This window comes from Flavobacterium glycogeni (assembly GCF_048286775.1).
Taxonomy (GTDB): Bacteria; Bacteroidota; Bacteroidia; order Flavobacteriales; family Flavobacteriaceae; genus Flavobacterium.
The window spans coordinates 1-57,671 of sequence record NZ_JBLVPV010000022.1 but is presented as its reverse complement, the minus strand read 5'-3'; the positions used below and the strand labels follow the sequence as shown (position 1 = coordinate 57,671).

Genomic DNA, 57,671 nt, shown 5'->3' with positions numbered 1-57,671 from the left:
AGTAGCAGCAAATTGAACCAATTGGTTTTCATTATAAGCAGGATCTATTATTTCGACGGTATTCACAATAGGGCTTCCAACGGTTAATGTGCCTGTTTTGTCAAAAACAATGGTAGTTACTTTCGCAAGCTCTTCTAAAAACAAACCTCCTTTTATCAAAATACCTTCTCTCGCAGCGCGTGCAATTGCCGCAATGGTCACAAGCGGTGTTGCCAAACCTAATTCGGCAGGGGAAGTAAAAATCAGCAATGCAATCACCAGTTTGACATCACGGGTAAAAAAGTAAACGGTACCAACAAAAATAAATACCACCGGAATAAGCCACGAAGCCACTTTGTCTGTGAATTTTTCAATGGGAGCTTGTTGACTTTCGGCATCTTCGACCAATGAAATAATACGTGAAAAAACAGTATCTTCTCCTGCTTTTGTCATTTCTATATCTAGTGCACCTAATTCCAGTATTGTTCCGGCAAATGCTTCACTTCCAACTTTTTTTTCTTGCGGAACACTTTCTCCCGTTATTGGTGCCTGGTTAACAGAACCGGATCCGCCAATTACTTTACCATCAACAGGGATTTTTTCTCCAGCTTTTACCAGAACAATATCACCTATTTTTAAATCCGTTATTTGTACTGTGGATTCCTGATTATCTTTTTTTACTATTGCCGTTTTTGGAACTGAACCAATCAACTCTTTAATGGACGATCTTGCTTTTTCAGTACTTGCACTTGCAATATACTCTGCAATAAGAATAATCATCAGTACGACAGCACCAGCCAAATATTCCTTACCAACAACTGAAATAATTACTGCTATGGTTATAAACAATTCGGTGCCTATTTTTCTTTCTTTTATGATATCCAGTACCGCAGTTTTTACTAATGAATAAAGACCGAAAGCCATTGCGACAATCAAAATAGGCAATGGAATAACATCAAAATAAAATAATAAACAGGCTATTCCCACTGTTATTATCCGTACAATTTCCCAAAGGAACTGTCGCGAAAAAAAGGTTTGCGTATAATTCATATGTTGATATTTATTGATATTTATTGTTTTTTATCGGTCATATGTAATTCGCATATCATCATTGGCGCTTGCGACCCCAATTACGGTCATGCTCATTTCATAATTAAACTATTTTAATTATTTAATGCATTGATTTCAATAACACTTATATTCAATTTTCTAACGGCCTCAATATAATAACTTTGGATTTCGGTACTTTGATTAATGAGCATTACCCATTCCAGATAATTAATGTCACCATTGATAAATTTATCATTAGCAGCTTTGGTTACCAAATCAACATTTTTCAAGGCTTGACTTTCAAAATAGGCAATAGTTTCTTTGTGTTTTTTATATTCTTGGACTAATTCCTGATTCTTGCTTTGCAGTTTTAGTTTTTCATTATTTAAATTATTTTCGGCAATTTGAGTGTTTATTTCCAATGCCTTTTTCTTGTTGTTAAATGCTGAATTGAATAAAGGAAATGCAACTCCAAATTGTCCGTAAATACCATTATAGCCATCTTGAAGCAAAGTATTAGCTTTAAACGTCTGGTAATAAACACCCCCAATTAATTCGGGCAATTTTTTAGATTTTTCAAGTGAAAGCTCTGCTTTATTACTATTTACTTCCTGTTCGAATAATTTTATACTGGGTTGATTACCTGTAGCATTTTTACCTAAATTTTCGTCAAAATCCATTTTGAATTTATCTGAAACCGGGATAAAGTCTTTGTCCACATTAAGTAAATACTTGAATTGCGATTGTATTATTTTATAATCACTTTGTAATTCCAGAAGTTGAATTTTTATTTGTCCAGATTGGTTTTCAGCGGTTGCTTTTTCCAATATATTACTTTCGCCTTTGTCAAAGCGAAGGGTTGATTTTCTTAAGAATTCAGAATAAATACTATCACTTTTTAGCAACAATTTTTCCTTTTCTTTTAGATAAATCATTTCGTAAAACACGATTGTTACCTGTCTGCTCAATTCCTTTCTTTGCAAAGCTTCGTTCCATTGCCCTTTTTTGGCTTCTTCTATTAAAAGTTGCTTTTGCCTTTTGTAAACCGTTGGGAATTTAATACTTTGTGAAATACCAATTTTTATATCATTAGCATTGCTATTAAACTGGCCGAACTCGCTAATAATTCCTGTGTTGGGAATATCATAACCTGTCTTGGTCATTTTTTGTAAATACTCGGAATTTAATTTTTCGTTTTTAATTTTGATATTGTTTTGCAAAGCAATTTCAATGGCTTTATCAATTGAAATTTTTTCTTGAGCATTTGCATTTTGAAAAGAAAAAAACACTCCCAAAACAACGATAGTTGTAATTGATTTTATCTTTTTTGGTTTTAATTTAATTCCCTTTTCGAACATTATATATAAAATTGGTAAAACAAATAAGGTTAAGAATGTTGCAATTAATAAACCACCAATTACCACAGTTGCCAATGGTTTTTGAACTTCTGCACCTGAACCGTTGCTTAACGCCATTGGTAAAAAACCTAATGATGCCACGAATGCAGTCATTAAAACGGGTCGCAAACGTATCCTAGTTCCTTGTAAAACAATAGCTTTTAAATCGGTTTCACCTGATTTTCGAATGCTATTAAATTCTGCAATTAATACCAATCCATTTAGAACTGCTACACCAAATAAGGCTATAAAACCAACTCCGGCACTGATGCTAAAAGGCATTCCCCGCAACGCTAAAAAGAAAATACCTCCAATTGCAGAAAGTGGAATTGCGGAATAAATCAATAGCCCTTGTTTTACGGAATTGAATGCAAAATAAAGTAAAATGAATATTAATAGTAATGAAACCGGAACAGCAATCATCAAACGATTTTTGGCTTCGTTTAAGTTTTCAAAAGCACCGCCATACGTAGGATAGTAACCTGCAGGAAATTTTATTTGAGCTTCGACTTTACCTTGCAATTCTTTTACGATACTTTGCACATCACGTCCTCGAACATTAAAACCAACTACAATTCTACGTTTGGCATCTTCTCTTTGTATTTGATTTGGGCCTTCGGTAATTTCAACTTTTGCCAATTGAGATAAAGGAATTTGCGAACCCGTGGACGTTGGTATTAATAAATTTTGAACATCCGCCAAATCCTGACGTTTTTCGCCTGTTAAACGAACAACTAAATCAAATCGTTTTTCACCTTCGTAAACAACACCAGTGCTTTGTCCTGCAAATGCGGTGTTTACAATTCGATTGATATCCTGAATGTTCAATCCGTATTGTGCAATGGAAGCTCTGTTGTAGTCAATTACTACTTGAGGCATTCCAGTAACGGTTTCTACATAAAGGTCGGAAGTTCCTTCTACGGTATTTACAATTTTGCCCAATTTATTGGCGTATAAAGCCAGTGTATCTAAATTTTCTCCAAATATTTTGCACACTACATCTTGCCTTGCGCCTGTCATTAACTCATTAAAACGCATTTGTACCGGATATTGAAAACCGTAAGAAACACCTGGAACGGCTTCCAATTCCTTTGCCATTTTTTCTGATAATTCATCAAAAGTTTTGGCAGAAGTCCATTCGCTTTTGTCCTTTAAAATGATCATCATATCGCTGGCGTCAATGGGCATCGGATCGGTAGGCACTTCGCTACTTCCTGTTTTGCCTACAATTTTCTCCACTTCGGGAAATTTTTCTATTAATATTTTTGCACCCTGTGAAATGGCAGTCATTGAAGTTTGTAAATTACTTCCCGGCAAAACCCTTGTTTCTACTGCAAAATCTCCTTCTTCTAACGAGGGCATAAATTCGCCACCCATAAACGAAAGTGTAATCAGTGCCAAAACAAATAATCCCAAAGTTGCACTGATAATTGTTCTTGGAATTCCTAATGCTTTGTTCAGAAGGGGTTGATAGAAATTTTCTAATTTTTCCATCATTCTATCTGAAAAAGTCTTTTTGTGGGATATACTTTTATTCAAAAATAAAGCGGTCATCATTGGAACATAAGTCAGCGACAATATAAAAGCACCAAATAATGCAAATGCAATTGTTTGTGCCATTGGTAAAAACATTTTCCCTTCAATACCGCGCAAAGTAAAAATGGGAATGTACACTATCAGTATAATCAACTCTCCAAATACGGATACATTACGCATTTTTATAGACGTTTTTAATACGGTATTGTCCATTTCTTGCTGTGATATTTTTGACGCTTTCCTGCTGTGTAAACTAAACAAACAAGCTTCGACAATAATAACAGCGCCATCTACAATCAATCCAAAATCTAATGCCCCTAAACTCATTAAATTACCGCTAACACCAAACATATTCATCAATATGACTGCTATTAACATTGCTAAAGGAATAACTGAGGCAACAATTAATCCTGCTCTTAGATTTCCTAAAAAGAAAATAAGAACAAAAAGTACAATTAATGCTCCTTCTAATAAGTTTGTTCCTACCGTTGAAATGGAATTATTTACCATTTTTGTTCGGTCTAAAAATGGTTCTACTATAACGCCTTCGGGTAATGTTTTTTCGATTTGTGCAATACGATCCTTAATGTTTTTAATAACCACATTACTATTGGCTCCTTTTAACATCATTACCACCGCACCCGAAACTTCACCAGATTGAACTCCTTTTTTATTAAAAGTCATTGCACCATATCGAATAGCACTACCAATACGAACGTCAGCTACATCACGAATAAATAAAGGGCTTCCGCTATTCGTGTTTTTAATAGAAATATCTTTTATATTTTCGATAGTACTAATTAATCCTTCACTTCGGATGTATAAAACTTTAGGCCCTTTTTCGATATAAGCACCACCCGTATTTTGATTGTTTTTTTCTAAAGCAGAAAAAACATCGGTAATTGTAATATTATACGATTGCAATTTATTGGGGTCTATGGCAATTTCAAATTGTTTCAATTTACCACCAAAACTACTTACTTCTGCTACACCTTCAACGCTTAATAATTGACGGCGAACAATCCAATCCTGAATGGTTCTCAACTCGGTTACATCATATTTTTTTTCGTAACCGGGTTTGGTTCGAACAGCATATTGATAAATTTCGCCTAGTCCTGTTGTTACTGGTGCCAGAAATGGATCGCCAATACCTTTGGGAATTTGGTCTTTAACAGCACTTAATCGTTCTGTAACTTGCTGTCTAGCCCAGTACACATCAGTTGCATCATCAAAAACAATGGTTACAACTGATAAACCGAAACGAGAAAAACTTCGAATTTCTTTCAGTCCAGGAATATTACTGTTGGCTTGTTCAATTGGAAAAGTAATCAGTCGTTCAATATCGGTTGCACCCAATGAAGGTGCCGATGTAATCACCTGAACTTGATTATCGGTAATATCAGGAACCGCATCGATTGGCAATTTGGTAAATTGGTAACTCCCATATCCGATGAGCGCAAAAATAAATAGTCCAATAATGAGTTTGTTTTTGATTGAAAACTCAATGATTTTATTTAACATAATTAGTAAGATTAATGGTTAGTCAATAGTTACATTGAATATTGACCTTTTAATTTTAGAGTAACTGTAATATCTTTATTTTCATTATTCCTAAAAAACCATCCATGCTTTCCTTCAAAAGGAGCATAAAAAGTTCCTACCATATTATTGGAATAAGCAAGGGTGTAACTTTCAAAATAGACATCATTAACTGCCTTTGCCTGTTTTACTTCACCGTGAAAATCTAAATAAACGGTTCCATCATTAGTTTTCCATTCGTATTTCATTTTCCCGCCTTTTAGCATATAGGTTTTATATTCAATCCCTTTTCCTGCGGGAACAATTACTTCAATAGTATCTTCTCTTTCTGCATATTGTTTTTCAGGAGCCGGATTATCTGCCTCGATTGGTCTTTTCACTTCAGGTCCAGAACCTGCTTTTTCCATTTTAATTAATGGAAATATTTTTTGTGCTGTTGTTTCCTGTTGATTTCCCTCCTGATTATCTGGAACATGAAGTTTGCTGAACCCAAACAATTTGCCTGTTCCTATTGGATCCATTCCATATTCTGCGGGTAAAACTGCGCTAACTAAAATGACCATCCCTAATACCAATGCAAATAAGACCGCTTTGATAATTTCTTTTTTTTCTACTATTTGATGATTTATTTCTGACATTGTTTAATTTTTTTAAGATGTAAAATAACCTGTTAATTGATACCCTAATAAGACAAATCCAGCAGCAATAAGCATGGTATTTGTGAATGTTGAAAATTTCATAAAACTTGGGTGCCTGCGCCATATTGTAATAAGAATTAACACAAAAGTTAATGCTATAAACTGACCAATTTCAACCCCAATGTTGAATCCAAGCAGATTGGTAAACAATCCTTCTTTTTCAAATTTGAAATCTTGTAATTTGCTGGCTAACCCAAAACCGTGAAACAATCCGAAAATTAAAACGGCTGCTTTTGTATTGGGCTGTTTCCCGAAAAATCTTTTGAAACCACCTAAATTATCAAAACCTTTATACACTATTGATAGTGCAATGATGGCATCAATTAAATACGAATTAATTGATATATTACTCATAACGCCAAACAACAATGTTGCGCTATGACCAATTGTAAAGAAACTTACATAAAGTAGCACTTCTTTTGGGCGATAAAGGAAAAAGATAACGCCAACTAAAAAAAGCAAATGATCGTAACCCGTAAGCATGTGTTTTGCACCAATATAGAGAAATGGGCCAAAAGCAACGCCATCATTTCCTGACAAAAAAGTTTGCGTATTTTCATCTACACCATGAGCAAAAACACCTGTGATGCCGACAAAAAAAAGTAAAACAAGAAATATTATTTTTTTTGAATTCATAATTTTATTTTTCTTTTAAAAACTACTTCTCTCCTGAAATTTTCGGGAGAGAAGCAGCCTGTTAAATTATATTAATGAGTGTGTCCATGAGCAGCATCAACTTTGTCTTGCTCCACTTGATTAATACTATCCGTACTTACTTGATTAGTACTATCTGTGATCACTTGAACTTGTTCCGTTGTTTCAGCAGGTTGAACTTCAGTATTTTCAGTTTCATTGTTTGCTTTTTTGTTGCAAGAAGCTAACATTCCGATTGCGATAATAGCTACGATTAAAAATTTTTTCATAATTGTAATTTAAATTGGGTTTATAAAGAATAATAAAATTGAATTAATGTTGGTGTCCATGATTAATATCTTGTTGAGAAACTTGGCTGTTTCTAAATTTAGAAGAGATTGTTTTTCCATTGACAAGTAATGTGATGGTACAATAAGCATATATGCTTGCTTTAGGAACTTCTACAAATAAAGCATTGTTGGTGTCCAAAGAAACTGGATTTGTTGCTTTTGTTTTATTGAAAAATTCAAAAACAACCGATCCAGTAACTTTTTTATTTGACACCGTTTTTCCTTTCGCATCCAGTACGTAAAAACTAATATTGTTTTCTCTTTCGACCATTTCTATTTTGTAGTCGCCTGAATTTTGTATTATTCCACCGTGTGGCGTTTTGACAGTATTAGTACTTACTTGTGCATATGAAATTGTTGTGCCTGCAATGGTTAACAGTATCGCAACTGCAATGGATTTGATTGTTTTCATTTTTGATGTTGTAGTGTTAAAAGTAATTGAGTATGTCTTAGACATTACTAAAAAGTCAATTAATAGCTTATGAGGCTAAAAAATGATCCTAGTTATTTATACATAAACTCACTAAAAAACTTGTTTTTTAATACAGAATATTAGTGAAATTGATGCAAAGAAACATTCGCTATAAGTATATAGCAAAGTGCTTTTTAATACTTAATTAGAAATATTCAGAATATCATTAATAAGCATTGAAAAATTAATTTAACTCAATTTGGGTGGAAGCCAGATGCATGCAAAAACATCGGAATTGTAAAATTCTGGAGGAAACGGAACATTACTATTTACAGAAATAGTATTTGGTTTGTGAAATGAAAACTCGGTTATGTTTTCAAAAGCAAGGACAGTATTAACAGATTGGTTAATGGTCTTAAAAGGTAAACTTTGATGATTGTCTTTTTCCTGATTAGAATGATGTTGACTATCATTATAATGAATTGTTATAAAATCTAAAAAAGAAATACCGTGCTTATCCTCATCTTGATCGTGATGTTCTGTAAAGTGTTCTGCTAAGTTGGGTAGTTTCAATAATTGCCCTATTTCTGTGTTGGCACACAAAAAGACGAATAGGAATAATATGGCAATTGTTTTTTTCAAGATTGTAAAAGTAGTTTTTTTATTTATATAATTAAATAAAAGATGGTTCTATATTAACCTCATTCATAATCTTTTAGAACTTTTTTTTTGTCAGTTTAAATTAAAATGATTCGTAAAATATTGATTTACAATATGTTTTGATTTAAAGAGAAAAATTCAGAGAATGGAATGATTCGTATTTATTTCATTAACTGTTTTAATCGGATTCCTAAAACTTCATTCTCTGAATTCTAACTGCATTTAATATTGCCAATAAAGCCACACCTACATCGGCGAAAACTGCTTCCCACATTGTGGTTACTCCTCCTGCTCCAAGAACCAAAACAATTGCTTTTACTGAGAATGCTAAACCAATGTTCTGATAAACAATTTGTTTTGTCTTTTTTTCAATATTTATTGCTGTAAAAATCTTAGTCGGTTAGTCATTTTGAATTACGACATCTGCAGTTTCAATAGTTGCATCAATTGCTATCCTATCATCGGCCAAAGCGATTACTGGTGCATCATATAGAATTGATAGTCGCGTTTTTCATATTAAAATTTAACTAGCACAACAGCTCAATTTGGCAACATCTTTTCCGAAGGTGATGGCTGCTAGTTTTATGCCTTCGCCTAATGTTAAATAAGGATAAAAACTTTCTGCCAATTCTTTTACGGTAATATTGTACTTGATAGCCATACTCAATTGCTGAATGAGTTCGCCACCTTCGGGAGCAACAATTCTAGCACCAATCAATTTATCGGTTTCGGTATTTCGTATTAATTTGATAAATCCTCTTGTGTCATTGGCTGCGATAGCTCTTGGAACGTTATTTAATTCTAATTTGCTTACTTCAAAAGGAATGTTTTGGGCTTCTGCCTGTGCTTCGTCCAATCCTGCTCCTGCTACTTGTGGATCGGTAAAAACTACCCAAGGCAAGGAAGAATAATCGGCTTCATTATTGGCTCCTGTAAACGCATTTTCTACGGCAATTTTACCTTCAAAGGCTGCTGTGTAAACAAATGCAGGAGTGCTAGTAACATCTCCCACCGCATAGATGTTTGGTAGATTGGTTTCCATTTTTTCGTTTACCAAAATGTGTCCTGTTTTATCAAGTTTCATATCAATATTTTGCAATCCTATTTTTTGCGTATTGGGTTTTGTGCCAGATGCCACTACAACTTTTCCTTTTTCGATAATTTGTGTAAAAGAACCATCAGGGCATTTGCAATGGATAATGGTTTCATTTCCTTTTTTATCAAATTTTACTGCTCTAAAATTTGGCAGGATTTCTATACCTTCGTTACGCATTTGTGTTTCCAAGGCTTCACTGATGTCGGGCGTTTGTGTTCTCAACACACGGTCAGTAAACTCGATGATACGCACTTTTACGCCCAAACGATTGTAAGCCATAGCAATTTCTAAACCAATATAACCAGCCCCCATAATGGTGATGCTTTCGGGTTTTTCTTCTAAATCAAAAAGCGAAACGTTGGTAAGAAAACCTACTTCGTTTAGCCCTTCAATAATTGGAATATTGGTAGTTGCTCCTGTGGCAATGATAAATTTTAGAGCCGTATATTTTACTTTACCATCGACCACAATGGTTTTAGTATCTAAAAATTCTGCCCAACCCGTTAGCATTTTCAGGTTATGAAAATCACTTACCACGTCCATATATTTTTTCTTCTGGAGCGTGGCTACCAATTGTTTTTTGTCTTTAATTACTTGAGCAAAATCTATAGCAACACCTTTGGGTTTGATGCCCGAAAAATTGGAATGTGTTGCGTGATAAGCTGTTTCCGCTGCACGAATAAGGGTTTTAGAAGGGACACAACCTACGTTTACACAAGTTCCGCCAAAGTCTAAACCACCGTTTACCATTAAGGTCGATAATCCTAAACTTTCGGCCTTTATAGCTGCCGAAAATGCCGCCGAACCACCACCGATGATAATTAAATCGAAGTGGTTTGCGCTTGTATTACAACATTTAGTTTCAGCAGTATGAGCTACTTTATAATTTTTTGTGCTGTTAATAGTATTGATAATTTCCTCTTTACTGGTTTTAGAAGGGTCGAAAGAACATTCGCAACTGCCGTTTTGATAACTCACTTTTACTTCTGTTACTCCTTCATTTTTGGTAAGCATTTTTTCAATGCCTGTGGCACAATGGTCGCAGGTCATTCCTGCGATATCGAGTTTTATATTTTCTGTTTTCATTTTCTTATTTAATTAAATGCTTAATAATAGAGTCAAAAAAATTATTTTCAATCGTTTAGACCACAAACGTGTCCAGTTTGTCAGTGTGGAGGATTTACGGATGTTGATACTTCTCCTGATACTTTGTAACCTGTGGTATTAATAGCTTTTATGATAGCCTCTTTGTTCGTTTTACTGTTGTCAAATTTTACAAATGCGATTCCTTCGTTGCTATTAGCGGAAACGGTTACAATTCCCAGTAATTTGTTTACTTCATTTTTAACGTGATCTTCGCAACTGGCACAAGTCATTCCACTCACATTAAATTTTACTTCTTGCATATTATCAGAAGAAACAACAATTAGCTGTTTGTCCGCTTTTGGATAAAAAACTTGTCCATAGTATGGGAAAGCCATCATTAAAAAAGTAAACACCGTTACAATGCCTAAAAACTTTTTAGTTTGCATAAAAGGTGTTTTATCCTCTTCTTCACAAACACATTGTATTTCTTCCGTAGTTCGTGGTTTTAGTTTTTGATACCAAGCAAAGCCCAATACCAAAACAGTTATTCCAATTAAGTAAGGGCGAAAAGGTTCTAACCACGAGAACGTTGATGCTACGCCAGAAGCTCCAGAAATAAGAGCTAAAACGGGCGTTATGCAACAAAGTGATGCTGTCACTGCTGATAAAATACTTGCTACAGCCAATTTTCCTGATTTTGAATTTGTGTTCATATGAGTTCTAAATTTGAATTTTGACTAATAATGTATTTAAAAAAAGGACGAAGTATTTGTAATTGTTCTGATTTTAGAGAATAAAAAATAGTCTGACCAGATCGTCTAGCTTCAATAACATTTCCGTCCTTCATTTTGCGTAGGTGTTGTGAAACTGCAGGAATACTCATTCCTAAAATATCGGCAAGGTCGCAAGGGCAAAGTTCGTTTTCTTCTTCAAGAAGAAACATTATTTTCAGTCGTACTTCATTACCGGCCAATGCTAATAAACCACTCAATTGCCCAAAAGCATTACTGTTATTGTTCAATTTGTTTTTGCAGGCGTTGATTTGTTTTATATCTGCAAAAACTCTTATACACGTTTGATTATTATCCATTGCTGTCTTTGTTAAATTAAATACTAAACAAATGTAGTTAATGGTTTTATTATTTAAGCAAATGCTTAAATAATAAAAATAAGTTTAACATTTTACTTTGAAATGAATACTTCAATTTTTAAAGTAAATGATTTAGTATTGCTTTTCATTCAAACTGTACTCAAATTACCATCGGTAAATACTTCGACTTGAGTTATTATAAGCATTGACAAAGTGTTATTAGGGAGAGTGGTGACGGTAATGGCAGGATGCAAAAATCCTAAAACTCGTAATGGTTTTATGAAGTTAATCATTCCTACAGCATGATATATATTATTTATTTGTGGAAATAAAAAAATAAAAAATTCCAAGTTACATCCTTAAATAAACCGTAAATTTATATTAAATTACTAAAGAATAGTACTTTACATCTAATTCAAGCGTTTTTTAGTAAAAAGTATCGAGAATTTGTATTTGGTTGATGGTTTAATTTAAAAACTAGAACGACAACTATGAAAAAATCAAAACAATATGGTGAGTTCTTCAGTCATACTCTGCGTAAACTCTTCCGAGCTACCAAAATCGAGTTTGCAATCATTACCGCATTGATGTATGCAGTGCTGATGCTTACTTCCTGCCGGAATTCAGAAAAAAACCAAGAACAAATTGAACAGAACCACCCTCAACAAAAGGGAGAAGAAAATGACAACTATGAACATAGTGGGCATTCACAACAAATGAATGAAACGCGCGAATGGTTAAAACAGGAATTGGGCGAAAAATATAATCAGCCCGTATCTCCCGGTACTGAGGAACAACTTGCACAAGGTAAAAACATATTCACAAAATATTGTGTTACTTGTCATGGTAGTGGTGGTAAAGGTGATGGTCCAGGAGCAACAACATTACAACCAAAGCCAGCCGATTTTACTGACCCTGAACATTCATCATTTTATTCAAATCAAGGACGAATATACCTCATAAAAAAAGGAATGAAGGGAACTGCAATGGCAGCATGGGAAAATATTTTGAGCGAAGAAGAAATCCTTTCGGTTTATGTTTATGTAAATTCTCTGAAAAATTCAGACGGAATGCTGGAACACCAAGGGCAAAATCATTAGGAAAATGAATGAAAAAAACATAAATAATTCAAATGATAATAACCGAAGTGCTTTTAAAAGGAATGGAAAATATATCAAATACAGAAAAGCAATTGCAAACATATATTTATATCGTAATTATGTATAAAGTAATGGTGAAAATTCTAACAAAAGTATGGGTATGGACCATTATAGCATTACTCCTATGGAGCTTTTCAGCTAAGGCCCAACAAAGATACCAAACCAAGGAAGGAAGTATTGAGGTTATTGCCTCATATAGAGATTCCATAATAATAGCCAATAGCAATCATTTGTTTGTTTTGATCAATTATGAAACTGCTGAAATCGGATTAACACTTAATCAGACTACTTTACGTACTACAACAGACTCATTGAATATAAAACTTATTAACTCATCCATAAAGCCGATAATCCTGAAAGGAAAACTGAACATTCCCTACGTGAAGACATTAGAACATCCAGATCACAAACTAAATTTTGAAGCAGAGCTGCATTTGAATGGAATAGTGAAAACAATATATGTAAACGGTTACTTAAACACATTGCAAGCAACGAAACCTTTTCCTGTTTGCTTACACTCAATTTTAAATTGCGGTTAAGTGATTTTGGGATTGATTTTCCAGAAGGATGGAACAACGAGATAACGATACAAATTTTTCAGGCATTGCTTAAGAAATCAAATCAGTGAAATCCATTCAAATTAAATAACAATAGTTTCACTGAAAGAGTGTTGCAGAAAAAATGAAAACACATAAAAAAATTTTATGAAACAAAACATAACACTCTAAAAACAAATGACTTACATTTTTTATTGTTGAATTTTTTTCGTAATTTTATTCTTCTAAAGAAATAAACACAACGGAAACGGGAATAAGCAGAAATGTAAACTCAAACAGAAATTTGCATTCTTAACAGGCAATGACCTGACATTTGAAGAAGACAAAAAAGAGAAGATGCTTGAAAAACCCCAAATCAAGCTTGGTAAAATAAAAAAAGAATAATACAAGATTATCGTAGTGCTTTAATTTTCTGCATTTAGATAGAAATATTTGTATAGGCAGACATTCGTTAAATAGTATTTTTTAAACCATTTTAAAAAAATTTAAATCAATAAATACTTTACAAAATGAAAAAACATCCACTACTTCTGGTTTTATTGGGTATCACTTTTATTATCGTATCCATGGTTCTTTTCCAATGCACAAATTCTTCAACAGCTCAGACATATGCCACTATTAAAGAAAGTGACGACCCCGTTTTAGCTAACGCCAAAAAAATGCTCGAAGAAGGCAAGCAAACATTTCGTTTTGAAACCTTCGGAGATGAAGCCTATTGGACAGATGCACTACAACTAAACAAAGCAATTGCCGGAGAAAAAAATGGTGGTGTTGGTCCAGGTCTCTCCCCCAAAGCCGCATTGGCAGCCGGATTAAAAGTTGACATGGATGCCATACCTGCCGAAGTAGCGGCTGCTATTAAAGCCGGAAAAGTAAATTTAGATGACCCCGCCGTTACACTCACACTTTTGCAGCTGAATGCAGTGGTAGGCGTTAAAGGAACCTTCGATAAAAACAAAAAAATGGTATCTATCGGCATTACTTGTGCCTCATGCCATTCAACAGTTGATGATGCATTTGCTCCCGGTATTGGTCGTCGCCTTGACGGATGGGCAAATCGCGATTTAAACGTTGGTGCAATTATATCCATGGCTCCCAATTTAAAACCGCTTACAGATGCACTAGGTACTGATGTAGCTACAGTTAAAAAAGTGTTGGCAAGCTGGGGTCCCGGTAAATTTGATGCACTGTTAAATTTAGATGGCAAAGCATTCCGTCCTGATGGAAAATCTGGTGCTACTTTAATACCCGAGGCATTTGGCCATGCAGGGCACACTCTTCACACATGGACGGGCGGATGGGGTGATGTTACTTATTGGAATGCTTACGTTGCAAATCTTCAATTAGTCGGGCAAGGAAATTTTTATGATGAACGGCTTAATAATGCAAAAAAATATCCAGTTGCGGCTAAAACAGGTGCAGGAAAAAAACGCAATAATCCCGATATGATAACAGGAAAATTAGCAGCACTGCAATTTTATCAATTGGCAATACCGATACCTAAGGCACCTGATAGTATATATAACAAAAATTCAGCAAAGCGTGGCATGCTTGTATTTAACGACAAAGCAAAATGTGCAAGTTGTCACATACCTCCTCTCTTTACCGAACCGGGATGGAATACACATAAAGCCTCAGACATCGGTATTGATGATTTTCAGTCAAACCGCTCGCCAGATAACACCTATGTTACACAAGGGTTAAAAGGTTTATGGACACACACGAAAGGTGGCTTTTATCACGATGGAAGATTTGCAACATTGATGGACGTAGTAAATCATTACAACAATTTCAAAAAACTTAATTTGACTCAAGAAGAGAAAAAAGATTTGGTTGAATATCTTAAGTCTTTGTAAAAAAATTAAATATACTTTCGGAAAAAATAATTTCCTTATAGTTTATAAAAAGGAAACAATGCGAATCAATGGTAAAAAAATTGTTTTTTTTGTGCTGTTAGGAACTAAATATTGGGTAGTAATTAGGTTTAAAGTTCGTTTCGGTTCATGTTTTCTACCTAAACATTCCAACCCTTAATTCGCATATATAACAAAGAAAAAATCATTCAAAAACAAAACAGATATGAAACCACATACTGTAAAGATAAAATAAATTAACAAAGTCACCCAGGAGTTGTCACCAACTCAAGTGAAAGTTCCTGATAGAACATCCACTTCCAAACCCGAAAATGGTACTATTTATTACCTCTGGCGATAATCTTTCATTTTGGTTTTCATCGGCTATACAGCCAATAGCTTTTGAAAAATTAAACCAGAATATTGATACTGATATTTTAGTTATAGGTGGTGGTATAGCTGGGCTTACCAATGTTTATTGTCTTGCAAAGGAAGGATGTAAGGTAATTTTAGTTTGAAGCCGAATTATCGCTCGACATTAAATGCGTGAAAAATGTAACTTGTTTTAACTTTTTCACAATAATATTTACAGTACCGAACTTGCATTAGGTTTTTAAATTTACCAGCGAGTTTCAGCGATACCTATTTATTACAAAAAGGATATGTATGTATGTATGTATGTATGTATGTATGTCCATTGTTTAGTGTTTTATTTACGTACAATCTCCACAGAACATTTTGCATGTAATGCCACCGCTTGGGAAACCGAGCCAAGCAGAAAGCCTTCTATAACCCCATGACCATGGGAACCAACGATAATCAAATCAGCACCGAATGTTTCAGCTTCTTTGAGTATTGCACTTTTTGGAGAACCACCAATAACCATTGTAGTTACAATTAAAGTCGGATTTTTATCACGCAAAATTTTCGCTGCATTTTCCGTAATTTTCTCTGCGCCTTTAAAAGCGTTGTGATCAACTTCAGCATAATATTCATGTGAAACTCCCATTGGCTCAAGAGTATTTATTAGCGACATTCTTTCATAAACAGAAACAATACACACTTCGGTTTTTGGCGGAAATGGTCTGTTGGCAATTTCATTAATTGCTGTTTTACTATATTTTGAACCATCGGTTGCTAGTAGAATTTTCATTCTTTTTCCTCCACTAAATTCATTCCGCATTTAGGACATTTTCCGGGTTTATCCGAAGTAACTTCTGGATGCATTGGGCAGGTGTACGTTTTTTGAGTTTCCATTTTTTTTATATTTTAATATTGTTTGTATTTGTATTATTTGGACATATCCATATTTTTATCCATTCCAGTCATTTTGTGTGATTGCATTTTTTTATCTTTCATCATATCCATCATTTTAGGATTATCCATCATTGATTTACACATTTCAGACATCATCGTAGTATCTGTTTTAGATGCTTCCATCATTTCTGTCATCATTCCTTTCATCATATCTGGATTATCCTTCATCATTTTCATCATATTTTCGTGATTTGTCATCATCATTTTTCCTTTACTACTGTTCATCATCGCTTGCATCATATCTTTAGACATATCGCTATTGTTTGCAATAGTATCCATAATTGCCTTTTTTGTATCTGAATTTGAAAGAATTTGATTGACATCAGTTTTAGATTGACACGATTCAAATAATGTTACAAAAGCAATACTTAAAATAATTTTTTGAATGGTTTTCATTTATTTAATATTTAGCTGTGAAGTAATTTTCACAATATAAAGATAACATAACTAATTTATTAAAACGTTACGTTAGTCTAAATAATAGTTACATAATTAACATATTTTCAGGTATTTAAACAAAAAAAGATGCTTGTTTTTACAACAAGCATCCTCAGCATTAACCTTAAATAAAAAATTTTAGTAATTCAAAGCAGCTCCAAATCCAAATCCCATATCGCTATCATAATGGGTGGTTACACCAAAATTTCTTTTGATAATGTATTTTAAACCTGCCATATATTCTTTGTCAGTATTCCACATTAAATTCATTCTTAATCGTTTTGAAACAGGAATGTCTTTTCGCTCGAACTGTAATCGGAAATTACCATCGGTAAATACTTCGGCTTGTGCCACTATAAGCATTGGTAAAGTATAATTAACCCCTGCACTAAAAACAGCTCTTTTGTCTTTGGAATTGGATTGCCCAAATAGATTTCTTTCTTGCACGTCTATTCCCCCTTTTCTAGATCTCCAATCAAAACCTATAAAAGGCATTATCCATTGCATTTTGTCGATGTATCGGCCTATATGGGTTTCGGTTTCATAACCGTGGTGTTCTTTATAACCCAAACGCCATTCTGTGCCGATACTCCAACGTGTACTTTGATACATCGCTTCTCCATCGTTTCCGTTTGTGGCAAAATCATTTTCTGCCATAAAGTGAAATGCTCTATCGTCAGCAAACAATTTGCGTTGCGCCAATTTAGGGTTTGGGATTAATGGATTTGCAGGAGAGTTTTCATAACTAAAAACCCTGCCCATTCCGCTCATCATGTGATATAAAATATGACAATGAAAAAACCAATCGCCACTTTCGGTGGCTGCAAATTCGAGCGTATCAGTTTCCATTGGCATGATATCAATGATGTTTTTCATTGGAGCGTAATCTTCTTGTCCGTTGATTACCCTAAAATCATGTCCGTGCAAGTGCATTGGATGGCGCATCATAGAATTGTTGTGAAGTATCATGCGTACGATTTCTCCTTTTTTGATTAAGATTTTATCACTTTCTGAAACTACTTTGTTATCCAGACTCCAAACATAACGATTCATATTTCCGGTAAGTTCAAACTTTAATTCTTTTACTGGTGCATCTTTAGGAAGGGTTGTCTTGATTGGAGATTTCAACATGGCATAGTTCAAGGTCACGATATCAGAAAGTGCATTGGAATCATATTGATTGTCCATGCCGTGCATTTTATGGTCTCCCATATTCATACCCTCTTTTTTATCCTTGTCTATATCCTTATCTTTCATTTCCTCTTTTTTCATCTCCATTCCATTCATTTTATCTCCCTCCATATTCATGCCTGGCATTTTGTCGGCGCCTTTTTTCTTTAGCTCACCTGTAATTTCTGGATACATTACCACATTCATATCCATTTGGTTAAGCGACATTTGCATTCCCATATCGTCTAAATCTCCGTTCATTTTCATCATGCCGTTCATCATCTTCATTCCTTCAAAATATTTTAACTTGGGTAGCGGAGCCGTTAATTGCTTAATACCATCACCTAAATATAATGAGGCTGATTTTGTGCGATCTTCGGGTGTAGCCAAGAATTCATAAGCTGTTTTATCGGCAGGAATGGTAACAATCACATCATAAGTTTCGGAAACTGCAATTAGTAATCTATCGACTTCAACGGGTTCCACATCGTTACCATCGCTTGCCACAACCGTTATTTTGCTGCCAGCATATGTCAACCAGAAATTGGTTGATGCACCGCCGTTTGCAATTCGTAATCGGACTTTATCGCCTGCTTTAAATTGTGCAAGTTGGCTTTCACTTTTTCCGTTAATTAAAAATTTATCGTAAGCCACATCGCTCACATCCATCGCATTCATTCGCTTCCATTCGTTTGCGAGCTTGGTTTTAAAATATCCGCTTCTAATGGCTTCCGCATAACTTTGGGTTGTCCCTTTTTTAATGGCAAACCAATCCGAAGCATTATGCAACATTCGATGTACATTATTGGGATTCAGATCAGTCCACTCACTCAAAACTATGGGCACGGTGGGAATATCAATCTCTTCTCTTTTATTCATAGTAAAAGAACCGTACATTCCTATTTGTTCCTGTAATCCAGTATGGCTATGATACCAATGCGTACCGTGTTGAATAATTGGAAATTTATACAAATGGGTAGTATGTGGTTTGATTGGCATTTGTGTAAGGTTTGGCACACCATCTTCTTTGTTGGGTAAAAACAAACCGTGCCAATGCAACGATGTTTCTTCGTCCAATTCATTGTGCACATAAATTTCAGCGGTATCGCCTTCCGTAAATGTAAGTGTTGGCATTGGTATTTGTCCGTTTACGGCAATGGCTCTTTTAGGTTTACCCGTAAAATTTACAATGGTGTCTCGCACATATAAATCATACCTGACTGTCCTTGGCGGTGTGTTGTTTACAATTGTTTTTATAGGCTCTAGGTTTGCTTTTGGCATATCCATTTTGCCCATCTCATGATTTTTAGGAGCCTCATTATTATCCGTTTTCATATTGTCCATGTTGTCTTTCTTTTCAGAAGTCTTTTTCATGGGCATTTGCATTTCATCCTGCTCTTTAACTACCGATTTCTTAACCGCTTTCGGTTTTTCCTTTACCAAAGTCATTCCGCATTTAGGGCATTTCCCTGGCTTGTCAGCGTGAATTTCGGGATGCATTGGGCAGGTGTATGTTACGGATGCCACCTTATTATTATCCGTTTTCATATTGTCCATGTCGTCCTTCTTTTTAGAAGTCTTTTTCATGGGCATTTGCATTTCATCCTGCTTTTTAACTACCGATTTCTTAACCGCTTTCGCTTTTTCCTTTATCAACGTCATTCCGCATTTAGGGCATTTCCCTGGCTTGTCAGCGTGAATTTCGGGGTGCATTGGGCAGGTGTATGTTGCAGACTGTACCTTCTGAGTATTTTCTTTCTTTTGCATATCCATCCCTTTCATGTCCTGTGCTTGTGCAAAGGAATAAATAGCGAGAATGAATGTTAATACTATTATTCTTTTCATTTTTTTTAGTTTAAAATTGATTTACTAATTCTAATAATAGTTTTATTTATCTAATTCTTTAAGCTTTGCTTTCATTTGGTCAATCTCCGCTTGCTGGCTGGTAATAATATTTTTAATTAATTCCTTTATTTCAGGGTCGGTAACCGATGCCTCTTTTCCCATTAATATTGCTGCAGCATGGTGCGGTATCATTGATTTTAAAAATTCTTTATCCCCAACTGCCGTCTGTTGTCTAATACCTGTAAAAAATAGGATCAAAGCAATAAAACCAGTGATAACCAGTGAAATATTTAATTTCTTATTTCCGTACATGCTACCCATTACTAGAAGTTCAATTACGAGCATCGGCATGGTCATCAGTCCAGCCATGTAAAATTGGTTTATATTGGGTATTACATTGGCAAAAACATCTACCATTGAATACATGAGTATATACATAGCTATAAATGATAACACTATCATAATCGCCAATTTCTTGTACATAGTCAAACTTAACTCTTTTGAATGTTCTTCTGTAGTGTGCTTCATTTCCATAATTTTTTGATTTAAAAATTAATTGAATTTATTTTTTCAATAGTAACTCTAACTCTAAAATTTGTTTTTTGAGTGATTCAACACTTTTCATTTTTTTTAATTCTGCTATTGATAAAGCTTTTTTCCCTGCTTCAATTGCACTTGGATAGTCTTTTAGTTCCGTTGCTATTTTTTGTCTCAAATTAGGATAGTAAAAATTCTGCGGATCTAATTTCTCGGCTTCAATAAGCCAAGCTATTGCTTGTTTGGAATCTCTATTGGTACTGTAATAATAGTTTGCGGCTTGAAATAATAAATTAGCATCAAGGGTTTTTTCTTTAATGATGTTTTTATCTATTACTGCTAAAATATTTTTATCTGCTTTGCTTTTCAATGGAATTTTCACCATCGAATTTTCCCATATTATTTTTAGAAATCCCTCCCCTTTGTTATTAATGTCATTTATTTCGATTGTAAATGTTTCATAAAAATTGGGTATGCTTTCCACTGGAACTGTAAAACGAAAAACATCTTTTTTGGCATCGTATCCGGTTTCTCCATGTAATGTAGTATCTGTATTTACAATTATTGTCCACTCCTTTTTTGAAGGTATTGTGAATATTGAGTAACTACCCATTTTTAAAGTAGTATTTCCAAATACAATATCTTCGTTGGTAGTTATTGAAGTACAATCACTGGCGCCAGTTCGCCAGAGTTTTTCAAAAGGCACTAATTCACCAAATATTTTTCTGCCTCTTGCTAGTGGTCTGCTGTAAGAAACTTTGATTATTGTGCTACCCAATTCTTGTTCAAATGATGCAGATGGACTTGCAGAAGTTAGTTTTATTTGAACTTTTTCTTGTGCCGAAATTACTAAAGCTTGTAAAATAAAGAAATGTATTAGAATTACTTTTTTCATGGTTTTTAATTTTAAATTGATTTTATTGTTTTTTTTTATTATCTTATTATTTTAATTTTTCTTCAGTTCCGCTGTTGCCCAAGTGTTCACTCCGGATAAATATGTAAAAATAAAATCCTGATAATCCTATAAATAAATTCCAGAAACTATGTAGTTGAAAATAACTGTTTGCATTATACAGAATTTTATGTGTATCCAACTCGAACCAAATAAAGGCAATCATAGCACATACAACGCTAAAAATTAAGTAGTTGATATTCGTTTTCTTGGGATTAGCTAAGATACTTGCAATAGCAAATGAAAAAAACATCAGAATGCATACAAAGGATACTATTTGTTCCTTACCCCTTGGGGTAAAAAAGGAAAGTAAAAGGCAGACAGTGATGTAAATTAAATAAACAACAACAGTTATTTCCTTTTTTGAAAAACGCAACTGTTCCTCATTTTTAGTGAGTAACCATCGGCAGGAAAAATACATTACAGGAAAAAGCGAAAAAAAATATACAGCCGAATAATCAATTTTAAGAGCCAGTTTTATAAGCGAAGCATGATAAAATGTGCTACCAAAAAAGACATATAGCAGAATGAAGGCAAAAAATATTTTATGAATCCGATTCTTTTTATTTTGGCTGTAAGGGTCACTATTCTTCAATTCTTTCTGACTTTCTTTAAAAATAATGATTGCCACTATTAAATAAATTATTCCACTAAATACATTAACTGGATGACGTACTGGTTTGTTCATTTCAATTTTTTCGCTAAACATTTCAACAGTTTTATGATCTGCTGGGAAATCTTTCCAGAAATCCTGAAGTAATGGATTATGATTAAGCCACCAAATAGCTAAAGCAAAAAGCAAGGTTATGGCTAACAACAGGACAACCGTTCCTGTTCCGATAAAAATATCAGGGCATACTATGCGTTTTTTTTTGATACAGTATGTTAGAAATTTTTTAACCATTATTGCTGTTGATTTATTTGTTAAATCCAAGCTATATTTTTATTTTCTGGATGAATTATGACTAACCATTATTTTCCATTCACCGTTCATTTTCCTTAAAACGCTCGTGCCAATTCCCTTGCGTTTTAACACTTTATTATCTTTTGCCACTACAATTGTATAATTGTATGTTTCAGTAGAAAATGCATATTCGCCGCTTACCGTAACATCAACTTTATAATCGCTGAAAGTGAACGATTTAAATTCTTTCATTTCGGGCGCAAGGTGATGTTCTAAATAGTGAGCATAACCACCTTCATTACCACCTGATTCATATATTTTAGAATCGGTAGTAAATAGCTTTTCTGTACCAGTAATATCTAATTTTTCAACAGCAGAATTGTATTGCTTTAGTACCATTTTTACAGCATCTGTGTCTTTGTCTTGGGCAAACATACTTGCTGTTACTAATAGTAATAAAAAAACTTTTGTAAACATTTTTTTTGATAATTTCATTTTTATTTATTTAGATTATTATTGTTTTATTTTTTTCCAAATTTTTCTAATAGTAGGCGAAGAGATATACCAAAGTAAAAAACCACTTAAAACAGTTATTAACCCTAATAAGGAAAAGACTCTTAAAACAATATTATTCATGTTATCTCTGCCTTCATAATCCATGGTATGGGTCATCCATAAAAAGTCAAACCATCGCCAATCTCTATGTCTAATCGTTTGAAAAGCTCCATCATTTGCTGAAATATAAGCCTTTAAATTATTTGGTTCTTGGTATAAAATAACATAGGCAGGTAGTAAATGCTCTCTATATTCATGGTGTTTCCCTACTTCTTTAATGAGTTGTATTTCTTTTACTTTTAAACCTGATACAATATTTTTATCTGCAATTGACAACGCTTCTTCTTTAGAGATACCAGTTTTTAATTTTCCAGTTTTAGCATTATAAAGCATCTTCTCATTCACCCAATAAAAAGGTTGATTATTTATTTTCCTTAATTCTATAGATTGAATTGCTATCGAAGGATGAAGAAGGGAAGGACTTATTAAATCCGAAAACGACTCAGCAACAATTCCTTTTTTATGAAATTGCATTCCGTGAATGTCATCAATATTAGACCAACTAAAATACAGACCGCTAATGGTCCACATTAAGAATTGAAGACCTAAAAATATTCCTAAATATCGGTGAGATTTTCTAATCCATTTTACTTTTTTTCGTTTAATCATTTACCTTTTAATTTTTTTTAAATTGTTAAATAAACTGAACCAACTTTGAAAATCGCATTAAAATTGCAATTATATAAAACAGAATATATTAGAATATTCATTGCTTAATTTCCTATTCCATTCCGCCAGTTTCGGACCAATAACTTATTCCATTCGGTTTTTTGCCTACTGCAATTGTATTAATTACTTTTTGAGTTGCGACCTCTATTACTGAAATAGTATTGTCACCACTATTGGTTACATAAACTGTTTTTCCGTCTTTGCTAACCACTACACCGTGTGCCTTATTACCTGCGATTATAGTTTTAATAACTTTGTTACTGGTTATGTCAATTACAAAAACTTTATTAGAAACAGGCCTACCCATTGTTTCCCCTTGATCGGCTACATATAAAAATTTGCTGTCTGGCGTGGCATACAATTGAATTGGACCTTGCGCGTCATTTGGTAATTTTATTCTTGTTATTTGGGCATTTGTAATATCATATTTTACTACTTCTTTAGTATCATACAAACTAGCAAAAATAAATTTTTCATCTTGTGTAGTTGCAACTTGCACACCCACTCCTCCCAGTGGAATGTCTGTTATTGTGCCATCAGCAATAGTAACAATCGACATACTTTTTGCATCCATATTTGCAACATAAAGTTTTCCGTTTTGATGTCTAAAACCGTGTGGTAAATATCCTTTTCCTAATTCAAATTTTTGAGTTATTTTATATGTTTTGGCATCGACTTGAAATATCTGATTTGTTTCATTTGCAGTTGCATAAGCATATTCAGATTTATTATCTAAAACTACATGAGCCAGATGTAAATCCTTACCAAGTTCAATACGCTTTTTTATTGAATTAGTGTTTGGATCAATTACTATCAATTGGTTTGTTGCTGTACTATCCATAGGTATTGCCGTCACCCAAACGGATTTCCCATCAGGCGCAACTTGTACGTTATGAGCCATAAACATCATTCCTGAAGAGTCACTAATTGATATTTCTGTATTTTTTGTACTGTCCTGAAGGTTTATAACAGAAATACTACCTCCATCCTCATTAGCTACATATACTTTTGCTAATTGCATTGTTTTTTTAGGATTATTGCAACTGCCTATTATTAAGCCAGCCACTACTAATACTACCATAATCTGAAATTTTTTGAGTACTACAAGATTTTTCATTTTTTTATTATTTAAGTTGATTTTGCTATTTTTTCCATAATGGAATAATCTGAACCAAATTTGCAAATTGCGTCACATTGGTTTCGCAATTCAGAAAATAGTATGTATTTGATATTCATTTTTGAATTTTTAATAACAGGTCTATTCAATTGTTGTATCACATCTTTTTCGCGACTGTCCGGAATGATGATATAAAATACCTCTTCGCCATTGGAAATACTAAAATACAAGTCGGATAAACGTAAAATACCTGAATAAATACTGGTGCTTTTTTCTACTTCAAATGCTCCAATGATATTGTTTGTTCCTTTTTTAAACCAAAGCACATCAATGAGTTTAATCGTGTTTTGGGTGTCTTTATCTGTTGGCAATTCAGGAAATTTACTAATTGATATAAACGAAAAACTTTGGCCATTAAACGCTTTACTTTTATCATTACTGGCTGGTGTAACATCATAACCCAATGAAACTCCAATTTTAAGTAAGTGGTATTGCATTTCGTTATGAAGATTTTCTGCCAATTTTTCTTCCTGAATTTCTTTTTGGCGTTTTAAAATATTCTTTTCAAATCGAGTACGTTCGTCTTCGCTTAAATATTCATCGTTACCAATTAGCATTTTTTGGGTTCCAATTTCAAAGCATAAACCTGCAATCGCTCCTAAATCATTTGATAATTCAGATTTATGTTTACTGTTAGTTTCGATTAATGTTTCTCGGATCTTAAGATATTCTGTCCAACTGCCTAACTTCTTTTTGTCTTTGAATAGAAAATTAAATCCGCTGAGAATTGCCGTATTGAATGGCGGAAACCAAGTTGGGTGCAAAAAATATAAAATACTCGCTACCGCCGGACCTAAACCTTTTATTTTTAATTCATCCAATTTTACAATTTCTTTTACAACCTGTTCTTCAGTTTTTGCGTTTATACAGTTTTCGAGAAATTGGCCGAAAGCAATTTTATTGTTTGGATTTTCGTAAATATCAGGAATTCGCAATTTTGGTTTCCAATAAAAAGGATGTGCCACACCTACAAAAATTTGTTTTTGTTCTGCAATACAACTCAATACAAATTCTAAACTACTCCCTTTAAAATCATTTGGAAAAGTCTTATTTTTGATATCGTCAATGACTTGTAAAATTCCCCTACGAATGGTTCGAAATGCTTTTAGCCTTTGGTCGTTATCGACAAACCAAGTATTATAAACGCTTTCTGTATCGGTTTTGTATTGTTGTATTATTTGCGTTAGGTTATTCATTTTTAGTTTATGTATAAATTTGCTTTCAATTTAATATTTTCATAATCATTGACACCTAATATCACATTTCCATTCCCTCCATGGGGTCACTTCCTTTGCGGAATTTATATTCGCTGTTTATGGCATACGCTCCAGTAATGACTACTTTTTTAGATGGATCCATTTCCGATTTAATTTCAATCATCCCATTGGTTTCCACTCCAGTTTCTACCATTAGGCTTTCAAATACCCCTGGTCTTTTTTCAATCCATACATAAGAAGCATTTTCTTCCCGGATAACAGCATCAGTAGGTACAAATAATCCTTTTATATTTGATTGTGTCAATTTTGCAATGGCCTGCATCCCAGGTTTTAAGAGTAGGTTTTGATTCGGGACTTCCATACGAATTAAAAGCAGTCTAGTATCCGGATTTATTTCAGGATTGATAAATGAAACTTTTGCATTTATGGTTGTATCTGGAAAATCGGAAAATGAAACTGTTGCGTTTTGACCAAGGTGCAAACTTTTTGCATAGCTTACATTTACCTGTGTTTCAAGCCAAAGACTGTTCAAATTGGCCAATTTAATTATGCCCGAACCTTCCATGATATAACTCCCTTCTGTCGCTACTATTTCTGAAATAGTTCCACTGTAGGTACTATAAAAAGTAGTATAGGGAGAAACTTCATTACTGCTTTTTATGCTTTCAATTTGTTTGTTGGATAAGCCAAAGAACAAAAGTTTTTGTTTGGCAGCATTCAGCATGTTTCGTGCATTTTTTCCAAAATCACCAGGCATAGCAAGTTGTTTATACGCAGTAAAATAATCTTGCTTGGCAATGGCAATGTCTTCGCTGTACAATTGATAAACCGCTGCGTTTTTTTTAATATAATCGCCAGTAGTTTTGAAGTATAACTTTTCAATTCTTCCCATTGCTCTAGCGGAAATGGTATTAATTTTCTCTTGATTAATTGTTAAAACTCCCGTATAGGATTGTTCTAAACTGCTTTGGGTTGTTGCAATACTTTGCGTGGTGATGTTTCCCAATTGTATCTGCTGTTTACTCAAGGTTATTTCGTTAGTTGCCGAATCGTCATTTTTCATTGGAGTCAAATCCATGTGGCAAATGGGACATTTCCCTGGCTTATCTTCCTTCACTTGTGGATCCATGGAACAAGTATAGAAAAGACTTTCCTTTGTTTGATGGGTACTATGGTCTTCCTTGTTTTTAGTATTACAAGCTATAAACGCGGTAAGTATTAAAAATAGAATGCTGATTTTTTTTAATGCTTTCATGGCTACTCTGTTTTTATAAAGCTTTCGCTGTCAATTAAATATTGTGCATTTTTGGCAATGGTATCTTCAACGGAAATGCCGCCTATAATTTGGACAAAATTATTAACTTCAATTCCCGTTTTTATTTCTCTTACTTTAAAGCCGTTATCCATTTTAAAAAAAACTATTTTTTTATTTCCAATACTCACCAATGCTTGTTTTTGTACCCAAGTCCCTTTCGTCGGATTTGTTTTTACAATGCCTTGTAATCGCAAACCTATGGGTAATTTCAGCGTATTGTTATTTAAATAAACTCTGATTCTGTTTGATTTATCAGTTGGACTAAATTGTGTTTCTATAAAGTTTATTTGTGCGTTGATGACTTCATTTTCGTCTAACTCTGAAGTAATAGTAATAGATTGATTTATTTTGATTAGGCTATTGTAACCTTGTACGACATTAAAAATACCCCATACTTTATCGGTATTCACTAATTTAAAAACAATCTGACTTTTTTTAATGTAATCACCTTCTTTTATAGCTAAATTTTCTGTGATTGTATTAGAATTTTGCATTGTTGCATTGGCACTTATGGTCATGCTTTCTGTTCCCTGAATAATTCCGTTAGCAGGACTGTATATAGAAATTACCGGGTATACTCTTTTGGCAGAAGCCAATGAATTTATTTGATTATTTGTCATTCCGTAGAGCAATAATTTTTGCTTTGAGGCTTTAATGATTGACGAGTTATCAGAATCATTGGAAACTAAATAAATAAAATTTTGCTGTTCCGTGAGTAATTCCGGACTGTATAAATCAAAAAGTTTTTGTCCTTTAGCTACTTTTTGATATTTATAATTTACATACATTTTTTCTATTCTTCCACTTATTCGAGCTGCAATATTTACGGAGGAATTTGGGTCGTACGCCACTAGACCGGGTAAACTGATTTCACTGCTTATTGTTGTGTCTTTTGGGGTAGTGGTTTGATAATTACCAACAATAAAATTATCGGTAGGTCTTAAAAGGTTTTCGATAGAATTGTCTTCCCCGGCATGACTTTCTGTTATTTTTTTTATCAAAGTCATTCCGCAAATGGGACAATTTCCGGGTTTGTCGCGAATAATTTGGGGATGCATAGAACAGGTATAAATTGCTGTTTGATGTGAATTCTCCGAATGATTATCTGATTTCACAGCTAAGAAATAGATAGCAAATCCAATAATAGAAATTACTATAACTACCAAACTATATTTTAAAAATTTGTTCATAATCATTTAGTTTCCAGTTGTTTTTCAATTTCCACTTGGGTAGCCAGAATGGCTTTCAATTTGTCGAGGGCATCAATTTGCGCCATATTTAATGCTTCGGATGCTTGCAATACAAGCAACAAATCTGCGGTGTTGTTTTGCCAAGCAAGCACAGCAGTGTCGTAATTTTTTCTTAATGCAGGAATAATACTTTCTTCGGCAATTTTGTATTGTTTTTTAAGATTCAAAAATTCTGAATTCATACCTTTTATGATTCCATCTGCCTCATTTGCCATCATTTGTTTTTGCCAAACAAGACTTTCGTTTTTAAATTTAATACTAGAAATATTGGCTTTATTCATTTTGGTAGACCAAGGCATGGGAATGGTAATCATCGCCATTAAAGAAAATTGTTTTGGTTGATTTCCAAATGTAAACATGTGGTCGTATTTTATTCCAAAATCGGGACGGGTGTTGGCTTTCTCTGTTGCAATTTTCAACTCGTTAATCTCTATGGTTTTATCTATAGCTTTAAAGTCGCTTCTGCTATTTATAGAAGAGGAAAGATCTGTTTGAAATAAATTGTATTCTTTAATTTGATAAGTCGATTCTATTTCCAACGAATTATTTTTATCTCTTGCCATCAAAGTATTTAACATATATTTTCTTTGAGAAATGTCATTTTCCAGCATTACAATCATACTTTGTAAAGCGCTATATTGAGATTTTGCTTTATAATAGGACGGTAACTTGTCCATGTTGTATTGGTATCTGATTTCCATACTTTTGAACATATACTCTAAAAGTAAAAGATTATCTTGAGCTATTTTCAGTTTCTTGGCAATGATAATCCATTCATAATAATACGTTTTTGCATAAGCATTGAGTTGATTGATGGTGTAATTCTTGTTTTCTTTTTCGACAGAAGACATGGCATTCATGTAATTGAATTGTGCATCTTGTTTTGAACCATTAGGTATCATTTGTGTAATGCCGAACATAAACGAACCCATTCCTGGACCCATTTCATCGGCTTTCCATAATTTACTATTGAAAGGCGTCATAAAAAACCCCGTTTCCACTTGTGGTGCCATCCAGCTTTTTGCTCCCTTTGCAGCTGCATCCATACTTTGAATATCAGCATCATACATTTTTAATTGTGGATTATTTGTTTTGATAATCGTCAAAACAGCATCCAACGAAAGTGTTTGCGCCACTATATTAGCAGTACTTAAAAGCAAACAGCTTATAACGAGATAATAGTTATTCTTTAACATCTATAAGTTCTATTTTACCTTTTGTTCTTAATTCGCGAAGTTTTGACATTTCAAAAACAACTGGTGTTACTAATAATACATAAATAGTTGAAGTTATTGTTCCTCCAATGAGTGGGACCGTAATTGGGAGCATCACATCTGCACCTGTCCCAGTTGCCCAAAGAATTGGGATTAATCCAAATAATGACACCGAAACTGTCATTAGTTTTGGTCGCAATCTTTTGGCTGAACCATCAATAATATACTGTCTCAAAATATCTTCAGTAATTGTTGCTGCACTGTTGCCATATTTTGCTACCATTTTATTCATTGATTCATTCAAATAAATGGTCATCAGCATCGCTGTTTCTATGGCCATTCCAAACAGCGCAATAAAACCAACGGCGACCGCCACCGATAAATTGATGCCATAAAAATAGACCATAAAAATCCCCCCAATTAAGGCAAATGGCACTGTTATCATGGTGATTAAAGCTTCTTTCATCGAATGATAGGTAAAGAATAAAATCAGGAAAATGATAATAACAACGATGGGCAATATCATGCTTAACGTTTTGTTGGCTCTGATTTGGTTTTCCCATTGCCCGCTCCATTCCACATAATACCCTTTGGGCATTTTTGTTATCATTGCGTTCAGTTTTTTCTGTGCTTCTTTTACGGTGCTTCCTAAATCACGCTCCCGAACATTAAATAACACGCTGCCACGAAGCATGGCATTTTCGCTGTTTATCATGGGTGGTCCATCGCTTATTTTTACGTCGGCAACGGCTTCCAAAGGAATTGGCCCGTATTGCATGGTTTGCACTTGCAGTTTTTTCAGGGCTTCAATGCTGTTTCGGTATTCCTGTGCATATCGCGCATTTACCGAAAAGCGTTGTCTTCCTTCGATAGTTGTGGTCAGTTTCATTCCGCCAATAGCGGCTTCGACAACGTTATTTACATCGTCAATAGTAAGTCCGTATCGGCCAATTGCCTCCCGCTTTGCTTCAATATCAATATATTTCCCGCCTGTTATAGGTTCGGAATATAAATCTTTTATTCCAGCCGTTCCTTCGAGTGCTTTTTTGATTTTTTGGGATAAAGCATTTATGGTATCTAAATCGGCTCCGTAAACTTTTATGCCCACATCAGTTCGGATACCGGTAGAAAGCATATTGATCCGATTGATAATAGGCTGGGTAAAACCATTCGTTACCCCGGGAATTTGCAGTTTATTGTTTATTTCGGTTACAATGTCATTCTTGTTTTTTCCCTCTCTCCATTCGTTTTGGGGTTTTAGCAAAACAATCGTTTCAATCATACTTATGGGACTATTGTCTGTCGCTGTATTCGCCCTTCCGGCTTTTCCTAAAACATGGGCGACTTCGGGTATCGATTTTATCAATTTATCCTGCACCTGCAAAATTCGTTTTACTTCGGAATTGGAAACATCGGGCAGGGTAACCGGCATAAACAGAATGGAACCTTCATCTAATGGAGGCATGAATTCTGAGCCCAGACGCGTAAACATCAATACGCCAATTAGTAAAGCAATGATATTTAAACCCAACACTGTTTTTCTCCATTTCAAAGAAAAAGTCAGAATAGGGGTGTAAATACTTTCCAGTTTTCTGCTAATTGGGTTTTTTGCTTCGGGGCGAAGTTTGCCTTTGAGCAAAAAACTGATCAAAACAGGCGTAAGTGAAATGGCCAAAAAGGCATCTACAATAAGGATGAACGATTTTGTCCAAGCCAGCGGACTAAACAATTTGCCTTCCATACCCGTAAGAAGAAACACCGGTAAAAACGAAGTAATTACAATTAAGGTGGAATAAAAAACCCCTGGCCCAACCAATTTGGAGGACGATTCAATGATCTTCAGTTTTTCTTCGGAAGATAACGGGTCGTGTTCTTTTTTAAATATATTTTTTATGAAATTTTTCATTTTTCAGTCGATTGTTGATTATTATCCATTTCTTCCTGTTTCTCCGAAATATTCCGATAGGAATTTTCGACCATTACAATTGCATCATCGACCACAACTCCTATTGCAAGAGCGATACCGGTTAATGACATAATATTGGATGAAATCCCGAAAGCCTGGAGCAAAATAAAACCAACAGCAACGGATATTGGAAGCTGAATAAGGATGATTAAAGCACTTCGCCAATGAAAAAGAAACAGAAGGATAACTATAGAAACAACAATCATTTCTTCGATTAAAGTTCCTTTGACAGATTCGATAGCCTGTTCTATGAGTTCGCTTCTGTCATACGAGGTTTTAAAAGAAACGCCTTCCGGGAGTCCTTTTTCGACTTCTTTCATTTTTAATTTAACCGCTTTTATCACTTTATCGGCATTTTCGCCATAGCGCATCACTACAATTCCGCCGACTACTTCGCCTGTACCATTCTCATCAAAAATTCCCAAACGCAAATCGCCTCCCATTTGTATGGAACCCAGATCTTTTACTCTTACAGGAACAGCATTGTAATTTTTAACCGTAATATCTTCGACATCTTTTATGTTTTTGATATAGCCCAATCCCCTTACAATGTAGGCCATATTGCTCATTTCAAATTTCCTTCCGCCGACATCGTTGTTGTTTGCCTTGACAGCATTCATCACCTCCATCATGCTTACATTATAGTACTGCATTTTTAGAGGATCTAACACCAATTGATATTGTTTTTCAAAACCTCCAAAAGAAGCCACTTCGGCCACGCCGGGAACGGTTTGCAATGCAAATTTCACATACCAATCCTGCAAAGCGCGTTGCTCTCCTAAGTCCATACCGTTGGTTTCTAAATGATACCAAAAAATATGTCCCACACCCGTGCCATCGGGACCTAAGGTTGGCACAACATTTTGAGGCAACAATCGTTGTGCGTAATTTAATCGTTCCAAAACGCGCGTTCTTGCCCAATAAACATCGACATCATCTTCAAAAATGATATATACAAAGCTCATCCCAAACATGGAAGCGCCACGAATGTTTTTAATTTTTGGTATTCCTTGCAGGTTAGAAACCAAAGGATAGGTTACTTGTGCTTCTATAACCTGTGGACTTCTTCCCATCCATTCTGTAAAAACAATGACTTGATTTTCTGATAAATCAGGAATTGCATCTATAGGATTTTGTTGTACACTATAAATACCCCAAGCAAATAAGCAGGCCGAAACGAGAAGGACAACAAATCTATTCTTTAACGAGAATGATATTAATTTTTCTACCATGACATTTAGTTTTCTAATGAAAGACTATCTTTTGTTTTATTTATCCAATTGATTACTTCCTCTTTTTTAGCAGGTGTTACTATTGCATTTTTATGAAGTAACGTGTAGGACGCTAAGGGCATTTCATCAGACTTTATTTGTTTGATGATAGCTTCTAATTTGTTTTCTTGTTTTCGCTTGGAGTACTTTCCAAACTCATTAAAGTTCAAATCCATTTTACCATCTTTAATGTGTTCTTCCATAAAAAACCGTGCTGGCTGAATGTAAGAATATAATGGATAATTGGTATTGTTACTGTGACAATCGTAGCAAGATGTCCGTAAAATAGTTTCAACATTTTTAGGAACATCGTACATTTTCGTGAAATTTGCAGTTAATTCCTGCTCATAACTTTCATTACGAGCAGGTTGATATAACTGCATCAACAAAAAAATAACAAACCCAATTATGAGTATTTTCTTGATGATTTTTTTCATTTTATAATTGTTTTTTCATAGAACCACAAGTAAGCATTTTCGAACCGTAGTAAGGATTTTTTATTTCTTTGCTTTCACTTATCCAAATAGCCCCTTTTCCTTCATTATACATAGGACAAAAGTCTTGATATAGTTTTTGTTTTGCTCCAAATATTTTTATCAAATCATTCACATCTTTACTCAACATCGCAAAATGTTCTCTTTGGTGGTCAATTTTTCCAACATTATCGCCAATGTGTTCTGCGTGTTCTTTAGCATCATCAGCAATATCAATATATTCTGTTTTCAATTTTGGATCTATTGTATTGGTATTGACTTTATTGAAAGTTGCATATAATGCTTTACCCGCATTGGCTGCTCCTTTTGTATCGTCTTTTGTGAGTGCGTTTTTTAGTTTTAAATAATCAGAAATGATTTCATTTGTAGAAAATGTTGTTTGGGTAACCGATGTAGCTTCATTATTAACTTCAACTGTTGTTGCATCATCGTGACTATGACTACCATCAGTATGATCATGAGCTGCTTCATTTTGTACAACTGGTTCGGTTAGTTCCATTCCACATTTTGAGCATTTTTCACCTTTTTTCCCTGTAACCTCTGGGTGCATTGGACACGCGTATAATTGCGAAGTACTCTCTGTTGTTTCTGAATTAGTTGTTGCAGCTTCTTTATTTTTTTGGTTACAAGAAACTAGTACAAATGCCATTGCTATGGCTGAAAGGATTAGATTTTTCATTTTATTAAATTTAAATTGTTGTTGTTAATTTTTGTATTCTACACTTCTTAATTCGTAACATTAAAAAAAGTATATTCTAATTTTATCATAAAACCATTTGGTGCTGTACGCTCCATTTTACTATATAATTGCTGTCTGTAAGCTAAATCTATTCTTGCTTGACTATTAACAATAAATTGAATAGATGGCACAATATCTAAATAAGATTTCCCATTTTCATTTAATCGTTGCCCTAAAAATTCAAGCATTGCATTGATATTAGTCTGTTTGTAGCTGGTATATGTTTTAGGATACATTAATTTCCCAATAGAAAGCGTATAATTCATCGCACTATTGCTTTGTGTAGCGGGAAATTTGTAATCCGGTTTATTGTCTAAAGCTCTTTCATAACTTATTGTTGAACTTATGGCGACTTTTTTTATTAATTTTGTGGCTACAATTCCAGTTTCATAACCCGTATTGTGACCCATAGTTTCTATTTCTTCCTGATGAATATCAGCGTTATTGAAACTGTATCTTCCAAATGCTGCCATACGAAAATGACTGTGCATATCATCTGCAGATAAGAATCGATATTTAGCATATAAACTACCTCCTTCCGTTGCCCATTTATCACCAGTATTGCTTATAAAAGCTGAAGCAGAAACCATCCAATTTTTATTAATTCCCCACATTAGTTCAGGCATGTTATGGTAATTGAGTGCGCCATCTTTTTCAAACATAAATGAATTCATATCCCTAATGCGTATTGCATCTGTTGGCATATTGCTGGCAGGTTCTGTCATAACAAACAATTCTTGTGCATTCATTTGATGGGTAAACAGAATTGAGAAAACGAATAATAAATATTTCATTCTTTATAAAGTTATTAAATGATAATCGTCTTCATTATCTGTAGCATAACTAAGATATTTAGAAAAAGATTTTACTAATTTTTTATACTCTTTTTGGGTAACAAAACCTTTGTCTAACACCCTTACTTTGGTTTCACCGTTTAACGTTTTAGCTTTTGCATCCACAAAAACAAGTGTAACATCGTCTTTTTTAACCGTTAGGTTATCCTCAATTTTTAAGTTATCAAATGACATTGTTACTACCATTGAACCCACAAAAAAGCCAGCTTTTTCAACTCTTTCTTTTAAAACTCTTGGTTTGATGTTATTGTCTTTTTTTAGAAAAACGGTAAATGTATTTGTGTTCAAATCGGTAGCAACACTATCAACTTCAGCTAATGATTTAAGTTGTTTGTTTATGGAATTTGAACACATGGAGCAAGTAAGTCCTGTTGCTATTATTTCTGCTTTTGCAATTTGTGCATACGATTTTATGCTCGTTGTCATAACCAAAATTACTACAATTATAAATTTTAAATTTGCTTTTTTCATTGTTATTATTTTTAATATGATTACTAATTTCTTGTTCTGTTGGATTAATGGCTATTAAGCTGAATCCATTTTAATCGTTTATCAAATTTTCATTTGATATTTTAGAAATTAATAGTTTACATTTTTATTACAACACCATTTGGTTTTTTACCAACATTGATTGTTTTAGTAACGGTATGATTGATAACATTTACAACAGAAACTGTATTTGCTGTTTGGTTGGTTACATACGCTGTATTTCCGTCGGTAGTGAACGAAATTGCGTGAGCACCAGCACCAGTATTAAAAGCTCCGCCGTGCATCCACATCATCATTGCAGTATCCCAAGTCCAGTAATGTACTTTTCCAGCCATTGGGTCTGAAACCCATAACTCGCTTTTTGTTCCGTTGTGTGAAGCAATTCCGGGCATAAAACCTAAAACAATGGTTTGGTCAACGGCATTTGTAGCCACATTGATAACAGAAATAGATTGTCCGTCTTCATTATCAACATACATTTTACCATCGCTACCAGTCCAAGCTCCGACAGGATTATCTCCTACTGTAACCGTTGCAATAACTGCTTTTGTTGACACATTGATTACAGAAATAGTATCATCATCGCCATTAGCAACATAGGCTTTTGTTCCGTCAGATGAAAAAGTTAATTCGGCTGGCATCATTCCAACAGTAATCGTGTTGGTTAATGCATAGGTAGAAGCATTATACACCAATACTTTACCATTCATATTCATTTGCGGTACCCAAATTTCTGTTCCGTTTGGTGAGTATGTTGTATTATGGTTCATCAATGGTAAATTCATATTTTTTACTGTTGTACCATTGATTGCATCAATAATCAATAATTTGCCTGTCATTCCTGTTGTTCCTCCTGAATGTCCAGCTGAAAAGTCCATACCTGGAACACCAATGGCTAAATGATTTGAGTGTGTAGAAATGTGATGAGGCCACATTATCATATCAGTTCCAGTTCCCATTAAGTTAATTGTTTCTGTGACTTCATTTGTGGATAATTTGATTACAGAAATCGTAGCATCTTCTCCATTCACCACATAGGCAGCAGGATAGTTTATATTTAAAGTTGTATCCATATTCATATTGTCGTCTTTACTACAAGATGATAAAAGCATAACTCCAATTGTTGAAGCGGTAAAAAAAATATTCTTCATTTATTATTTTTTTATAATTATTTAATTGTCTCTACTGTTTTACCACAACTCAACATTTGTGAACCATAATATGGGTTTTTAATGGTACTTTCTTTGCTCAACCAATTGGCACCTTTACCACCATTTGCCATTGGGCAAAACTGATAATAAATTGGCGTTTCCGCTTTTGAAACTTTCAGAAGTTCATACATATTTTTTGATAAAGTCATAAAATAGTCTCTTTGGTGTTTTACATCTTGTGTTTCGGAAATATGTTTGGCATCTTCTTTCAGTTGATTCATTACTTTCATCCAAACCATATGCTCTTCCATTTTCAATGTTTCCATTTTTATTTCATTGATTGCAGAAAGCAATTTTTTAGATTGCATCGAAGCTGTTTTGCCATCCGTTTTTACTAAAGCATCTTTCAATAAAAAGTAATTATCAAATACTGGTTTTAATTGATTTTGAGTTACTTGTTCTATTTTTTGAGTTTCTGATTGATTGGCGTGAGCGCTATGATTTTCCATAGTTGCCATTTGCTTCGCCTTTTCGCTATCGCTCGGGTCTGATTTAATTTCGGTTTTTACTGCAACTTTTGCCTCTCTATCATATTGACAACAGCCATGAAGATTGTTATATACATCATCTGGAGCAAGAAATTTTTCACTATCATATCCAGCTAAAGCAATACGTTTTAGAATTTCATCTTGGTTGGTTTGTTTGGTATCATAAGTGATAGTAGCCATTCCAGTAGTTGCATTCCAATCTACTTTGGCAACTTTTTTGAGATTTCCTGCTTTTTCTATCGTAGCTTCACACATTCCACAGTTACCGAATATTTTTACGGTTTCGGTTTTAGCGTTTTTAATTTGCGCGTTAGCGACTACGACTGATAGCAATAGAGTTATTGCCATCACTATTTTTTTTAGTGATTTCATTGTAAAATAATTTTAAATTGAATTAGTTAAACAAAAACAAAATGACCGCACAACAAAGCCATCCTTTTGAAAATGAAATTAACTGAGAAAGTAAATGATTTAAAGCAATAATTGCTTTTGATTTGACACAATTATGGCTATCAAATTTAAAATTTATCCTATTTTTGGTATAAGCCATAAAGAATTGAAACCAGAAGAAATGGAGGTTTCGTAATTGTAAAAATTTTGTTTTTCTGAAAAGAAATTAAAAATATTTCTATTAAAATTCAATTCATTAATAGAAACAGATGTGTTGCAAGAAGAAGCACAACCACATTTGGAATGGCTGCATTTTCCTCCGCAACCTTCGTGGTTTTTAGTTTTTGAATGATTATCACCTTCGCAACAATCTTTTTTATCTGTTTTAGAAGAGATTTCTTTTTTGCAAGATTGTTTTTCTGAATTGTTTCCACACGCAAAAGTTACCATTGGCATCAAGAAGAAGCCAAGTACAACGATTAATAAAATGTGAAACTTTTTCATTTGTATCGAAAATCTAATATTGAACAAAGTTAGAGAAATAATCTTAATTCTCGCTAAAGACTTGTTAAAAAAATTTCATCACTACTATTTTGTTTTGATTCATATTCTCATTAAAAGTATTATTAGGGAAGCAAATAGATAAAGACTAAACTACTTTAATCTTTGTTATGAGTATTAAGTAATCGGAACAATTTATTATTATATAACAATATTATGTAATCAGCTTTATTACAAGTAGTTAATGTTTATTTTTGAAAAACAAAATGCGACAGTATTATAGTCTTTCTACTTAATCTCATCTATGTAAAATTTTAAATCATATAAATGTATTAATTCCTCATTGTTATCTGGTATTTGAGCCAGTTGATACAAATTGTAGTTTTTCAGGAAAACTATTATATCGAAATTTTGAGTTTTCTCATCATAATCTAAAGTTAGAAATTTGAATTCACTAGCTTTTAATGTTATCTCATGGAAGATATATGGCCATTCAAATCCATCGATAATTTTATCAATTCTTTCCGTTGGTTAAATGAAAGCGATGAATTCTTAGTTCTTCAGTTGGGGTGCGTTATCAATTAACTAGTTTCATAATCAACAATTATATATTTTTTTTAATTTGTAAAAATTACTAATCTACATGTTACAAGGGTTCAGTAAATTAAAAACAGTCTTTTAGCCCTGAAAACAAAAATACTGATTATCAGATAATTAAATATTTTTATCTCGCGAGATATCACTAAGCATAATTGAAGAATCAATTATAATAGAATATTTATAAAAAAATTAACAATCGAGACGGCGAATTAAATAATATCTTTGCTGCCAACATGGCAAAAAAATTCTACATACTATTAATTGTTACGCTTGGCTTCCTTATAGGGCCAACGCTGGCTTTTGCGCATGGTATAAAAGCAGAGATGGCATGTTGTAAAAAAGAGTCTGCAGCAAAAACATGTTGTAAAGAGAAAGATTCTAAAAAGAAAGAACACAGTTGCGATAATAGCTGTTTAGGTAATTCTTGTGGATGCCCAACTGCTTACTGTAGCTATAGCTCTATTCTTACTTTTCAAACAGAAAATAATTCTCTTTTTAGTTTTTCAGAAAGAAAACAAAATTACTTTTATTCAGAAATTTTTATCTCTTCAGGTTTCCGTTCTATCTGGCTTCCGCCTAAAATAAGCTAGATTCCTTTTTTGACAGCTACAAATCTGTCTAATCCAAAGCCTGTTTTATGGCTTAAAAAATCATTAAATATTAATCCAACCAACACTATTCATAGCTGTAAATGCTATGGCTTCTGTCATGCTTTAGGATTAATTCATTCAAAATTATAAAAACAATGAACTCAATAAAAAAATTATTGATGGCAATGACTCTATTGCTATCAGTCACTTTCGCCAGCGCGCAAATAAAAAACAAAACAACTGAAACCGTAAAAATCAATGGTAATTGTGGTATGTGCAAAAAAACTATTGAAACGGCTGCAAACATTGATAAAGTTGCCAAAGTAAATTGGGACACGAACACCAAAACCGCTACAGTTACCTACGATACAAAGAAAACCAATCTGGATGCGATACTAAAACGTGTTGCAGATGCTGGATATGACAATGAAAAATTTAATGCCCAAAATGCTGTTTACGATGAATTGCACGGATGTTGCCAATATGATAGAGAAGCAAGTCCTAAAAAAGCGGAGTAATCATAATCAAATCATTTAAATTAAATTTCATGTTCAAAATAAAAAATATAATCACATTATTCTCCCTGATAGCAACTGTTTCTATAGCAAGTGCACAAATAAAAATAGGAGATTCTTTTCCAGATGTTCAGCTTCAAAACAATAAGAACGCTACAGTTAAACTAAATACTTTTAAAGGAAAAACAGTTTTGGTAGATTTTTGGGCATCATGGTGTGCACCTTGCCGAATGGCCAATAAAAAATTGGTGAAAATGTATGACCAATACAAAGGTCAGAATTTTGAAATTGTTGGAATTTCAATTGATATAGATAAGACAAAATGGTTAAAAGCCATTGAAAAAGACAAAATGAAACACCAGCAATTAATCGACCCGAAAGGTTTTGATGCCAAAACAGCTGTAACCTTTGGAGTTGATTCTTTGCCATCGACCTATCTTTTTGATGCATCAGGAAAACTGATTGCCATCAATCCAACCGAAGCACAAATAATTGCTCAAATCAAAAAAAACAAAAAATAAAATGAAAACATTACATATAAAATTCGTAGCCGCTACACTTTTAGTATTATTAACTGGTGTAAAATCATATTCTCAAATCACTAAAGCCGAAATAATGGCAACGGGATTAACTTGTTCTATGTGCTCTAATGCGATAAATAAACAATTAAAATCTTTTACCGAAGTAGATAGTATTGGTACTGATTTAAACACAAATACGTTTACCGTTTACTTTAAAAAAGATAATTCATTACAACCTAAAGTATTGAAAAACGCTGTTGAAAAAGCTGGTTTCTTCGTAGGTTCTATGGTTTTGACTGCAAAGTTCCATACTCCAAAAATTGAGGATAATACAACGGTAAAAGTCGACGATGTTACGTATACTTTTATCGATATTAAAAATCCAGTAGCTCATGAAGAAACAAAATACAGAGTTCTGGATAAAGGTTTTGTAACCCAAAAAGAGTATAAAAAACTAGTTAAATCATATTCAAAATATCCTGGTTATGCAACAGAAAATGAAAATGATTATTATTTGAAAGCACTATAAAAATGAAATATCTATCAATTGTTTTCTTATTGTTTATTTCATTCGAAATAGATGCTCAAGAATTATTTGTAGTAACCGAACCCGCCAGTAATGTTCCGGCGGGTTCTATTGGGGTTCGGGTTGGTCAATCTCTTATGAAAAATCAACTGGAAAGTGGCTCTATGTATAATTTAACTCCCGAAGTTACCTGGGGAATAAATAAAAACCTAATGGTTCGTACCTCAGCTTTTCTTAGTAACCAAGAAAATGGATTGGGACTTAAAGGTGGTGGTATTTATGCAAAATACCGTTTCTTTTCTGTAGACAATTTACAAAGTCATTTTAGGATGGCTGCCTTTGGACGATACAGTTATAACAACTCTTTTATTAATCAAGAAGCGATAGACTTAATGGGAGGAAACTCTGGTTACGAGGCAGGTTTAGTAGCTACACAATTAATCAAAAAAGTTGCAATAAGTTCTTCTGTAAGTTATGCGCGAGCACTTAATAACAGCGATTATAATTTCCCGGAACTTCTGGGGAACAGTGCCGTGAATTATACGTTCTCGGTAGGGAAACTGATGTATCCTAAAAAATATACTAGTTTTAAACAAACCAATATTAATACGATGCTGGAATTTACTGGACAAACGATAACAGAAAGCGGAAAATCATACCTTGATGTTGTTCCTTCAATCCAGTTTATCTTTAACAGTCAGGCGAGGATTGATCTTGCTTACAAAAAAGAATTGTACAGCTCGATGCAGCGCGCAACATCTGATGGTTTCTTCTTAAAACTTGAATATACTTTTTTCAATGTTACCAAATAAATTACTTTTCCTAAAATCTTAATTTAAGCTTTTAGTTCTGAAATTATTCAAAGATTTTGACTCTTTCAGAATATATATGGGGCTAAAAAAATAAATGTTTTCGATGGCATTTTTCTTGCCATCAAGGCATCTACTATGAATTATAGGAAAAAGGTTCATAAACATTTCAAAAAAATTAAATTACCACTAGAACTAGTTGTTCTGATTAAACTTATAATAATGAAGAAAATCTTTTATTTACTACTCTTGGGCTTTGTTTTTGTCAAAGCCCAGGCACAAATTATAAATCCTGTGAAATGGGAAGCAGCAATTGAGAAAAAATCCAACTCTGAGTACATCCTTACTTTTAATGGTAATATCGAAGCAGGTTGGCACGTATATTCTCAATTTACACCTGAAGATGGTCCTCTTCCTGCCGAATTCATTTTTCATGATAGTAAAAACAATTATGAATTTATTGGAAAAGCAACCGAAAGTGAAACCAAACGAGAGTTTAATGAAATCTTTGGTGTCGATGAAATCTTCTTTTCCGATAAAGTTACTTTTACCCAATTAATCAAACAGATTAATCCAGAAAAGGAAATTATACAAGTGGAGCTTTCTTACCAAGTTTGCAAGGAAAACTGCATTAGCGAAACAAAATACTTTGAGTTTGATCTTAAAACGCTTGAAGCAAAAGAAATCCAGGCTTCCGATATTGCAAACGAAAAAACTACCAAAGCTGATGCAAATACTGCGGTAGAAAAACAACCAGAATCTAATGAATCTGATTCTAGTTTATATATGATTTTCTTTATTGCTTTCTTATCTGGTTTTGCGGCATTGCTTACTCCTTGCGTGTTTCCGATGATCCCAATGACAGTAAGTTTCTTTACAAAACAAAGCAAAAACAAAGCCAAAGGAATTAAAAATGCCATTATCTATGGTATTTCAATCGTCTTGATTTATGTATTTCTAGGAACTGTAATTACCCTTATTTTTGGAGCAGATGCGTTAAATGCATTGTCAACCAATGTCTGGTTTAATGTTATTTTCTTTGTATTATTGGTTGTATTTGCTCTATCGTTTTTAGGTGCTTTCGAAATCATGTTGCCTAATTCCTGGGCCAATAAAGTAGACCGTCAAGCGGATAAAGGTGGCATATTAGGAATCGTATTCATGGCATTGGCTCTAGCAATAGTTTCCTTTTCTTGTACCGGACCAATTATAGGCACACTATTAGTCGAAGCTGCTTCCAAAGGTGGAATTGCACCAATTGTGGGAATGTTAGGTTTTTCTTTTGCTTTAGCATTACCTTTTATGCTGTTTGCCATGTTCCCGGGTTGGTTAAATACATTACCAAAATCTGGCGGATGGTTAAATACAGTAAAAGTATTTTTAGGTTTTATAGAATTGGCTTTGGCTTTTAAATTCTTGTCTAATGCCGATTTGGTATTGCAATTACATTGGTTTGAAAGAGAAATATTCTTAGCCATTTGGATAGCGATATTCGGTACTTTGGCATTCTACTTATTCGGAAAAATAACCTTGCCACATGATTCTCCTTCGTCTTCAATTTCAGTAGGAAGATTATCTGTTGGACTAGTGGTATTGGTATTTACAATATATCTTATTCCGGGTTTATGGGGTGCTCCATTAAAATTAATAAGTGGCTTTCCTCCACCTATGACCTATAGCGAATCTCCATACGGTGTAGGCGGCTCCAACAGAGAATCTACATCAGCAATAGCATTACCAGACGGAGCACATAAAGGACCACATGATATTATGGCTTTTACCGATTATGAAAAAGGATTGGCTTACGCCAAAAGTGTAAACAAACCTATTCTCTTAGATTTTACAGGATTTGCTTGTGTAAATTGCCGAAAAATGGAAGATTATGTTTGGTCGGATCCTCGCATTTTATCTATTTTAAATAATGAAGTAGTTCTTATTTCACTATATGTTGATGACAAAAGAGAATTGCCTATCGAAGAACAATATGTCTCTAAAGAAACTGGCAAAAAGATAAAATCAATAGGAAACAAATGGAGTGATTTTCAAATTACACGTTATAAAGCAAATGCTCAACCCTATTATATCATATTAGATACTAATGAAAAAAGTTTAAATAAACCCGCTGGATATACGCCAGACATTGCAGAATATGAGCAATGGCTGAAATTAGGTATTGAACAATTTAAAAAATAAATAAAGCTGTCCGAAGAGTAATTTTTGGACAGCTTTTTTTTATTAACCAGTATCAGTTTTTCAGGACTAGACATTCACAAATAAGCACAAAATACTATCAGTTTTGAATAATAAATACCACACTTTAATTTGAAGACCAATCTAAGAAGCACGACTTTTCTAAAAATGAAGGTATCCACTTTCACTTAAGGATCTCCTTTGTAATCTTTTCCCAAAAAAGGATTTCCGTTTCAATCCCTGATACGTTTTTATCGCTTCCCTTATATACTACTGTTATTATTCCTAGCAAATTACTCGTTCATCTGATACTGAAAGCATCAGATTTTTTTTGTCCAAAAATTATTGAATTGTGCTATTAGTTTCGCACCCGCTATTAAGATCGATTACAATTACTGAGGTTTGGTATGTTTAGCCAAAAAGTATCTATGGTAGATTTTTTTTAGAAGTTTTAAACGAAGTTTTCATTCGAAACGGACTAAAAGGCAGCTAAGATAGTGTCTTAAGGATGCTGCAAGCGCATAATGGCTGCGTTTCACTTGCCACCCTTCGGGACTTATAGCTCTCCACATCCTTAAGCCACTTATTTCTTGCTTTCTTTTTTTCCGTTTTTTCTTTTGAAAACATTTTTTGAGGTTGACGGTTACAGAGGAAGCAATGTAAATAATAGTAATTATAAAAAAATCAAGTTATGGAAATCACAGGAAGGGTAACAACAAACGCAGTAGTTAATAAAATTAACGCTGACAGAGAAGTAGTGAATTTTAGCATCGCTATCAATGACAACTACAAACCCAAAGGAAGCAATGAGGTAAAGGAAGTAGTAACCTATGTCAATTGTTCCTACTGGCTCAGTGCAAAAACTGCCGAGTGGCTTAAGAAAGGAACGCTAGTGCAATTGTTCGGGCGTATCGGCTTAAATGTGTACAGTAACAACGAGGACAAAGCAATAGGTAGCCTTACGTTTCACACCAACAGCCTTAAAATTTTAGTCTTTGCCAAAAAGACGGAACAGGCAGAAAACGGCACAATTTATTCAGCAGTACAGGGAGCGAAATCAGAAACGGCAGATGACTTGCCTTTTTAATCCACACCATTTAGTAATCACCTAAAATTTTAATATCATGGCACATAATATAAATTACAACGAACAGACAGGGAAACACAGCTTTTTTAGCGTAAAGGAAAAAGCATGGCACAATTTAGGACAAATCATACAGGATTACCCGACAAGCGCAGAAGCAATCAAGTACGCAGGGTTAGACTACGAGGTAGAAAAACGCAAACTGTTTACGCCTTGCTCAGGGGAAACCAATTTTGAAGGAGAAACCATCTACAATGAAATTGAAGTCCCGAATTACTTCAGTACCATACGTACGGACAACGATGCCATATTGGGTGTGGTAGGTAAAGACTACCAAATCGTACAGAACAGGGATGCCTTTTCTTTTTTCGACAGCATTGTGGACGGTGACGGCATTCTATACGAAACCGCTGGGGCATTGGGTAAAGGAGAGCGCATATTTATAACGGCTAAACTACCAGATTATATACGGGTCGGAAATGACGATCTTATAGAGAAGTACCTTTTCTTGACCACTTCCCATGACGGAAGCGGAAGCATAACTGCCGCCTTTACTCCCATCCGTATCGTTTGTGCCAATACGCTAAATGCGGCACTTCAAAATAAAACGAATACCGTCCGCATTCGCCATACCTCCAATGCCAAACAACGTTTGGAACAGGCACACAAGGTCATGGGCATATCCGATATGTTATCCGTACAAATGGAAGCCATTTTCAACGATTGGACAAAAGTGCATATCACGGACAGGGAACTTAAAAAACTGATACAGTCCGCATTGGTTCCTAATAAAGAGGTATTGAAAACCATACAGGACGGCAAGGAAGACGAACTCTCCACCTGCTTTACCAACATGGTAGATAACGCCTTTGAATACGCCATGAGTGACCCGATACAACTCATGGATACTACGAAAGGAACGGTATTCGGTGCTTACAATGCCGTCACAGGGTATTTTCAAAATGTCCGTTCGTACAAGGACGATGAAGCCAAACTGGCCTCTATTTTGATGGGTGGCACTGGACAATTACGTGCGCAGTCTGCATTTAATCTCTGTTTTGATTTTGCGAACAAGGGTTCAGATTCACTAATCCTTAATTAATCAATCGGGACAGGTACTAATCCTGCCTGTCTCTTTTAAAATCGTATATCATGATACAGTTGAAAGATAAAGACGGTAAAGAAATTACCGTTACCGACCTAAAAGAAGCCTTGAAATAGGCGGACAGTTTCAGACAATACGCCCACAATGACAAAAACTTTGAAAAGTTTGATAACGAACAACAAGCCTATTGGCAAGACCTATACGAGAAGTTACAAAAACTTAATGATGATAATCATCCTAAACTTTAAAATAATGGAAACAAATTTCTTTCAATCCATTGTAACCTTGCAGGTAGCAGGGAACTGGAAAATAAACATAGCCAAGGAAAACGCAGACAAACTTATTGTGTCTGTATTGTTTTTCAATGACAATATTGGCGATGATGCCCGTAAAAAAGTACCGCCCATTTTGCTCAAAGGCACGGCGCAGGAACTGGACGAGGGATTTTTTCAGGCAATTGAACAGCCTGTGAGGGAAACCGCCCAACTCTTTTTCAATATGGAGCAGTTCCTTAAGCAAAAAGAACAGGCAAAAATCAATTCCCAAATGGAAAAGGATAACGTCTCTAAAGCCGACAAAGAAAAAACCGATAAGCAGAAACAGTATGAACAAGCCATGAAAAAAGTGGACGAACTCGAAGCCGATGGCAAATACCGTGAGGCATGGATAAAAGTCCCGCAGGCAGAACTCTACCTCGAACATGCAGAAACCATCCGCTGTCGCAGGATGGAACTCTCTAAACAGTTTGCCCCTGACCTTTTCAATGAACCCAAACCCCAAGAGCCATGTTAACAGCCACACATTTGCAAAGGTTTTTTTCCTTTAAGGACAAAGAGCAGGAAATCAAACTCGCTGACCCCTCCCCGACATTCAGCCCCGAAGCAGTACTGAATTTTTATGCGCAGACCTATCCAATACTGACCACAACTACCATTGAGGGTCCTGTCATTAATGACGATGCCATCCAATACAAATTTGTAGCCCAAATCGGGACTAAAGGATAAACCATGAAAACGAAAACCATAACAGGCAGTATCAGTCTGCCCAAAAACAAAAAGCAATGGAAACTTTATCAGCAATTAGGCAAATTCGCAAGCGACCTAAACCGTCTGCCCGATGCGCAGGAAGTAAAAACAAATCAACCAAAGTCAGTTCCACTCGAACTAGTACCGATGGTTTTTTAAGACAGCAATTCCTGCCCCTGTTTGAAAGTGGCAGGCAACTGCCCGACAAGGCAAGCACAGAAAAGGGATTTTTTGAATCACTTGCCATCCTCACAGAACTATACGGATTTAAAACTAGGAAAGTAGCAGACAAACCTTATCCATACAATATCCTGTTGATGCACCACTATGCCCAAAAGGAAGTCGTCAAATCAGGACAGGATATTGAATTGTCAATCCTTGCTGATGAAAAAACGGTACGACTGTCAACCCGACATTCCTACAATACGGGCATGACCTTGTATTATATTCCTGTCCTACCCCTATACAGGCTGTTGCAGGACAGCAAACAAAAGCAAAACGCAGAATTATTGTTGTCTGTCTTTGCTTATCTGTATCATATAGCAGGGATTCCCTATTACAGGGACAGCTACAGTGCACTTGCCTACTACTATGAATGTATGGAAGACTGGCTAATGGAAGGTTGGGAAGAAGAGGAAACAGACGAAAAAAACAGCACTAATTCAGAACTCAATAAAGCATCCTATTATGGGGATGTACTATTCCGTAAAATGTACAATCCCCGCCACTTGAACCATTTTGGACAGCGCATTGACAGCCACAAACAAAAGAGTTCTTTTGGCAGGGAATGCCTGAGCGTAGCCAAAAAAGCGTATGCTTTATTGGATGATTATCCCGACTACAACATCTTCCGCAACACCTCCAATGCCGAACTGGAAGAGGACGATGGTATCATCAGAGCACAGCAGTACATTTCATTTATAGCCGAGAACGAGGGAATCCTTTATGAAAATATTGCCCGAATGGTTAATGACGGGTTCAACGAATGCTCCGAAATGGAACAGCCCATGCTGATGCAGATTTATGACACACAGGACAATCCATCAACTGAGGGACTGGATTTTGAATACAGGCTCTTTCCTTTACTTAATGACCTATGCACCCTTTTAAATCAAATCCCATGAAAGACATCACCGCCACTTTCGGCACACTATACCATCCTCTAAAAGCCTTTGTAATCTATCAGCAGGATACATCTGATAAAAACATTTATGTAGAAGCCTACGATATGGACAAAAACGGCTACCCTATCAATGCACATCCTTTAAGTCTTGCTGAAAGTACTAAAATGACTAATGCCCTTGATACGGCTGAGGAACTCAAACGCAATTTTTTAAAGCCCTCAGGTTTGCTTCCAAAAAATATACTTTATCTGAATCCCGACCAAAATGGCTATGCGATATGGTATACCCCTGCCCAAAAGGTTGATTTGTTTTTCGTGGAGGGTTTGGGCATTCCAAACGGCAAAGTATCCCTACCGCCCCTGCTTTGGAAAGCTTCCAAAAATACGTTATGGATTTTTGCAATGAATTCCGATACCAACATCAACGAAAAAACTGCCCTCTCCCATGCCCCCTTTTTTAATCTCTATCAGGATGGCAGGACGTGTATGGGCACGGTATCAGTCAATATCAAATCCAACTGCCAATTGGAAGAATTTATTGCCCAGTGGGAACAGTATTTCTTCAACAGCTATTTTAGCCATCTCATCGGGGACAAAAGTCCTGTGAAAGGAAATATCATTCAACTTTGGCAAAGTCTTGTGGGAAGCAAAAAACAGTTCCCGATAAAATCCCTGATAAAAAATGGTCTGACAATTAAAAAACTGTTATCATGAACACCCTAAAAGCCATGCATTACACCGACAATTACCTGATAAACCCAACCAATCCCATAACCGTAAACCTCATCGGTGCAGGAGGTACAGGAAGCCGAATGCTCACAGAACTCGCACGGATGAACCACAGTCTGATAGCATTAGGACATACAGGACTACAGGTAAATCTCTACGACAATGATATAATAACTACAGCCAATCAGGGGCGACAGCTTTTTGCAGATGCCGAGGTTGGCTTATACAAGTCCGTAGCGCTGATTAACCGAACCAATCGCTTTTTCGGTACGAATTGGAAAGCCATTACAGAACAGTTTTCTACAGTCAATCTGAAATCCCTGCCCAATCATGGCAAGGCAAATATTTACATCAGTTGTGTCGATACCATATCGGCACGTTTTGACATCGCAAATGTCTTACAGGACTGCACAGCTTACAACAACTGGGAACGCAACAAATCCCTGTATTGGCTCGACATTGGAAATGCCCAACATACAGGACAGGCACTACTCTCCACCTTAGACGAAATCAAACAGCCTGCCTCCAAACTATACAGGACTGTTTCCACACTTCCTCTGATTACGGAAGGATTTAGGGAGCAGTTACTTGCTCAGAATGACAACACTGAGCCAAGCTGTTCCCTTTCTGAGGCATTAGAAAAACAGGATTTGTTTATCAATTCCGCCCTCGCCAATATGGGGGCATCTTTGTTATGGAGGCTCTTTAGGGAAGGAATGACCGAGCATAGGGGCTTTTTCCTTAATCTCAAAACGTTCTCCTCACAGCCCATAATATGCTAAGGATTACAGCTATCAAAATCAAAAAAAAGCGCCAATTTTCAATTGAAAATTGGCGCTTTTTCCGTCAGACACTTTTACCTTTTTCAGATCCAAAAAAGTTGCGACCGCATTGCAATATTCCATATTTTAGTAGATTCAAATTTCACGAATATCATTACTTACCATGAACAAATCGCTAATCCACCACAGGGAAAGATTATCCATTTTAAACTTCTAACAAAAGGTTCGGATTTTGTATCAAGGGGTTGAAAAATTGATATAAATAGAGTTCTTCGTGGAGCCAAATTGATGTACACAGACATAATTAATAAGACCATAGTAGCATCAAAATATTGTTTTAATTAAAAAGGGTTGATGTATTAGAAGGCATTTATTATCACTTCAAAAATATAAATTTATTAGAAAAATAACTCTACTATTAAAAATATATCGTAATATTGCAATATAAATATATAACAATGGGAGCAACTAAGACAGATCATTTTACAGAACAGCAAAACGAGCTGGCAATTTTAGCTAAGGCTTTAGGGCATCCGGCACGTATTGCCATCCTGGAATATTTGATGACAGTAGATACCTGTATCTGCGGGGACATTGTAAACGAATTGCCATTGGCGCAGCCTACGGTTTCACAACACCTTAAAGAACTTAAAAATGCAGAGCTAATTAAAGGTAACATTGAAGGCAACTCCATTTGCTATTGCATTAGTGAACCGGGATTTGAAAAAATAAAAGACTTCTTTCAGCATGTAGCCGATTATCTTCAAAAAAAGAAAACAGATTGTTGTTAAATTATTAAAACATAAAAATTATGAAACTATCAGAAATTAAAAAACATTTAGAAACTTTGGAAGCAGTAAATTTTATGCTTCCTGACGGATCATTTGTTCCGGAATACTTCCATGTTACCGAAGTTGGTTTAATTACTAAAAACTTTATAGATTGTGGCGGAACAGTACGAAAAGAAACTGTTGTGAATTTCCAGCTGTGGGATGCCAATGATTATGATCACCGTTTGAAACCGGGAAAATTACTTAGCATAATTGCGCTGTCTGAAAAAGTATTGGGCATCGAAGATTATGAAATCGAGGTAGAATACCAAGACACCACAATTGGTAAATATGATCTGGGTTTTAACGGTCAAAATTTCCAGCTTATCAATAAACAAACTGCATGTTTGGCAAAGGAACAATGTGGGATCCCATCTGAAAAACAAAAAGTTAACTTAACAGAAATCACAACTAATAATACTAATAGCTGTACTCCTGGAGCAGGCTGTTGTTAATACAACCAAAGTATATGTCAGCTAATAACTGTGCCCCTGTGGCAGAAAGAAAAAAACTAGGATTCCTGGACAGGTTCCTCACCCTATGGATTTTCCTAGCGATGGCCGTCGGTATTGCAATAGGTTATTTTATCCCCTCAAGCAGTGGATTCATCAATTCATTTTCTAGCGGCACAACAAATATCCCGCTTGCAATTGGCCTGATCCTGATGATGTACCCTCCCTTGGCCAAAGTAAATTACAGCAAAATGGGAGAAGTATTTAAAAACACAAAAATCCTTGGTGCCTCCTTGTTTTTAAACTGGATTGTAGGCCCGATACTTATGTTTGCTTTAGCACTGCTCTTCCTTAAAGGATATCCGGAGTATATGATTGGTGTAATCCTTATCGGATTGGCAAGATGTATAGCCATGGTTGTCGTTTGGAATGATTTAGCGGATGGAAACAGGGAATATGCTGCTGGTCTAATTGCTCTAAACAGTGTATTTCAGGTATTCCTTTACAGTGTGTATGCTTACATCTTTATAACGGTTTTGCCACCCTATTTCGGTTACAATGGTTTTGATGTCAATATCAGTATAGGACAAATTGCCGAAAGTGTTGGTATATATTTAGGAATACCGTTCGCTCTTGGGATAATCAGCCGTTATGCATTAATCAAACTTAAAGGTGAAGAATGGTTCCAGACCAAATACGTTCCAGTCATATCACCTATAACCCTGATAGCACTTCTATTTACAATAGTAATTATGTTCAGCTTAAAAGGAGAATTGATTGTTCAAATCCCTATGGATGTGATTCGAATCGCGATTCCATTGGTCATCTATTTTACCCTGATGTTTGTAGTGAGCTTTTTTACAGGAAAATATTTCGGTGCCGATTATTCAAAAAGTGCCTCCATTGCCTTCACAGCAACCGGCAATAATTTTGAGTTGGCTATCGCAGTAGCCATTGGCGTTTTTGGTATTAACAGTGGGCAGGCTTTTGCCGGGGTAATTGGCCCCTTAGTGGAAGTTCCAGCACTGATAGCCCTGGTTAATCTGGCCTTTTGGTTCAGGAAAAAATATTATGCTGTAGCAGCATAATTCTCTCTGGGACGGCAAAACAAACAAGCAAAGAAATTATAGCATTTTTAAACCACGATTAAATATAATAAATTATGAGAATAGCTTTATTTAGCGATATCCACGCAAACCTTCCTGCTCTGAAAGCTTTTTTTAAGGATATCGAAACAACAAAACCAGATGCGGTTTATTGTTTAGGAGATTTGGTTGGATACAATATCTGGCCAAACGAAGTTATCAATGAGATAAGAAAAAGAGGAATCCCTACCATTGCAGGAAACTACGATTTTGGTATAGGGAGAACAAGCGATGATTGTGGATGCGCTTATAAAACTGATGACGAGAAAGCTAATGGAGCCGTTTCAATATCGTTTACCAACTCTTTAGTAAACGAAGAAGAAAGACAATATCTTAGAACACTTCCGGCACATATCAAATTAGAATTTCAACTCAATAATGATAAACTGAATTTGTTGCTTGTTCATGGAAGCCCAAGAAAGATCAATGAATATCTTTTTGAAGACCGTGATGAAAAAAGCATGCTGCGTATTATGGAACAGGCTGATGCCGATATCATGTGTTTCGGGCATACACACAAACCCTATCACAGAATAATGAACAATGGTGCTGAAGGACAAGATCACTTCAGACATGCTATCAATATTGGTTCTGTAGGAAAACCTAAAGATGGTGATCCAAGAGGCGGCTACGTACTGCTAACCATAAATGAGAACAGCTCTATTAAAGATCAGAATAGCATCACTACTGAATTTATTCGATTTGCTTATGATGTCGAAAAAGCGGCAAAAGCAGTTGAAGACAGTCCATTGCCAAATGCTTATGCTGAAAGCTTAAGAAAAGGGGTTTAATCTATGAGATTTGCTATAATATCAGATATTCATGCCAATCTTCCGGCATTGGAACAAACATTAAAAAGCATCGAAGAAAATGAGATAGATGCGATTTATTGTTTGGGAGATCTAGTAGGATACAATATCTGGCCCAATGCTGTTGTTAACGAGATTAGAAAGCAAAAAATACCAACGATATGCGGAAACCATGATGAAAAAGCAGTAGCGATACATCAGGACGGCAGATTTTTAAATGACGATGCTAATTTTGCCTATAACATTATAGGAAAACCACAAGTTCAATACCTCGCAACATTGCCTGCTTTTATAAGACTTGAATTTATTTTTGATGGAAAACCATTTACTTTAATGTTGGCCCATGGCAGTCCCTACAGCAACAAAGAATACCTGCACAAAGAGAAAGAAGAGTCTGAATTGGCTGCTATTTTTCTGGATAAAGGGATAGACATGCTGGTTTTTGGACATACGCACAAACCCTACTATCGTATAATTGACAATGGATATACAGATCAAAAATTTCATGCGGTAAATGCCGGATCTGTTGGCAAGCCAAAAGATGGAGATAAGCGTGGCTGTTACACCATTATAACATTGGAACATAACAATAAATTGACTGTCGCAGTAGAGTTTGTTCGGGTGGCATATGACGTTGAAAAAGCAGCGCAAGCCATTGAAAATAGCCCCTTGCCTCCCTTCCTATGCACTTATGTTACGTAAAGCATATTAACCAAAATAATTAAGTATGAACTTTCCTGAAAATCTTAAATACCACATAGAACACACCTGGATCAAGGTCGATGGCGAGATTGGTATAATTGGAATTACAGATTTTGCCCAAAAAGAATTAGGTGAAATAGTCTATGTTGATCTGCCAAATGTTGGAGCAAGTTTTGACCAGGATGAAATTTTTGGTTCCGTTGAAGCAATCAAAACAGTAAGTGATCTATTTATGCCGGTATCCGGTAAAATATTGGAGATAAACAATAATTTATTAAAAAATCCTACCTTGGTAAATTCAGATCCTTTTTCACAAGGTTGGATGATTAAAATACAGCTGACCAATGTTTCTGAAATAGAAAATCTAGTGAACAACCAAGACTATAAAGCCAGAACATCTGCATAATGCAGTCTACTAAATTTTAGGGAGCGAAAACAAATACTTTTCTTTGTATTCACTCCCTTTATATTGCACTTATTATATACAAATGGAAAGTTTCAAAAAGTTTTTAAATCAGATTATACCTATCACAAATGAAGAGTTTGAAAACACCATTCTACATTTTAAGAATAAAATGGTACTAAAAAACAGCTATTTTATTGAGCAAGGTAAAGTATGCCATCAGGTTGCTTTTATTAAAAAGGGAACTTTAAGGACTTTTTACCTGAACGAGAATGCCGAAGAAATCACCTCTTGTTTCTGCATTGAAAATAGCCTAACTACTTCGTATAAAAGTTTCATTCTGCAGGAACCCTCAACACTGATCATTCAAGCCCTGGAAGACACTGAACTTTTAGTAATTGATTATGATGATTTACAACAATTATATAAAGAGAGTTTGGTTTGGCAAACCATTGGACGTGCAATTGCTGAAAAACAATACATTGTAATGGAACAATATGCCAGTGTACTGTGCAATGAAACCGCAAAAGAAAAGTATTTACGACTTCTTAAAGAACAGCCCGGTATTCTACATAAAGCAACTATAACTGATATTGCATCCTATCTTGGGATTACCCGCAGAACACTAAGCCGAATCCGAAAGGAGATTACCCTATAAATTTGAGGACATTTGTCCTTAGTAATGATAAGGCATCATTATAATTTTGTTTTTATAAACAACTTAAAAACAAAATGGAAACTGCACTTATCATTACCTCTATCCTACTTATCCTTTTTGCTGTCTTGGCTCTTTATGACGGCTTTTATTTGCACATTTTTAAATACCAGCTTCACAATCGGGCTGAAAGTAAAACGGAGCATATTACACATACATTAAGGGCAATTTTCTTTCCGGTAATTTTGTACTTCTTTTTCTTAAAACTAGATAGCAATGTAGGTTTTCTAATAGGGCTTACTATCGTTATTTTAGATATAATTATTTTAACTGTTGATGCTTTTTTAGAAAAAGACAGTAGAAAATTCATGGGAGGGCTCCCTCGTTGGGAATATATTATTCATCTTCTTGTCAATGGTTTTCATTTTGCGTCAATTGCAGTTTTTTTGTCAATTAAGCTGACAATGCAAAATGGTGAAATATTGATTATCCCCAATATTGATCAATTCCAAAATTATAAGCTATTTATTGTATTAATTATAAATCTTTTACCAGGTGCTATCGTAATGGCGCTTCTTCATATTTTGTTATGCATTCCTGAAACAACATTTGTTTGGAATAATTTGAGAAATAAGGTAAAATGCTGTTAATCAAATTAAATACTTTATTTTAAGCAAACCTGCATCATTTTCCATTTTTTCCGTCTTTAAAGATGTAGTATAAAAAATGTAAAAATGGAAACAAATAAATTACTGGTCGCAATTATTTGCGCAGGAGCAGTAGGATTAGTTGCAGCAGCACATCTTATAAAAAGGAATCAGCCTTTTATTTTGTTTGAAACGGGTAAAACGGTAGGTTCAAATATTTTAAGTTGGGGGCATGTAAAAGTGTTTTCTCCTTGGAAATATAATATCGACAAAGTCGCTGAAGAATTGTTATTGCAAACAAGTTGGCAATCACCTGACAAAGATAGTTCGCATACAGGCAAAGAATTTTATGATCATTACTTAAAACCATTAGCAAACCACCTTTTAGTAAAGCCATATATCCTAACTAATAGTAAAGTAATCGCTATTAATAGAAAAAATATGGACAAGATGAAAACTAGTGGTAGAAATAACCAGGCTTTTGTTTTATATGTACAGCAAGGTGAAAAAAACACATCTTTTGAAGCTCGGGCAGTCATTGATGCTTCAGGCACATGGCAAAATGGTAATCCACTTGGATCTGGCGGGTTATTAGCTCTGGGTGAAATAGCTGACCCCAAACAAAGTAAATTTGCAAAATAAAATCAAACTAAAACAATTGAAGATTAACTATTTTTAAAATAATAATCCCGTCGACCTTTTTTTGGACAACTCAAGATTTTAAAACAATTTTCAAAAAAAAATTAAAAATAAGTCGAAATCCCAATGTTAAACCCAGCAGTAGTTGCAGGAGGGTTTCCTAAAATATCGGTTTGTTTCTGAAAGCGATAATTTAGTCTAAAAACAGTCTGTGAGGTTGGACGGAAACTTATCGCGGGCATGATGCTCCAAATATCTTCTCTGATATTCCCACCGGTCTCTTTAAAAGTCCCTGCGTTCCAGTCTACATACTCTACTCGACAAGCGATGTTTAATACTGCGTTTTCCCATCCTAAAATGTTTTTTTTAAGAATTGGTTGAACGACATCCATAAAGCCACCAAACTGTTTGTTTCCAAATTGTTGTCCATATGTTTTCGGAACATCTACTTTAATCCATGCCCATTCACCCGTTATAAATGTTTTTACTTTTGGCAAAGTAGTGTTAAAGTCTATTGCAAAAACATCAACACGTCTTTTTTCGTCTATTATTACCCCATCATCTTGATACTTATTGTAAACCCCTCCCATATAGGATAGTCCTAACTCCCCAATTTTACTGTTTCGAATAGCAATTTTACCAGTAAATAAGGGTATTCCACTATTTATTTCTTCAAAACGTTCCGGATTTTTTTTGGCAGCTGGCAGAAAAGTTTTGTTCTCTGTATTTTCAATTATCGAATTATCGAAACTTCCTGAGAAATAAGCTTCATATCCAATCATCCAATTGTTCGAGTATTTTTTTCCAAAAAGCCCAGCCCCAGCATTGCTAAAAGTGCTCGGTAACATTTGTGTTGCTGAAATGGGTCTGTCGGTAAATTCCCATTTTGGACCATCGTGATTCTGATTGAAAGCCCCAATAGGGTTCATGATTATTCCTCCTCTAAAATTAACCAAGGGATGAAATTCAACATCGACAGAGGCAAATTCTATGGCGATTTCCTTTCCGCCATCTTCAAATTCGATTTCGCTTAAAAATTTCACATGTTTGCTGATTGCCGATGACATAAATATGGTTAATCGTCTGGCTTGAAATTGATGTCCTTCGGAAACACCATCGGTGGAAAGGCGTTGCCAATTGGCTTCCAGATAACCTCCAACGGCTATGGGTGTTTTTCCAATATTTAAAAAAGGACGATTGTAAACTGCATCCATATTCAACGCCTGTTTTGTACTGTCTTTTTGGGTTCTTTTTAGTAAACTGGAGTCTATTTGTGCATAGAAATTTAAGGAAAACAAAAATGTTATATAGAGGAATTTTAATCTCATTTTAATGATATTTTAAGGGTATTGTTATCTATTTTAATTGGAAAATTTCGTAAATTTCTGTCTGCTGGACCGTTTTCTACATTTCCTTTGCTGCTAAATTCACTTCCATGTGCCGAGCATTGTAATTTGTCCCCAAAAACCTGTAATTCGGTTCCTTGATGTGTACATTGCATTAATAAGGCGCTATAATTATTTGCATCAAATCGATAGACACAAATAGGATATTTTATACCAAACGAAAATATAATATAGACCAATTTTGATAATTGGTTTTTTTATGGTAAATTTGGACTATATTATAACAGTAATTATGGCACATGCAAAAATTTTGGTGATTAAGGAA

General features: G+C 34.7%; 61 protein-coding genes and 2 pseudogenes (1 of these 63 running past the window's edge). 27 read left to right on the top strand and 36 right to left on the bottom strand.

The window, feature by feature from the left end:
* The 11 genes and pseudogenes from ACNQGX_RS15020 to ACNQGX_RS14970 all read right to left on the bottom strand — a co-directional run.
* A protein-coding gene (locus ACNQGX_RS15020; RefSeq protein ID WP_417977587.1) for a heavy metal translocating P-type ATPase crosses the window boundary here: on the bottom strand, positions 1-1,029 show its 5' portion. The gene continues 816 nt to the left of window position 1, outside the view; the window shows 1,029 of its 1,845 coding nt (coding positions 1-1,029); the start codon lies at positions 1,027-1,029; the stop codon falls past the left edge of the window.
* A gap of 113 nt (positions 1,030-1,142) precedes the next feature.
* The gene (locus tag ACNQGX_RS15015) at positions 1,143-5,483 is read right to left on the bottom strand and encodes a CusA/CzcA family heavy metal efflux RND transporter (RefSeq protein ID WP_417977586.1); all 4,341 of its coding nucleotides are present in this window, start codon (positions 5,481-5,483) and stop codon (positions 1,143-1,145) included.
* Between the two features lie 29 nt (positions 5,484-5,512).
* Positions 5,513-6,139, bottom strand: coding sequence for a hypothetical protein (locus ACNQGX_RS15010; protein ID WP_417977584.1), 627 nt, complete (start codon positions 6,137-6,139; stop codon positions 5,513-5,515).
* Positions 6,140-6,151: 12 nt separating this feature from the next.
* Positions 6,152-6,835 carry a HupE/UreJ family protein gene (locus ACNQGX_RS15005; protein WP_417977582.1) on the bottom strand — a complete coding sequence of 228 codons (684 nt, stop codon included), beginning with the start codon at positions 6,833-6,835 and terminating at the stop codon, positions 6,152-6,154.
* 71 nt (positions 6,836-6,906) lie between these two features.
* Positions 6,907-7,122, bottom strand: coding sequence for a hypothetical protein (locus ACNQGX_RS15000; protein WP_417977580.1), 216 nt, complete (start codon positions 7,120-7,122; stop codon positions 6,907-6,909).
* A 43-nt stretch (positions 7,123-7,165) separates the two neighbouring features.
* Positions 7,166-7,594, bottom strand: coding sequence for a hypothetical protein (locus ACNQGX_RS14995; protein ID WP_417977578.1), 429 nt, complete (start codon positions 7,592-7,594; stop codon positions 7,166-7,168).
* Between the two features lie 249 nt (positions 7,595-7,843).
* Positions 7,844-8,236, bottom strand: a complete 393-nt coding sequence (locus ACNQGX_RS14990) for a hypothetical protein (RefSeq protein WP_417977577.1) — start codon at positions 8,234-8,236, stop codon at positions 7,844-7,846.
* 208 nt (positions 8,237-8,444) lie between these two features.
* Positions 8,445-8,741, bottom strand: a pseudogene (locus ACNQGX_RS14985) (heavy metal translocating P-type ATPase); the annotation flags it as partial.
* A 36-nt stretch (positions 8,742-8,777) separates the two neighbouring features.
* Positions 8,778-10,436, bottom strand: a complete 1,659-nt coding sequence (gene merA / locus ACNQGX_RS14980) for a mercury(II) reductase (RefSeq protein WP_417977575.1) — start codon at positions 10,434-10,436, stop codon at positions 8,778-8,780.
* An 80-nt stretch (positions 10,437-10,516) separates the two neighbouring features.
* The gene (merTP, locus tag ACNQGX_RS14975; RefSeq protein ID WP_417977573.1) at positions 10,517-11,149 is read right to left on the bottom strand and encodes a mercuric transport protein MerTP; all 633 of its coding nucleotides are present in this window, start codon (positions 11,147-11,149) and stop codon (positions 10,517-10,519) included.
* Positions 11,146-11,526 carry an ArsR/SmtB family transcription factor gene (locus tag ACNQGX_RS14970; protein ID WP_417977571.1) on the bottom strand — a complete coding sequence of 127 codons (381 nt, stop codon included), beginning with the start codon at positions 11,524-11,526 and terminating at the stop codon, positions 11,146-11,148. The genes merTP and ACNQGX_RS14970 overlap by 4 nt, the downstream gene beginning before the upstream one ends.
* Before the next feature lie 491 nt (positions 11,527-12,017).
* Between ACNQGX_RS14970 and ACNQGX_RS14965 the strand changes: the two genes are divergently transcribed.
* The 4 genes from ACNQGX_RS14965 (at position 12,018) to ACNQGX_RS14950 (ending at position 15,614) form a co-directional block, all read left to right on the top strand.
* On the top strand, positions 12,018-12,626 hold the full coding sequence (locus ACNQGX_RS14965; RefSeq protein WP_417977569.1) for a c-type cytochrome: 609 nt from the start codon (positions 12,018-12,020) through the stop codon (positions 12,624-12,626).
* Between the two features lie 32 nt (positions 12,627-12,658).
* Complete coding sequence (locus ACNQGX_RS14960) at positions 12,659-13,225, top strand: hypothetical protein (protein WP_417977567.1); 567 nt, start codon at positions 12,659-12,661, stop codon at positions 13,223-13,225.
* Between the two features lie 527 nt (positions 13,226-13,752).
* The gene (locus ACNQGX_RS14955; RefSeq protein ID WP_417977566.1) at positions 13,753-15,099 is read left to right on the top strand and encodes a hypothetical protein; all 1,347 of its coding nucleotides are present in this window, start codon (positions 13,753-13,755) and stop codon (positions 15,097-15,099) included.
* A gap of 329 nt (positions 15,100-15,428) precedes the next feature.
* Positions 15,429-15,614 (top strand): FAD-binding protein, encoded by a 186-nt coding sequence (locus tag ACNQGX_RS14950; protein ID WP_417977564.1) that lies wholly within the window; start codon positions 15,429-15,431, stop codon positions 15,612-15,614.
* Between the two features lie 191 nt (positions 15,615-15,805).
* Here the strand turns inward: ACNQGX_RS14950 and ACNQGX_RS14945 are convergent, their stop codons facing one another.
* The 23 genes and pseudogenes from ACNQGX_RS14945 to ACNQGX_RS14835 all read right to left on the bottom strand — a co-directional run bounded on the left by ACNQGX_RS14945 (position 15,806) and on the right by ACNQGX_RS14835 (position 38,122).
* Complete coding sequence (locus tag ACNQGX_RS14945; RefSeq protein ID WP_417977562.1) at positions 15,806-16,249, bottom strand: universal stress protein; 444 nt, start codon at positions 16,247-16,249, stop codon at positions 15,806-15,808.
* Positions 16,249-16,341: pseudogene (locus ACNQGX_RS14940) on the bottom strand (heavy metal-binding domain-containing protein); the annotation flags it as partial. The pseudogene ACNQGX_RS14940 and the gene ACNQGX_RS14945, both read right to left, overlap by 1 nt.
* A gap of 45 nt (positions 16,342-16,386) precedes the next feature.
* Positions 16,387-16,809, bottom strand: a complete 423-nt coding sequence (locus ACNQGX_RS14935) for a membrane or secreted protein (protein WP_417977560.1) — start codon at positions 16,807-16,809, stop codon at positions 16,387-16,389.
* 180 nt (positions 16,810-16,989) lie between these two features.
* Positions 16,990-19,866, bottom strand: a complete 2,877-nt coding sequence (locus ACNQGX_RS14930; RefSeq protein ID WP_417977558.1) for a multicopper oxidase domain-containing protein — start codon at positions 19,864-19,866, stop codon at positions 16,990-16,992.
* 42 nt (positions 19,867-19,908) lie between these two features.
* Positions 19,909-20,400: a DUF305 domain-containing protein gene (locus ACNQGX_RS14925; RefSeq protein ID WP_417977556.1), complete on the bottom strand. Its 492-nt coding sequence runs from the start codon at positions 20,398-20,400 to the stop codon at positions 19,909-19,911.
* Positions 20,401-20,428: 28 nt separating this feature from the next.
* A complete protein-coding gene (locus ACNQGX_RS14920) occupies positions 20,429-21,298 on the bottom strand; it encodes a DUF2911 domain-containing protein (protein ID WP_417977554.1) in 870 nt (289 codons plus the stop codon).
* 46 nt (positions 21,299-21,344) lie between these two features.
* Positions 21,345-22,289 (bottom strand): ceramidase domain-containing protein, encoded by a 945-nt coding sequence (locus ACNQGX_RS14915; RefSeq protein WP_417977553.1) that lies wholly within the window; start codon positions 22,287-22,289, stop codon positions 21,345-21,347.
* A 9-nt stretch (positions 22,290-22,298) separates the two neighbouring features.
* Positions 22,299-22,754 (bottom strand): YybH family protein, encoded by a 456-nt coding sequence (locus ACNQGX_RS14910; RefSeq protein ID WP_417977551.1) that lies wholly within the window; start codon positions 22,752-22,754, stop codon positions 22,299-22,301.
* A gap of 18 nt (positions 22,755-22,772) precedes the next feature.
* A complete protein-coding gene (locus ACNQGX_RS14905) occupies positions 22,773-23,483 on the bottom strand; it encodes a PepSY domain-containing protein (protein ID WP_417977549.1) in 711 nt (236 codons plus the stop codon).
* A 112-nt stretch (positions 23,484-23,595) separates the two neighbouring features.
* Positions 23,596-24,660, bottom strand: a complete 1,065-nt coding sequence (locus ACNQGX_RS14900; RefSeq protein WP_417977548.1) for a Vgb family protein — start codon at positions 24,658-24,660, stop codon at positions 23,596-23,598.
* A gap of 11 nt (positions 24,661-24,671) precedes the next feature.
* The gene (locus ACNQGX_RS14895) at positions 24,672-25,916 is read right to left on the bottom strand and encodes a hypothetical protein (RefSeq protein WP_417977546.1); all 1,245 of its coding nucleotides are present in this window, start codon (positions 25,914-25,916) and stop codon (positions 24,672-24,674) included.
* A gap of 61 nt (positions 25,917-25,977) precedes the next feature.
* Positions 25,978-27,192 carry an efflux RND transporter periplasmic adaptor subunit gene (locus ACNQGX_RS14890; protein WP_417977544.1) on the bottom strand — a complete coding sequence of 405 codons (1,215 nt, stop codon included), beginning with the start codon at positions 27,190-27,192 and terminating at the stop codon, positions 25,978-25,980.
* 2 nt (positions 27,193-27,194) lie between these two features.
* Positions 27,195-28,442 (bottom strand): heavy metal-binding domain-containing protein, encoded by a 1,248-nt coding sequence (locus tag ACNQGX_RS14885; protein WP_417977542.1) that lies wholly within the window; start codon positions 28,440-28,442, stop codon positions 27,195-27,197.
* Positions 28,443-28,444: 2 nt separating this feature from the next.
* Positions 28,445-29,698, bottom strand: a complete 1,254-nt coding sequence (locus ACNQGX_RS14880) for a TolC family protein (RefSeq protein ID WP_417977541.1) — start codon at positions 29,696-29,698, stop codon at positions 28,445-28,447.
* On the bottom strand, positions 29,685-31,622 hold the full coding sequence (locus ACNQGX_RS14875) for an efflux RND transporter permease subunit (RefSeq protein WP_417977539.1): 1,938 nt from the start codon (positions 31,620-31,622) through the stop codon (positions 29,685-29,687). The genes ACNQGX_RS14880 and ACNQGX_RS14875 overlap by 14 nt, the downstream gene beginning before the upstream one ends.
* Positions 31,619-32,914 carry an efflux RND transporter permease subunit gene (locus ACNQGX_RS14870; RefSeq protein ID WP_417977537.1) on the bottom strand — a complete coding sequence of 432 codons (1,296 nt, stop codon included), beginning with the start codon at positions 32,912-32,914 and terminating at the stop codon, positions 31,619-31,621. Before ACNQGX_RS14870 ends, ACNQGX_RS14875 begins: the two co-directional genes overlap by 4 nt.
* A gap of 5 nt (positions 32,915-32,919) precedes the next feature.
* Positions 32,920-33,390 (bottom strand): heme-binding domain-containing protein, encoded by a 471-nt coding sequence (locus ACNQGX_RS14865; protein WP_417977535.1) that lies wholly within the window; start codon positions 33,388-33,390, stop codon positions 32,920-32,922.
* A 1-nt stretch (position 33,391) separates the two neighbouring features.
* Positions 33,392-34,126: a DUF3347 domain-containing protein gene (locus tag ACNQGX_RS14860; RefSeq protein WP_417977533.1), complete on the bottom strand. Its 735-nt coding sequence runs from the start codon at positions 34,124-34,126 to the stop codon at positions 33,392-33,394.
* A 47-nt stretch (positions 34,127-34,173) separates the two neighbouring features.
* Positions 34,174-34,980 (bottom strand): hypothetical protein, encoded by an 807-nt coding sequence (locus ACNQGX_RS14855; RefSeq protein WP_417977531.1) that lies wholly within the window; start codon positions 34,978-34,980, stop codon positions 34,174-34,176.
* 3 nt (positions 34,981-34,983) lie between these two features.
* On the bottom strand, positions 34,984-35,511 hold the full coding sequence (locus tag ACNQGX_RS14850; protein ID WP_417977530.1) for a heavy-metal-associated domain-containing protein: 528 nt from the start codon (positions 35,509-35,511) through the stop codon (positions 34,984-34,986).
* Between the two features lie 116 nt (positions 35,512-35,627).
* Positions 35,628-36,680 (bottom strand): YncE family protein, encoded by a 1,053-nt coding sequence (locus ACNQGX_RS14845; RefSeq protein ID WP_417977528.1) that lies wholly within the window; start codon positions 36,678-36,680, stop codon positions 35,628-35,630.
* 17 nt (positions 36,681-36,697) lie between these two features.
* Positions 36,698-37,600 carry a DUF3347 domain-containing protein gene (locus ACNQGX_RS14840; RefSeq protein ID WP_417977526.1) on the bottom strand — a complete coding sequence of 301 codons (903 nt, stop codon included), beginning with the start codon at positions 37,598-37,600 and terminating at the stop codon, positions 36,698-36,700.
* A gap of 153 nt (positions 37,601-37,753) precedes the next feature.
* Entirely contained in the window at positions 37,754-38,122 is a 369-nt protein-coding gene (locus tag ACNQGX_RS14835) for a hypothetical protein (RefSeq protein ID WP_417977524.1), read from the bottom strand.
* Between the two features lie 830 nt (positions 38,123-38,952).
* On the opposite strand from ACNQGX_RS14835, the gene ACNQGX_RS14830 reads away from it, so the two are divergent.
* From ACNQGX_RS14830 to ACNQGX_RS14720, 23 genes are all read left to right on the top strand, one after another.
* Positions 38,953-39,309: a hypothetical protein gene (locus tag ACNQGX_RS14830; protein ID WP_417977522.1), complete on the top strand. Its 357-nt coding sequence runs from the start codon at positions 38,953-38,955 to the stop codon at positions 39,307-39,309.
* Between the two features lie 155 nt (positions 39,310-39,464).
* Entirely contained in the window at positions 39,465-39,827 is a 363-nt protein-coding gene (locus tag ACNQGX_RS14825) for a heavy-metal-associated domain-containing protein (RefSeq protein ID WP_417977520.1), read from the top strand.
* Positions 39,828-39,856: 29 nt separating this feature from the next.
* On the top strand, positions 39,857-40,345 hold the full coding sequence (locus tag ACNQGX_RS14820) for a TlpA family protein disulfide reductase (protein ID WP_417977518.1): 489 nt from the start codon (positions 39,857-39,859) through the stop codon (positions 40,343-40,345).
* Position 40,346: 1 nt separating this feature from the next.
* Complete coding sequence (locus tag ACNQGX_RS14815; protein WP_417977516.1) at positions 40,347-40,874, top strand: heavy-metal-associated domain-containing protein; 528 nt, start codon at positions 40,347-40,349, stop codon at positions 40,872-40,874.
* 2 nt (positions 40,875-40,876) lie between these two features.
* A complete protein-coding gene (locus tag ACNQGX_RS14810) occupies positions 40,877-41,683 on the top strand; it encodes a hypothetical protein (protein WP_417977514.1) in 807 nt (268 codons plus the stop codon).
* A gap of 219 nt (positions 41,684-41,902) precedes the next feature.
* Entirely contained in the window at positions 41,903-43,873 is a 1,971-nt protein-coding gene (locus ACNQGX_RS14805) for a protein-disulfide reductase DsbD family protein (RefSeq protein ID WP_417977512.1), read from the top strand.
* 688 nt (positions 43,874-44,561) lie between these two features.
* Positions 44,562-44,957 carry a single-stranded DNA-binding protein gene (locus ACNQGX_RS14800; protein WP_417977510.1) on the top strand — a complete coding sequence of 132 codons (396 nt, stop codon included), beginning with the start codon at positions 44,562-44,564 and terminating at the stop codon, positions 44,955-44,957.
* A 37-nt stretch (positions 44,958-44,994) separates the two neighbouring features.
* Positions 44,995-46,056, top strand: coding sequence for a DUF932 domain-containing protein (locus ACNQGX_RS14795; protein ID WP_417977508.1), 1,062 nt, complete (start codon positions 44,995-44,997; stop codon positions 46,054-46,056).
* Positions 46,057-46,311: 255 nt separating this feature from the next.
* The gene (locus ACNQGX_RS14790) at positions 46,312-46,851 is read left to right on the top strand and encodes a prtrc system protein e (protein WP_417977507.1); all 540 of its coding nucleotides are present in this window, start codon (positions 46,312-46,314) and stop codon (positions 46,849-46,851) included.
* Entirely contained in the window at positions 46,845-47,063 is a 219-nt protein-coding gene (locus tag ACNQGX_RS14785; protein ID WP_417977505.1) for a PRTRC system protein C, read from the top strand. Before ACNQGX_RS14790 ends, ACNQGX_RS14785 begins: the two co-directional genes overlap by 7 nt.
* 3 nt (positions 47,064-47,066) lie before the next feature.
* Positions 47,067-47,243, top strand: coding sequence for a hypothetical protein (locus ACNQGX_RS14780; RefSeq protein WP_417977503.1), 177 nt, complete (start codon positions 47,067-47,069; stop codon positions 47,241-47,243).
* A 158-nt stretch (positions 47,244-47,401) separates the two neighbouring features.
* Positions 47,402-48,208, top strand: coding sequence for a hypothetical protein (locus ACNQGX_RS14775; protein ID WP_417977501.1), 807 nt, complete (start codon positions 47,402-47,404; stop codon positions 48,206-48,208).
* Positions 48,205-48,921 (top strand): PRTRC system protein B, encoded by a 717-nt coding sequence (locus tag ACNQGX_RS14770; RefSeq protein ID WP_417977499.1) that lies wholly within the window; start codon positions 48,205-48,207, stop codon positions 48,919-48,921. The genes ACNQGX_RS14775 and ACNQGX_RS14770 overlap by 4 nt, the downstream gene beginning before the upstream one ends.
* On the top strand, positions 48,918-49,718 hold the full coding sequence (locus ACNQGX_RS14765) for a PRTRC system ThiF family protein (RefSeq protein WP_417977497.1): 801 nt from the start codon (positions 48,918-48,920) through the stop codon (positions 49,716-49,718). The genes ACNQGX_RS14770 and ACNQGX_RS14765 overlap by 4 nt, the downstream gene beginning before the upstream one ends.
* A gap of 458 nt (positions 49,719-50,176) precedes the next feature.
* Entirely contained in the window at positions 50,177-50,509 is a 333-nt protein-coding gene (locus ACNQGX_RS14760; RefSeq protein WP_417977496.1) for an ArsR/SmtB family transcription factor, read from the top strand.
* Positions 50,510-50,529: 20 nt separating this feature from the next.
* Complete coding sequence (locus ACNQGX_RS14755; protein WP_417977494.1) at positions 50,530-51,003, top strand: DUF6428 family protein; 474 nt, start codon at positions 50,530-50,532, stop codon at positions 51,001-51,003.
* A 14-nt stretch (positions 51,004-51,017) separates the two neighbouring features.
* The gene (gene arsB, locus ACNQGX_RS14750) at positions 51,018-52,088 is read left to right on the top strand and encodes an ACR3 family arsenite efflux transporter (RefSeq protein WP_302136917.1); all 1,071 of its coding nucleotides are present in this window, start codon (positions 51,018-51,020) and stop codon (positions 52,086-52,088) included.
* A 74-nt stretch (positions 52,089-52,162) separates the two neighbouring features.
* The gene (locus ACNQGX_RS14745; RefSeq protein WP_302136930.1) at positions 52,163-52,936 is read left to right on the top strand and encodes a metallophosphoesterase family protein; all 774 of its coding nucleotides are present in this window, start codon (positions 52,163-52,165) and stop codon (positions 52,934-52,936) included.
* Positions 52,937-52,939: 3 nt separating this feature from the next.
* Positions 52,940-53,656: a metallophosphoesterase family protein gene (locus ACNQGX_RS14740; protein WP_417977492.1), complete on the top strand. Its 717-nt coding sequence runs from the start codon at positions 52,940-52,942 to the stop codon at positions 53,654-53,656.
* A 25-nt stretch (positions 53,657-53,681) separates the two neighbouring features.
* Positions 53,682-54,062, top strand: a complete 381-nt coding sequence (gcvH, locus tag ACNQGX_RS14735) for a glycine cleavage system protein GcvH (protein WP_417977490.1) — start codon at positions 53,682-53,684, stop codon at positions 54,060-54,062.
* A gap of 82 nt (positions 54,063-54,144) precedes the next feature.
* Positions 54,145-54,717 (top strand): Crp/Fnr family transcriptional regulator, encoded by a 573-nt coding sequence (locus tag ACNQGX_RS14730; RefSeq protein ID WP_417977488.1) that lies wholly within the window; start codon positions 54,145-54,147, stop codon positions 54,715-54,717.
* 74 nt (positions 54,718-54,791) lie between these two features.
* Entirely contained in the window at positions 54,792-55,364 is a 573-nt protein-coding gene (locus ACNQGX_RS14725) for a hypothetical protein (RefSeq protein ID WP_417977486.1), read from the top strand.
* An 84-nt stretch (positions 55,365-55,448) separates the two neighbouring features.
* Positions 55,449-56,003: a hypothetical protein gene (locus ACNQGX_RS14720; protein ID WP_417977484.1), complete on the top strand. Its 555-nt coding sequence runs from the start codon at positions 55,449-55,451 to the stop codon at positions 56,001-56,003.
* Positions 56,004-56,104: 101 nt separating this feature from the next.
* Here the strand turns inward: ACNQGX_RS14720 and ACNQGX_RS14715 are convergent, their stop codons facing one another.
* Together ACNQGX_RS14715 and ACNQGX_RS14710 are read right to left on the bottom strand one after the other, a co-directional pair.
* Entirely contained in the window at positions 56,105-57,328 is a 1,224-nt protein-coding gene (locus ACNQGX_RS14715; RefSeq protein WP_417977482.1) for a hypothetical protein, read from the bottom strand.
* Positions 57,325-57,585: a QcrA and Rieske domain-containing protein gene (locus ACNQGX_RS14710; RefSeq protein WP_417977481.1), complete on the bottom strand. Its 261-nt coding sequence runs from the start codon at positions 57,583-57,585 to the stop codon at positions 57,325-57,327. Before ACNQGX_RS14710 ends, ACNQGX_RS14715 begins: the two co-directional genes overlap by 4 nt.
* Between the last annotated feature and the right edge of the window lie 86 nt (positions 57,586-57,671).

Excerpts from the sequence above, each read along its gene's own strand:
- ACNQGX_RS15015 (WP_417977586.1), bottom strand. The coding sequence starts at position 5,483 with ATGTTAAATAAAATCATTGAGTTTTCAATCAAAAACAAACTCATTATT.
- ACNQGX_RS15010 (WP_417977584.1), bottom strand. The coding sequence starts at position 6,139 with ATGTCAGAAATAAATCATCAAATAGTAGAAAAAAAAGAAATTATCAAA.
- ACNQGX_RS15005 (WP_417977582.1), bottom strand. The coding sequence starts at position 6,835 with ATGAATTCAAAAAAAATAATATTTCTTGTTTTACTTTTTTTTGTCGGC.
- ACNQGX_RS15000 (WP_417977580.1), bottom strand. The coding sequence starts at position 7,122 with ATGAAAAAATTTTTAATCGTAGCTATTATCGCAATCGGAATGTTAGCT.
- ACNQGX_RS14995 (WP_417977578.1), bottom strand. The coding sequence starts at position 7,594 with ATGAAAACAATCAAATCCATTGCAGTTGCGATACTGTTAACCATTGCA.
- merA (WP_417977575.1), bottom strand. The coding sequence starts at position 10,436 with ATGAAAACAGAAAATATAAAACTCGATATCGCAGGAATGACCTGCGAC.
- merTP (WP_417977573.1), bottom strand. The coding sequence starts at position 11,149 with ATGAACACAAATTCAAAATCAGGAAAATTGGCTGTAGCAAGTATTTTA.
- ACNQGX_RS14970 (WP_417977571.1), bottom strand. The coding sequence starts at position 11,526 with ATGGATAATAATCAAACGTGTATAAGAGTTTTTGCAGATATAAAACAA.
- ACNQGX_RS14965 (WP_417977569.1), top strand. The coding sequence starts at position 12,018 with ATGAAAAAATCAAAACAATATGGTGAGTTCTTCAGTCATACTCTGCGT.
- ACNQGX_RS14960 (WP_417977567.1), top strand. The coding sequence starts at position 12,659 with ATGATAATAACCGAAGTGCTTTTAAAAGGAATGGAAAATATATCAAAT.
- ACNQGX_RS14955 (WP_417977566.1), top strand. The coding sequence starts at position 13,753 with ATGAAAAAACATCCACTACTTCTGGTTTTATTGGGTATCACTTTTATT.
- ACNQGX_RS14950 (WP_417977564.1), top strand. The coding sequence starts at position 15,429 with ATGGTACTATTTATTACCTCTGGCGATAATCTTTCATTTTGGTTTTCA.
- ACNQGX_RS14945 (WP_417977562.1), bottom strand. The coding sequence starts at position 16,249 with ATGAAAATTCTACTAGCAACCGATGGTTCAAAATATAGTAAAACAGCA.
- ACNQGX_RS14935 (WP_417977560.1), bottom strand. The coding sequence starts at position 16,809 with ATGAAAACCATTCAAAAAATTATTTTAAGTATTGCTTTTGTAACATTA.
- ACNQGX_RS14930 (WP_417977558.1), bottom strand. The coding sequence starts at position 19,866 with ATGAAAAGAATAATAGTATTAACATTCATTCTCGCTATTTATTCCTTT.
- ACNQGX_RS14925 (WP_417977556.1), bottom strand. The coding sequence starts at position 20,400 with ATGGAAATGAAGCACACTACAGAAGAACATTCAAAAGAGTTAAGTTTG.
- ACNQGX_RS14920 (WP_417977554.1), bottom strand. The coding sequence starts at position 21,298 with ATGAAAAAAGTAATTCTAATACATTTCTTTATTTTACAAGCTTTAGTA.
- ACNQGX_RS14910 (WP_417977551.1), bottom strand. The coding sequence starts at position 22,754 with ATGAAATTATCAAAAAAAATGTTTACAAAAGTTTTTTTATTACTATTA.
- ACNQGX_RS14905 (WP_417977549.1), bottom strand. The coding sequence starts at position 23,483 with ATGATTAAACGAAAAAAAGTAAAATGGATTAGAAAATCTCACCGATAT.
- ACNQGX_RS14900 (WP_417977548.1), bottom strand. The coding sequence starts at position 24,660 with ATGAAAAATCTTGTAGTACTCAAAAAATTTCAGATTATGGTAGTATTA.
- ACNQGX_RS14895 (WP_417977546.1), bottom strand. The coding sequence starts at position 25,916 with ATGAATAACCTAACGCAAATAATACAACAATACAAAACCGATACAGAA.
- ACNQGX_RS14890 (WP_417977544.1), bottom strand. The coding sequence starts at position 27,192 with ATGAAAGCATTAAAAAAAATCAGCATTCTATTTTTAATACTTACCGCG.
- ACNQGX_RS14885 (WP_417977542.1), bottom strand. The coding sequence starts at position 28,442 with ATGAACAAATTTTTAAAATATAGTTTGGTAGTTATAGTAATTTCTATT.
- ACNQGX_RS14880 (WP_417977541.1), bottom strand. The coding sequence starts at position 29,698 with ATGTTAAAGAATAACTATTATCTCGTTATAAGCTGTTTGCTTTTAAGT.
- ACNQGX_RS14875 (WP_417977539.1), bottom strand. The coding sequence starts at position 31,622 with ATGAAAAATTTCATAAAAAATATATTTAAAAAAGAACACGACCCGTTA.
- ACNQGX_RS14870 (WP_417977537.1), bottom strand. The coding sequence starts at position 32,914 with ATGGTAGAAAAATTAATATCATTCTCGTTAAAGAATAGATTTGTTGTC.
- ACNQGX_RS14865 (WP_417977535.1), bottom strand. The coding sequence starts at position 33,390 with ATGAAAAAAATCATCAAGAAAATACTCATAATTGGGTTTGTTATTTTT.
- ACNQGX_RS14860 (WP_417977533.1), bottom strand. The coding sequence starts at position 34,126 with ATGAAAAATCTAATCCTTTCAGCCATAGCAATGGCATTTGTACTAGTT.
- ACNQGX_RS14855 (WP_417977531.1), bottom strand. The coding sequence starts at position 34,980 with ATGAAATATTTATTATTCGTTTTCTCAATTCTGTTTACCCATCAAATG.
- ACNQGX_RS14850 (WP_417977530.1), bottom strand. The coding sequence starts at position 35,511 with ATGAAAAAAGCAAATTTAAAATTTATAATTGTAGTAATTTTGGTTATG.
- ACNQGX_RS14845 (WP_417977528.1), bottom strand. The coding sequence starts at position 36,680 with ATGAAGAATATTTTTTTTACCGCTTCAACAATTGGAGTTATGCTTTTA.
- ACNQGX_RS14840 (WP_417977526.1), bottom strand. The coding sequence starts at position 37,600 with ATGAAATCACTAAAAAAAATAGTGATGGCAATAACTCTATTGCTATCA.
- ACNQGX_RS14835 (WP_417977524.1), bottom strand. The coding sequence starts at position 38,122 with ATGAAAAAGTTTCACATTTTATTAATCGTTGTACTTGGCTTCTTCTTG.
- ACNQGX_RS14830 (WP_417977522.1), top strand. The coding sequence starts at position 38,953 with ATGGCAAAAAAATTCTACATACTATTAATTGTTACGCTTGGCTTCCTT.
- ACNQGX_RS14825 (WP_417977520.1), top strand. The coding sequence starts at position 39,465 with ATGAACTCAATAAAAAAATTATTGATGGCAATGACTCTATTGCTATCA.
- ACNQGX_RS14820 (WP_417977518.1), top strand. The coding sequence starts at position 39,857 with ATGTTCAAAATAAAAAATATAATCACATTATTCTCCCTGATAGCAACT.
- ACNQGX_RS14815 (WP_417977516.1), top strand. The coding sequence starts at position 40,347 with ATGAAAACATTACATATAAAATTCGTAGCCGCTACACTTTTAGTATTA.
- ACNQGX_RS14810 (WP_417977514.1), top strand. The coding sequence starts at position 40,877 with ATGAAATATCTATCAATTGTTTTCTTATTGTTTATTTCATTCGAAATA.
- ACNQGX_RS14805 (WP_417977512.1), top strand. The coding sequence starts at position 41,903 with ATGAAGAAAATCTTTTATTTACTACTCTTGGGCTTTGTTTTTGTCAAA.
- ACNQGX_RS14800 (WP_417977510.1), top strand. The coding sequence starts at position 44,562 with ATGGAAATCACAGGAAGGGTAACAACAAACGCAGTAGTTAATAAAATT.
- ACNQGX_RS14795 (WP_417977508.1), top strand. The coding sequence starts at position 44,995 with ATGGCACATAATATAAATTACAACGAACAGACAGGGAAACACAGCTTT.
- ACNQGX_RS14790 (WP_417977507.1), top strand. The coding sequence starts at position 46,312 with ATGGAAACAAATTTCTTTCAATCCATTGTAACCTTGCAGGTAGCAGGG.
- ACNQGX_RS14785 (WP_417977505.1), top strand. The coding sequence starts at position 46,845 with ATGTTAACAGCCACACATTTGCAAAGGTTTTTTTCCTTTAAGGACAAA.
- ACNQGX_RS14780 (WP_417977503.1), top strand. The coding sequence starts at position 47,067 with ATGAAAACGAAAACCATAACAGGCAGTATCAGTCTGCCCAAAAACAAA.
- ACNQGX_RS14775 (WP_417977501.1), top strand. The coding sequence starts at position 47,402 with ATGCACCACTATGCCCAAAAGGAAGTCGTCAAATCAGGACAGGATATT.
- ACNQGX_RS14770 (WP_417977499.1), top strand. The coding sequence starts at position 48,205 with ATGAAAGACATCACCGCCACTTTCGGCACACTATACCATCCTCTAAAA.
- ACNQGX_RS14765 (WP_417977497.1), top strand. The coding sequence starts at position 48,918 with ATGAACACCCTAAAAGCCATGCATTACACCGACAATTACCTGATAAAC.
- ACNQGX_RS14760 (WP_417977496.1), top strand. The coding sequence starts at position 50,177 with ATGGGAGCAACTAAGACAGATCATTTTACAGAACAGCAAAACGAGCTG.
- ACNQGX_RS14755 (WP_417977494.1), top strand. The coding sequence starts at position 50,530 with ATGAAACTATCAGAAATTAAAAAACATTTAGAAACTTTGGAAGCAGTA.
- arsB (WP_302136917.1), top strand. The coding sequence starts at position 51,018 with ATGTCAGCTAATAACTGTGCCCCTGTGGCAGAAAGAAAAAAACTAGGA.
- ACNQGX_RS14745 (WP_302136930.1), top strand. The coding sequence starts at position 52,163 with ATGAGAATAGCTTTATTTAGCGATATCCACGCAAACCTTCCTGCTCTG.
- ACNQGX_RS14740 (WP_417977492.1), top strand. The coding sequence starts at position 52,940 with ATGAGATTTGCTATAATATCAGATATTCATGCCAATCTTCCGGCATTG.
- gcvH (WP_417977490.1), top strand. The coding sequence starts at position 53,682 with ATGAACTTTCCTGAAAATCTTAAATACCACATAGAACACACCTGGATC.
- ACNQGX_RS14730 (WP_417977488.1), top strand. The coding sequence starts at position 54,145 with ATGGAAAGTTTCAAAAAGTTTTTAAATCAGATTATACCTATCACAAAT.
- ACNQGX_RS14725 (WP_417977486.1), top strand. The coding sequence starts at position 54,792 with ATGGAAACTGCACTTATCATTACCTCTATCCTACTTATCCTTTTTGCT.
- ACNQGX_RS14720 (WP_417977484.1), top strand. The coding sequence starts at position 55,449 with ATGGAAACAAATAAATTACTGGTCGCAATTATTTGCGCAGGAGCAGTA.
- ACNQGX_RS14715 (WP_417977482.1), bottom strand. The coding sequence starts at position 57,328 with ATGAGATTAAAATTCCTCTATATAACATTTTTGTTTTCCTTAAATTTC.